Raw genomic sequence first — 57,671 nt, forward strand, 5'->3', positions numbered from 1 at the left:
CTGGCGCCAGATCTGGTCGAACAACCCTCAAGAGCGGCTGAACAAGGAGATCCGCCGTCGCACCGACGTGGTCGGGATCTTCCCCGGCCGCGACTCCCTGATCCGCCTCGTCGGCGCCGTCCTGGCCGAACAGAGTGATGAGTGGACCGAGAACCGCCGCTACATGGGCCTCGATCTACTGGCCCGCTCACGCATCCGCATCGTCACCACCGAAGCCGCACCGACCGGCAGCGAGGCACTCATGACAACCGAGGCGATAACCGCCTAGAATCCCGAACCAAGATCACGCGGAGTCGATCTCATACACCACTCCGCCGGACGTGACCCGCCTACGCCCAGGAACCGGCGCTGGTGACGGCGGGCTACGCCCTGTTCGCGGGTGGAACGATCCTGCTGTTCCCCGCCGTGCTGACCTTCGCCCGGATCGTGGCCGCCCGCTGTCCGCGGCTGGCATGGTGGGGCGGAACCATCTTCGGCGCCTCCTTGTTCGCCCGGCTCTACTACTCCGGCATCGACCTGACCGCGTTCCAACTGGTCGACACACTCGGCCTCCAACAGGCCACCGAGGTCGTGCTCGAGTCGTATGCTGAGCTGTCCTACGGGCTGTGGCGGATCCCGGTCACCGGCGCACTGGGGGCTCTCGTCGGCATCGTGCTGCTGACGATCGGCGCTTTCCGGTCGGGCACCATCGGCCTCGGACGCGGTGTCCTGCTGCTGTCGTTCGGCTGGGTCTTCATGGGCGTGCTCAAGCAGAGCGACCTCATCTTCGGCGTCCTCGGCGGCGGCGTCGCAATCTGCGTGGTCTTCATCCCGCTGGGCATCGCCGTGCTCCGCGACCGCATCCGCCCGCTCCACACCACCGCCACGCCGATGACAGACACCACGCCTATACGGACGACACCGATAGCCTGGTAAGTGGACATTGGATCCGCAAGATCCGGTCTACCCGAGCCGAGCCGGCAAACTCATCGCCGCAGGTCAGGCACTCATAATCGCCAACGCTTGATCAGGTTGACAAAGGCTCACTGTTCTACGGCGACCGGATCGCCCTGAACTGACACAGACGATCACCGCCCACACACGATCTTCCAGACAGTCCCGCATCCGAAAGCGGCCACAGCGAACAGATTCGCTCGTGCGAGTCACCTCGCCGACGCGGCCAACCCCACCCCGAAGCTCGCCAGTACTGCGCCACTTCCCGCATGAGCCACTTCTTCACGGCCGAGTGGGCGAGCATCGATCGCGCGGAAGCGACGACGGCCGCATAGACCGCAAGCGACGTGAAGCCGATCGCTGCGAACAGGATTCCGAGCACTTCGACCTGCAGAAGTGAACTCGAGGACACCCCAGGCCGTTCCCGTCGCGTGACGAGCGCCGTGGAGTGCAGCGTTCTTCATGCCCAACGTGATCCCCGGCCCCGGGGAGCCCGGCTCCCCGGGGCCGCCGATCAACCCTGCTTGACCGCACCGCTGCCGTTGAGGGGCAGCAGCGGGTAGGCGACCTTGATGCCCGCGGCGTCGAAGCTGCTCTTGAGGTGGGCGCGCAACGCGCGGCCGAGGGCCCACTGCTCGCCCGGCTTGGTCTTGACGATGATCCGGACGGTGACGGATCCGTTGCCGATGCCGACCACCCCGCTGAGGTCCGGCTTCTCCAGGATCTTCATCCTGTTAGCGGGGTCCTCGGCGAACTCGGCGATGCTCTCGCCGATCACCTTCTCGGCGTGGGACACGTCGACGCTGTAGTCCAGCGGGACCTCCACGACGGCGTTGGCCCAGTCCTGGTTCATGTTGCAGACGCGCTGGATGTTGCCGTTGCGCACGTGCCACAGCCCACCGTCGAGGTCGCGGATCTTGGTGATCCGCAGTGTCACGTCCTCCACGGTGCCCACCGCGTCGCCTGCGTCGATCACGTCGCCGACGCCGTACTGGTCCTCGACCATCATGAAGATGCCGGACATGAAGTCCTGCACGAGGTTCTGCGCGCCGAACGCGACCGCGAGGCCGAGCACGCCGGCACTGGCCAGCACCGGGCCGAGATTGATGCCCATCTCGCCGAGGATCATCATGAACCCGACGCCGAAGATAATCGCCGTGGCGATGCTGCGCAGCACCGAACCGATCGTCCGGGCCCGCTGCTCCTGGCGCGTGTGAGCGTCCGCCACCGAGTCCTCGGACCGGTGCAGCACGACCCCCTCGCGCCGGGCCTTGACCTGGCGGATCCGCTGGTGCGAGGTGACCATCCGCCGGACGCCGTGGGTGATCAGACGCCCGGCCACGGCGCGCGCCACCAGCACGAGCACCAGGATGATCACGATGTTGATCAGCCCGGAGATGAACGCGCTGCTGTTCTCGGTGAACCACGACATCCACGGCTCGGCCTGTTGCAGCACCACGCCGGGAGCCGGCGGGGCGGCGTCGGGGTTCGGTTGGCTGAGGAGGGGGAGCACCGTTCACCTTTCTGTACGGACGTACTCGTGCGTCGGCCTCACATCCGCCACCGTTGCTCACGGCGCCGGAACGCCGTGCCCCATCGTGTCAACCGATCTCGGGACCGGCCGCCCCGGGCGTGATCGGCGCCGATCACGCCCGGTGGCGGCCCCCTCCTCACCGCGCGCGGCCGCTCCGGATCACGCCCGCACGGTGTCCGACCGGTCCGGTTCCCCGGCCGGCGCGAACGGGGCGAGCGCGGCGGCGACGCCGGCCCGCAGCTCCCGGCGCAGCGTCGCCTGCTCCTCCCGGTCGGTACGCACCTCGACGATCCGCAGGCCCGCCGGGGCCGCGCGCACCGCGTCGGCGAGCGCCCCGGGGCCGCGGACCTCGACGTACGCCGCACCCGCCGACGCCGCGATCGCCGACACCGCGACGCCGTGCGGCGTGCCGAACAGCCGCTCGACGGTGGCCGACCAGTCCGGGGTCCGGCCGAGCTCCCCGTGCTCCAGCTCGGCGAAGATCCCGCCGCCGTCGTTGGCCGGCACCACGATCGTCAGGTCCGGCACCCGCTCCCCCGGACCGGTCAGCAGCCCGTTGCGGTCGTGCAACAGCGTCAGGTCGCCGAGCAGCGCGTACACCGGCCCGTCGTGCGCCAGCGCGGCACCGACCGCCGTGGACACCACGCCGTCGATGCCGCTGGCCCCGCGGTTGGCGATCACCCGGACCGCGGGCCGGCCGGGAGCGGCCAGGTCGAGGTCGCGGATCGGCATGCTCGGCCCGGCCACGAGCAGCGAGTCCGCGGGCAGGGCCCGCATCAGGTCCCGCGCCACGCGCGGTTCGTCGAGCCGGTCGGGCCGGTCCCGCCCGTCGGGGATGCGGTCCAGCGCCGCCGACGCCGCCTCGTCGGCCTCCCGCCAGCGGCGGGTCCAGTGTTCCGCCGTCACCGGCCGGGTCGGCGGCGCCAGGGCCGCCACCACGAGGTCCGCGGTCCGTACCGGGTCCGCCACCCGCGGCCCCGGCTCCACCACGATGTGCGAGCGGGCCGCGCGCAGGTAGGCGAGCGTGCCGCGGGACAGCCCCGGCCGCCCCGACGTGACGACCAGGTCGGCCGGGTGCGCCCGGGCGAACCCGGGGTCGCCCAGCAGCGCCCGCGGCGCCCGCAGGGCACTGCGCACGTGCCGGACCCCGGACGTCGGCTCGGCCAGCAGCGGCCAGCCCGTCGCCTCGGCGAGCGCGGCCATCCCCGCCGGGTCGGGGCAGCCGTCGCCGCACACGATCACGCCCCGCTCGACGTCGGGCGCGGGCACCGCGGCGGCCACCGAGGCCGTGATCGACCGGGTCCACGGAGCGCCACCGGCCCGGCCCTGCAGGCCGGCCGGGAGGTCCGCGGCGTCGAGGCGGTCCGCGGCGGGCAGCAGCGGGTCGCGGAAGGGGACGTTGAGGTGCACCGGCCCGGGGCCGGGACCGAGCAGCCTGCGCCACGCCTGGCAGGTGGGTGCCCGTGTCCGGCACGGTCCTGTCCCCGTCCGTCCCCGCGTCCGGCCCGGTGCCCGCGGACGGACCGGAACCACCCCCGGTGGACCTCTTCGCCCCGGTGCGGGCCCGGCTGGTGTGGATCGTCGTGCTCGCCGCCGCAGGCGCGGCCGCCACGGTGGTCCCGCTGGTGGCCGTGGTCGAGCTCGCCCGCACGCTGTGGCCCGCGCTCGGGGGGCAACCGGTCGACACGGCCAGGGTCTGGTGGATCGTGGCGATCGCCGCGATCGCGCTGCCGCTGTCCTTCGCCGCCGCCTGGGGATCGATCATGGTGGGGCACCTGACCGATGCGCGGCTGCAGAGCGAGGTCCGCACCCGGATGGTGGACCTGCTCGGCAGGCTCCCGCTGGGCTGGTTCGGGTCCCGCTCGTCGGGTGTGGTGAAGAAGACCGTCGAGAACGACGTGTCGGCCCTGCACCACCTGACCGGGCACGCGGTGCACGACCTCGTCGTCGCGATCGTCGTGCCGGTCCTGTCGCTGGTCTACCTGTTCGCCACCGAGTGGCGGATGGCCCTGGCCTGCCTGGTCCCGCTGGTCCTGACGGTGGTGCTCTACGGCGTGATGATGGCCGGCAGCCGGGAGCAGCTGGTGCGCTACGACGAGTCCGTCGAGCGGCTCAACGGTGCCACCGTCGAGTTCGTGCACGGCATCGCGGTGGTGAAGAGCTTCGGCCAGGGCCGCGGCCGGCACGCCGGCTACCAGCGCGAGACCGGGAGGTTCCTGCAGTTCTACCGCGGCTGGATGAACGAGACGTCGGTGATGCAGACCGTGATCGAGGTGGCCACCGCCCCGGTGGTGGTCCTCGTGTGGCTCGCCGCGGTCGGCACCTGGCTGACCGGCGACGGCACGGTCGCCCCGGTCGACATCCTTCCCGCGCTGGTGCTCGGGCTCGGGCTGACCGCCCCGCTGCTGCAGCTCGGCTACACCGGCCAGGCGATGCGCACCGCGCTGCAGGCCCGTGACTCGGTGACCCGGTTCCTGGCGCAGCCCGCCCAGTCCCTGCCCGCGCGGCCGGTCGCGCCGCGGGACTCGACCGCGGAGTTCACCGGCGTGTCGTTCGCCTACGAGGCCGACCGCGAGGTCCTGCACGACGTCACGCTCACCTGCCGACCGGGCACGGTCACCGCGCTGGTGGGCCCCTCGGGATCCGGGAAGTCCACCCTGGCCCGGCTGCTCCCCCGCTTCCACGACGTCACCGAGGGCGGGGTGAGCGTCGGCGGGGCCGACGTGCGGGAGATCGCCCCGTCCCGGCTCTACGCCGAGATCGGATTCGTCCTGCAGGACGCGCACATCCTGCGGACCACGGTCCGGGACAACATCCGCCTGGCCCGCCCCGGCGCGGACGACGACGCGGTGGAGCGCGCCGCCCGCGCCGCCCGGATCCACGACCGCATCCTCCGGCTGCCCCGCGGCTACGACTCGGTCGTCGGCGAGGACGCGCACCTGTCCGGCGGTGAGGAGCAGCGGCTGACGATCGCCCGCGCGCTGATCACCGACGCGCCGATCCTGGTGCTCGACGAGGCGACCGCCGCGCTGGACCCCGACTCCGAGGCCGCCGTCCAGGACGCGATCTCGGCACTGGCGGTGGACCGCGGCCTGCTGGTGATCGCGCACCGGCTGCACACGATCACCGGCGCGGACGCGGTCCTCGTCCTCGACGGGGGCCGGATCGTCGAGCGCGGCACGCACGAGGAACTGCTGGCACTGCGCGGGAGGTACCGGGACCTGTGGGAACGGCACGAACGGGCCCGCTCCGCCGGGTCCCCCGACACCGCAGGCACCGACCGGGACGCCCGATGAGCGCCGCGGGGACGACCGCGCTCCGGACCCTGGTGGGCAGGCTGCTGGCGCTGGTCCCGCCCGCCGTCGGCAGGCGGCTGCGGATCCTGGTCACGCTGTTCGTCGCGTGCGCGGTGCTCCAGGGGCTCGGGTTCGTGCTCCTGGTGCCCTTCCTGACCGCGCTGTTCTCCGGCGACCGGCCCGGCACGACGTACTGGCTGACCGGGCTCGCGGTCGTCGGCATCGGGTACGCCGTGGTCGGGACGGTCGCGGGCCGCCGCGCCCAGATCACCGCGGCCGAGGTGCTGAGCGCGCTGCTCGAGCGTTTCGGCGACCGGCTCGCCGAGCTGCCGATCGGCTGGTTCGTCGCCGCCGACCGCACCGGCCGTGCGTCCGAGGCCGCGACCCGGGGCCTCAACTTCGTGGCCTCGACGACCTACGTGATCGTCCGCCCGGTCATCACCGCGTTCGTCATCCCGGCCACGGTGCTCGTCGGCGCGGCGGTCGTCGAGCCGCGGATCGCCGTGGTCCTCCTCGTCGCCGCCCCGGTCGTGTGGCTCACCTACCGCGCGATCGCGGCGAGCACGGCCCGCGCGTCCCACGAGCACGACGACGTGGTCGCCGAGGCGTCGAGCCGGATCGTCGAGTACGCCCGCCACCAGCCCGCGCTGCGCACCGCGTCGGACTCGACGATCGCGCGGGGCCTGCTCGACGAGGCGATCGGCCGCCGGGACGCCGTCGCGCGGCGGACGCACCTCAGCGCCGGGGGCGCAACCGCGCTGTTCGCCGTGGTCGTGCACCTGTGCGTGGTCGCGGTGCTGGTCTTCGGGGTGTGGCTGGCCCTCGACGGCGGGCTCGCCGTCCCGGCGCTGATCGGGCTGCTGGTGCTCACCGTCCGGTTCACCGAGCCGATCGTGAACTCCGGCGCGCTGGGCGGCGGGATCGCCGCGGCCCGCAACACGCTCGACCACCTCGACGAGCTGTTCGCCGAGCCCGTCCTCCCGGAGCCCGCCGAACCGGCGCAGCCGCGGGGTCACGAGGTCCGGTTCGACCGGGTCCGGTTCGGCTACGGCACGTCCGCCGACGCAGGCGCGGACGGCGCCGCCGGCGAGACCGTGCTCGACGACCTGTCGTTCACCGCGCCGCAGGGCGCGATGACCGCGATCGTCGGGCCGTCCGGGTCGGGCAAGTCGACGATCGTGCGGCTGCTGGCCCGGTTCTACGACCCCGGCGCCGGGACCGTGTCGATCGGCGGGGTCGCGCTGCCGGACCTGGGCAGCACCCGGGTCGCCGAGCTCGTGGCGCCGGTGTTCCAGGACGTGTACCTGTTCGACGGCAGCGTGATCGACAACATCCGGCTGGGCCGCCCGGACGCGACCGACGAGCAGCTGGCCGCCGCCTCCCGGCACGCCCGGGTCGACGAGATCGTCGACCGGCTGCCGGACGGCTGGGACACCGCGGTCGGCGAGGGCGGGGTGCTGCTCTCCGGGGGCGAACGGCAGCGCGTCGCGATCGCCCGGGCGCTGCTCAAGGACGCCCCGATCGTCGTCCTCGACGAGGCGACCTCGGCGCTGGACGCCGAGAACGACGAGGCGGTCGGCCGGTCGCTGGACGAGCTGCGCCGCGACCGCACGGTCGTGGTGGTCGCCCACCGGTTGCAGACCATCCGCACGGCCGACCGGGTCGTGATGCTCGACGGCCACGGCGGCATCGCCGAGCAGGGCACGCACGACGAGCTGCTCGCCCGCGACGGCGACTACGCCCGCTACTGGCGCACCCGGCACCGCGCAGCCGGGTGGCGGCTTCGCAGCCCGTGAGCGGCTATCGCGGCTCTGACCGCGATAACCACTCACGGGTCAGCGTCGGAGCTTCCCGGCCAGGGCCCGCACCCGGGAGACGGGGCGCTCGCGCGCGGGCAGCCGGGCGGCGACGGCGTCGTCGAGCAGCGACCCGACGGTCTCGGCGGCGCAGCCGCGGTTGGTGCCGATCCCCCCGGACGGCCCGCGCTTGACCCAGCCCACGACGTAGTGACCGGGCCGGTCGGCGACCCGGCCGGCGTCGTTCGGGACGACGCCGCGGTCGTCGTCGAACGGCAGTCCCGGCACCGGACGCCCGCGGTGCCCGGCCGCGCGCACGACCAGCCCGGCCGGGATCTCGGTGCCGTCGTCGGTGTGCACGCCCTGCACCCGGTCGGCGCCGGCGATCCGGTCCGGTGCGGAGTGGAAGCGGAACACCACCCGCGGCGCGGCCGCGGGCACCGACCAGTCGATCTTCTCGCGGCGCGCACCCTGCAGCAGCCGGTGCGCCTCGGAGGCCGCCGGGCCGTCCATCGACTCGGTGACGCGCACGTCGTGCTCGTCGACCACCACGTCCACACCGGACCGGCCGAGCAGCTCGCGCAGCTCGGGCGCGGTGGCCGCGACCGTCTCCGGGCCGCGCCGGCCCAGCACCACGACCTCGCGGATCGCCCCGGCCCGCAGCGCGGCGAGCGCGGACGGGTCGACCGGGGTGTCCTCGAGGTCGTCCGGCCGCGCGGTCAGCACCCGGGCCACGTCGATCGAGACGTTCCCGGTCCCGATCACCACGACCCGCTCCCGGCTGGTGTCGACGGCGTCGCGGGGCACCTCGGGGTGGCCGTTGTACCAGCCGACGACGGTGTCCGCGGCGATGCTGCCGGGAAGGCCCTCCCCCTCGATACCGAGGGCCTTCGGCACCGGCGCGCCGACCGCCCAGACCACCGCGTCGTGCTCCCGGGCGAGCTCCTCGGCCGTGACGTCCCGGCCCACCTCGGTACCCAGTCGCATCCGCACCCGCGGATGGGTGTGGAACCGGGCGAACGACTCCCCGATCCGCTTCGTCGACGGGTGGTCGGGGGCGACGCCGTAGCGGACCAGCCCGCCGGGCGTGTCCAGCCGGTCCACCAGCGTCACCCGGGACGCGGTGTGCAGCAGCAGGTCCTGCGCCGCGTACATGCCGGCAGGCCCGGTCCCGACGACGGCGACGTCGAGTGGCGCCATGTCCGCGGGCAGCGAGCGGGTGAACGACAGCGGGGACCAGTCGTGGAACAACGGCGAGTCGGTCTCGAGCTTCCCGGCGACCGGCTTGTCCTCGTAGTACGCCGCGTTGACGTCGGCGTAGCCGGCGAGCGAGTCGCTGAGCCGCTCGACCGGGAACACCGCGTCGACCGGGCACGCGTCCGCGCAGGCCCCGCAGTCGATGCACGCCCGCGGGTCGATGTAGAGCATGTCGGTGGTCCCGAAGTCCGGTTCGTCCGGCGTCGGGTGGATGCAGTTGACCGGGCACGCGGCGACGCAGGACGCGTCGGTGCAGCAGGTCTGGGTGATCGCGAAGGCCACGGCTGGTCTCCCCGGGTCAGATCAGGTTGGCGCGGCGGTAGAACCAGAGCGCCGGCTTCGTGAGCAGCCCGCACGAGGACAGGAACTCCATCAGCCCGGCGCACGACGAACGCAGCAGCGCCTTGTGGTGCTCGTTGCCCCGCGCCTCGCGCAGCGCGCGCTGCGTGTCCAGGCCCGCGTTCGCGTAGACCTGTTCGTTCCACATGCTGCTCACGATGTGGTAGGCGGCGGCCGCGACGAGCAGCGCCTGGACGCGGCGGCGTGCCGGGCCGGCGGCGCGGAGCCGCTCGCGGGTCTCCTCGCGGGCGAAGCGCATGTGCCGCGACTCCTCGACCACGTGGATGTTGTTGATCGTCCGCACGAACGGGGCGACGCGCTCGTCGCGCATCCAGTCCCGCTGCATGACGTCGAGGACCTCCTCGGCGACCAGGATCGACGCGTAGGCCGCCTCGCCGGAGTAGGTCAGCGCGCAGAACCGGCCCAGCGCGACGACGTGGCGCTTCGGGACGTAGGCCGGCGCGCCCAGCTTCGCCGAGCCGCGGGCGAACATGATCGAGTGCCGGCACTCGTCGGCGATCTCGGTCAGCGCCCACTGGAACGCCGGGTCCGTCGGGTCCTTCGCGTAGAAGTCCCGCAGCACCAGCTGCTGCAGGATCATCTCGAACCAGATGCCCGTGGACGCGACCGACGCCGACTCCTGCCGGGTCAGCTCGGCCCGCTGCTCCTCGGTCAGCTCGTTCCAGTAGGCGGTGCCGTAGAGGCTGCTCCACTCCGGGCTCATCCCGTGGTGGGTCCGGTCCAGCGGCGTGTCCCAGTCGACCTGGGTCGCCGGATCGAACGAGAGCTCCGCGGACGAACGCAGCAGCCGCTGCGCGGTGTCCTGCCGCTCGTCGGTCACCTCGGCCGGGGACTCCGGAACGGTGGCGGTCATGTCGGCTCCCTCGCAAACGACGACGTCAAGTGGTGTAACCACCGGTAACGTTACCAGTGGTTACACACGACGCAAGCCCGGGCGGGGCCGGTGATCACCGACCGGGCGGCGGCGGTATATCGTTGCGATACGCAACTAATGGAGGAGGACGCCGTGGCAACCGGGCCGTCGATCATCGGCACCGTCCGACGACGCAGCGGGACCCCCGTCCCCGCCGCGACCGTGACCGTCACCGACCTGGACGGGCGCCAGCACGGGCGGTCCGAGACCGGACCGGACGGCGACTACGCCGTCGGGCTCGGGACCGGGGGGACCTACCTCGTCGTCGTCCGCGCCGAGGGCTCCGGGCCGGACGCCGGACTGGTCCCCGTCCGCGACACCCCCGCCCGGCACGACGTCGTCACGACCGGCGGCGGGACCGTCGAGGGCGTGCTGACCGACGGCACCGGCGCCGGGGTGCCGGGCGCGTCGATCACCCTGATCGACCCGCTGGGCGACGTGGTCGCGAGCGGCCCCACCGGTCCGGGCGGGCGGTTCCGGCTGGAGACCCCGGGCACCGGACCGCACACGCTGACCGTCACCGCACCCCGGCACCAGCCGGTGGCGCGCACCGTCACCACCGGGCCACCCGGGACCCCGATCGAGGTCCGGCTGCCCGCGCCGGCGGGGCTGACCGGCGTCGCCCGCACGTCCGACGGCAGCCCGGTCGCGGGGGCCCAGATCGTGCTCAGCGACGCGGGCGGGCACACGATCGCGACCACGACGACCGGCCCGGACGGGCGCTACGAGCTGTGGGACCTGCCACCCGGGCAGCACTCGCTCACCGCGAGCGGGCACGCCCCCGTCGTCGCCGCGGTGCAGGTCGACCAGGGTGCGACCACACCGGTGCAGGTCCACTTCCCCGACCCCGCGGGCACGACACGGGAGAACGCGCATGAGTGAGCTGTACGGGCGACTGAGCAGCCCCGACGGATGGCCGGTCGCCGGCGGGACCGTCACCGTCATGGACGGCACCGGCATGCAGAAGGGACGGGCGGCGAGCCGCGCGGACGGCGGGTTCTCGATCGGCGGGCTGGCCGCCGGACCGCACACGGTCGTCGTCGCGGCGCCCGGGCACGAGCCGTCCGCCCGGTCGGTGGTGCTGAACGGGACCGGCGTCGACCTGGGCCGGTTCGAGCTGCCCCGGGCCGGCGGCGTCGTGCTCCCCGCACCGGGGACGTGGCGGATCGACAGCCGGCACTCCAGCATCCGCGCGACCGCCCTGCACCTGGGCATGAGCCGGATCCACGGGCGGCTGCGGCAGTTCTCCGGCCGGCTCGAGGTGACCGACCCGTTCGAGGCGAGCCGGGTGGACGTGGCGATCGACGCCGGGTCGGTCGACTCCGACGACCCGGACCGCGACGCGCACCTGCGCGCCCCGGACTTCCTCGACGTCGGCACCCACCCCTCGATCGGCTACACCGGATCGGGGCTCACCCGGCACGACGTCACGCACTGGACCGTGCACGGCACGCTGTCGCTCAAGGGCGTCTCCGCGCCGGTGGACCTGGCCGTCACCTACGGCGGTTCCGGGCCGGACCCGTGGGGCGGCACCCGCGCGGCCTTCACCGCCACCACCGAGGTCTCCCGCGACGAGTTCGCGATCGACTGGAACCAGTCGGTGCTGGCCGGGGTGCTCGCGGTGGGCCGCACGCTGCGGATCGACATCGACATCCAGGCGGTCCTGGACGAGGGCTGACCGTGCGGGTGGCCCCGGGCGGTCACCCACCCGTCGCCGAGGCCGGCACGACGGCGGGTGGGTGACCTGTTCGGCTCGTCCCCCGGCGAGCCGGGACCCCGGGCGCGCCCTGCGACGTACCCGGGGCGGGTCGGATCAGGTCAGGCCGTCGAGCACGCCGAAGACGGGTGCGGTCAGGTCGACCGGGGTGACCAGGGCGTCCGGCAGCGGCAGCGCCGGGACGCCGTCGAGCAGGAACACCGGGACGGAACCGGCTTCCTCGGCTCCAGTCGTCTCGGTGCCCGCTGACTCCGAGCCGGTGGCGTCCGATGTGGCCGGGCCGTCGGGGGTGTCGGCGTGCGCGAGGCCGCCGGTGAGGGCGGCGAGCGCCCCGGCACCGGCGACGGCGAGCGCGGCGCGACCGGCCGTGCGTGCGGTCATGGTGTGTACCTCTTTCCTCGGGGAGCGTCCGGCGGGCTCAGCAGAGCGAGTCCGCCGGCTTGGGGTTGGTCAGGCCGAAGAGCGGACGCAGCCGCAGCCCGACCCAGGTACCGCCGAGTGCGACGACGGCCCAGATCCATCCGTGCAGGCTGAACGAGGCGATGCCGGAGAAGTAGGCGCCGATGTTGCAGCCGCCCGCCAGCCGCGCGCCGTAACCCATGGCGACACCGCCCAGCACCGCGCCGAGGGCGAGCTTCCAGGGGACCCGCCGGTGCAGCACGAAGGCGCCGCCCACCGCGGAGGCGATCAGGGCACCGATCATGATCCCGACGTCGAGGTTGGAGATCCGGTCGGCGAGCACCGGGTTGGCGAGGGCCTTCGCGTTCGCCGGGACCTGCCAGTACGCCAGGCCGGCCATGTCGAACCCGAGCAGCTCGAGGAACTTCGACCCCCACAGCGCGAACGCCGACGTCACGCCCCACGGGGCGGCCGAGACGAACAGCACCGCGGCGTTGAGCACGGCCAGCACGAGCGCGCCGACCCACATCGGCCAGGAGCCCCGCAGCACCCGGGCGATCCCGCGGGCCGACGGCGGCCGCTCGACCGGCGGCGGGGTCCGCCGCCGCGCCACCACCCAGGTGACGACGGTGATCGCGGCGAGCACGACCAGGGTGATCGCCAGGGCGCCCGGGTAGCCCAGCAGCTGGGCGAGGTTGATGCTCGGCCCCTGCGGCACCGTCTCGGTCCAGAACGTGTGGGTGAACACGGCGAGCATCGAGCCGAGGATGAAGCCGAACAGCGTCAGGACGATCGCGGACTGCCCGCTGCCGACGGCGAACAGCGTGCCCGACGCGCACGACCCGCCGACCTGCATGCCGAGTCCGAACAGGAACGCCCCGACGACCAGTCCGATCCCGACCGGGGAGGTCAGCCCGCGCGGCTCGCCCGCCAGCGCGACCCCGGACGCGAGGATCACCGCGAACAGCACCGCGGCGGTCCCCAGCATGATCATGTGGGCCCGGATCGCCGCACCCTGGCCGACCGCGACGAGCTGGCGCCAGCCGGAGGTGAACCCGAACCGCGAGTGGAACAGGGTGAAGCCGAGCGCGAGGCCCAGCGCGGCCGTACCGACCATCGTGGCCGGCGCCACCGCGCCCACCCCGAACAGGAACAGCGCGGCCAGCACGAGGCCGATCGCGACGACGGTCCACTGCGGAGGCTTCGCCGCGCGGTCCCGCGGACCGTACGCGGCCCGCTCGGTGGCCGGGATCTCGCGCAGCGCCCGCACCAGCGGGCCGGGTCTGCGCTCCTGGACGACGGACATGGTCTCTCCTCAGCGATTCGTGGGGCGGCCGAGCAGCGCTGCTCGGGGCGCGGTCAGGGGGTCGGCGACGCGGCCGGGGCACCGATCGGGCCGATCGCGGCGACCGCCCCGCCGGGGAACCAGGCGGCGGTGTTCGGCCCGCCGTGGTGGCCGGGGCCGTCGCCGGGCTCGACGCTCATCGGTACCGACACCGGTGCTGCACCGTGCCAACCGTAGGGTTGCTCCACCTGTTCCCCGGCGGCATCGGCCCAGGCCAGCAGCCCGGAGGTGGACGGGGCCGAGCCCGGCACGGTGAGGGCCAGCGCCCGGACGTAACGCTGGGGCAGCGGCTCCTGCGGCCCGAACGGCAGCGGGAGCACCGCGCTCTGCGCGGACCCGAGCACGCCGCCGGTGAGCAGCCAGGGCGCCAGGTAGGTCCCGCCGAGCGCGGTGGGCTCGGTGTTCGCCGCGTACGCGGTCTCGCGGGCCACCCGGGCGGCGTCCTGCCAGCCGGAGACCACGACGAGCCCGCCGTCGGCCCCGGCCCGCGGCCGCACCGGCACGCCGGCCGCAGCGGCCTCGGCGCGCACCGCCTCGGCGGCCGCCCGGGAGCGGGGTGAGGCGTCCGCGGCGATCGCGATCCCCGGGATCCCCCGGGCACCCAGCGCGCGGACGGTCTCCCGCAACGCCTGCTCGTCCCCCGGACGCAGCGACTCCGACGGGCAGTCGGTGACGTCCCCGGACCCCGGTCCGGCGGCCACGACGGCGCCCAGCACGGCGGAGGCGCACTCCGGGCCGTCCGCGCCCGTGGCACCCGCGGGTGTGGTCCGCTCGGTGCCGACGTCGACCGGCACCGTCCGGGACGCGCCACCCGCGTGCACGCTCAGCGAGTCCGTCCCGGCCGGCAGGTCGACCAGGGCCCACCCGCCGGGCGCCCCGGCCCGGCCGGTGACGGGTACGTCGCGGTCACCGACCCGGACCGTGAGGGGCGCGGTCGGCCCGGCGTCGGGCCCGCCGTGTCCGGGCATCGGGGCAGCGGCCGTCGACACGGCGGCCCCCGTCTCGGCGGGCACCACGACGCCCGGGTCGGTCAGCTGCACCAGGTTCGGGCCCGGCCGCATCGGGCTGACGACGAGTGTGAGCGCGCCGGAGCCGAGGTCGACCGTGCGGGCCAGCAACTGTCCCGGCTCCGCGGCCGCCGCCGGGGGCGGCAACGCGGCCAACACCGAGGCCGCCGCGACACCGGCGACCGCGGCCACGCCGGCCGTGGCCCGGAAGCGGTCGCGGGTGCCCCGGGCCCGGGCCCGTCCGGTCGCGTGCCCGCCACGGCCGGTCACGGCCCGCTCGGCCACGACCAGGACCGTCGCCAGCGCCGGACCGGCCACCGCGACCAGCGCGGAGCGCCCGTATCCGGTGCCGACCAGGTCGATCACGCTGAACGGCCCGGTGAGCAGCAGCTGGGCGAGCCCGGCACCGGTCGCCGCGGTGCCGGCCACGACGGCGAGCACCCGGACCCGCCCCGTGCCCGGACGGTCGTCCGGCCCGGCCGTGGGCGTGTCCGGATCGGCGAGGGCGCGCAGGGGTGCCTCGTCCGCGACCGCGCGGTGCGCGAACAGGTGCAGCACGGCGCCCGCCAGCAGGGCGACGGCGACGGCGTACCCGGCGTCGAGCGCGACCGGTACCGGCGCGCCGCGGGCGGAGGACAGCACCGACGCGAGGAGCGCGGCGACGACCGCACCGGGCAGCACCGCCGTCGCCGGCCGGCCGCCGTGCAACAGCACCGGGACCGCGGCGACGGCGACGACCAGCCCGGCCGCCCACAGTGGCGTACCGCTGCCGGACCAGACCGTCGCGGCGATCGCGGCACCGGACGCCACCAGGGCCGCGACCGTCGCCACGATCCGCTCCGTGGGCACCGGGCCCCGGGCGAGCGGGCGCACGAGGCCGGCACCGGCGACGACGGCGAGCCCGACCAGCAGGGCCGACCGCAGCAGGGTGACCGCGAGCGGGGCGCCGTCGAACGGCCCCGCGGGAGCGGCCGCCGGGACGAGCGCGTGCCCCAGGGCGGCGGCCCCGGCCGGGCCGGCGGGCAGCAGCCCGCCGGCCGGCACGAGCGCTGGGTTCACCAGCAGGAACAGCGACATCGTCAGTCCTTGATGTCCTCGTCCGCGGTCACGAACAGCATCGAGTGCGGCTTGGCGTTGCCGAACGCACCGTGCGGCCATTGCTCGCGGTTGAAGTTGACGCAGGGCTCGCCGGTGTCCTCGTCGGTGAAGGACTCGTCGAGGGCCAGCGCCCCGTCCTGGGCGATGTCGACCATGCAGACCCGGTGGTCGCCGTCGAGCCCGGTCCGGGCCACGAAGTAGTTCGCGGTGGCCAGGCGCTTCGGCTGGTCGGTCTCCCGGTAGAACCCGTCCTCACCCAGCTCCAGGTTGTCCAGCGCGCCCCAGTGCGGGCCGGCGCCGGTCTGGTCGGGGTTGATGCCGGTGCTCCCGCGGACCGTCGGGCAGTCCGCCTCGGCACCACCGGCGGTGATCTCCTCCTCGGTGTCGATCGAGCACTCGGTGCCCGGCCCGGCCGCCAGCAGCTTCTCGATGTCGAGGGCGATCACGCCGCCCGCGGTGCCCTCGTCGTCCGGACCCAGCGTCCCGGCCTTGCGGCCGATCGTGGCGTGGTAGAGCGTCCGGTCGTCCGGGCTGGTCTGCAGCCAGCCGCCGTTGGCGCTCGGGCCGCCGTTCTCGCCGCCGGTACCCAGCTCCGGGGCGACCGTGGACAGGTCGAAGACCTCGCGCCACTCCGGGTTGTCGACGGTGATGTCGGGCGTGTAGTAGATCGCGCCGCCCTGCATGGTCTGCGCGAACGCACCCTTGTTGCCCGGCTGGTTGGTGACCGTGGTCTCCATCGCGGCGCGGTTCTCGTTGCGCAGCGGGTCCTCGCCGTTCGAGCGCGGACCGGTCGGCAGGTAGGCCACCGACTTGACCTTCGGGTGGTTGAGGTCGGAGATGTCCCAGGTCCGCACGGTCGGTCGTCGCAGGTACGGCGACGGGTTCTTCACCGGATCGAGGATGATCGTCCGCGGTTCGGCGTAGTCGCTGGTGACCATGGTGTTCAGGTCCTCACGGACCTGGATGCCGTGCGGGTTGGCACACGTCGGGTTGCCCAGGGACGGCATGTTGAGGCACTGGGTCGGATCCTCCGGCGTCTCGGTCGCGGCCGGGGCCTCGACCATGTTCTCGCCGTCCTCACCGAGCCGGACCACCGAACCCGGGGACCCGGCGAATCCGTTGCCGGTGCGGACCTCGCCGTGGGTGTAGCGGCACGGCCCCGGCGCGACCGGGCCACCCATGTAGGTGCCGTAGGCGGTGCCGTCGTTCAGGACCCAGTAGGCGTCGGGCACCGAACCGCACAGCGTCTGCGACGGCAGCGAGATGCCCGAGAGCTTGAGCTCCGGCAGCGCGCTGACGTCGAACACGTAGGTGGCCGCCGTGAACAGACCACCCGCGTAGATCTTGTCGCCCTTGCGCCACGTGTACTGCATGTGGTGCGGCTCGTTCTCCACCAGCGGCCCGACGGTGGCGGTGTTGACGACCTTGCCGTAGTCCGGGGTGCCCTTCGTGACGTCGACGACGGCCATGAAGTCCGGCCCGGGCAGGGTGTCACGCACCTTGTCGATCGGGTCGGTCAGCGACCCGGGCAGGTTCCGCACGTCGGAGACCGCGGTGTCGGCGACGTTCTCGTCACCGGCCCAGACGATCGCGTACTCCTTGCGGGGCCCGTCGGCGCTCTGCTGCCGGGCCTCCGGCGTGAGGTTGTTCTCGACCCAGTAGTCCTTGCCGTCGGCACCGGCGACCTCGGAGCGGACCGTGTCGATCGCGTTCTGGGCGGTCGCGGGCACCGCGACCACCCCGGCGACGACGGCCGCACCCAGCAGGGCGAACGCGGATCGCCGTCCCCAGCGGGACTTCGGTAGCAGTCTCATTCGCCGACCGTTCCGTTCTGCAGGACGGTCGGGGTGATCTGCTTCGGCGCCTTGGTGACCACGTCCACCAGGCCGGTGACCGGCACGCCGGCGGGCGCGAAGTCACGCAGCTGCTGGATCGGTTCGCCCGAGTCGAACGCGGTGTAGGACGGCTCGACGTACGGGGCGGTCGGGGCCGGGTCCGGCTGGTCGTCGTTCGGGGCGCTGAGCAGCGGCCCGAGGTCCGGGACCAGGTCGGGCGTGGCCGCCTGGGCCGCGCCGGACAGACCGATCAGGGCGGTGCCGGCGAGTGCGGCACCACCGGCGATCAGCCGGATCCGGGACGCCGGTCGTGCGCGGTGCTGGGGCACGAGGGTCTCCTGTCTTCGTCGGGGAGCGAGTCTTCGTCGGGGAGCAGCGGAGGTCCGATGTGGACGTTCGGCGGGCGGCGGGCCGGGTGGAACCGTCGGAGAGGACGGCCCGGGGCGCGGGCGGGCCGGACGTGGGATCCGGCGGCGTCGGACCTCCACCTCCCGGGCCGCCGGACGGCGGGGCGGGAGGGGCCGCGCGCGACGGCGCGGTACCGGACGTGGATCAGGGCGTGCGGGACGGTCCCGCGTCGCGCGGGTGCGGACCGGCGGGTGCCGTGTCCGCACGGAGCGGGGCGGGCGCGCCCCGGGGACCGGGCGCGGTCAGGCGCCGGAACAGAGCGCGCTCGCCTGGCGGCGCAGGTCGACGTGGCGCCGACTCGCGAACCGGGAGACGAGGTGCATGGGGATCAGTCTGCCGACACGTTCGGAGCAACGCGCCACGGGCCGGGTCCACATCGTGGGATCAGAGCGCCGAGGGGCCGCTCGCTGCCGTCCGGAGTGACCGGCGCCACTCCCGGCCGATACCGGACACCCCGTTGCAAGCCGGAAGGATCGCCGCAGGGATCACCCGATCGAGACCACAGCGTCGGGAACCACCCCGGATCACGCCGCTGACCTGCGACGATGCCGCTTCCCATCGGGAATCGGGAACCCGTCCGGACAACTGCCCCGCCGCCCGCCCCGCTCCCCCGGCGCAGCTCCGGGGCGGGCGGGGCGCAGGACCGCCCCGCGCCAGGGCGCTGACGTGCTGATCACTGAACTCCGCACGGGCCAGGCGCGCTCCCGCCCTCGGCAGGGCAGTTGCGCGCTGATCACCGAGCCCGACACCGGCCACGCGCACGCTTCTGCCCTCGGCAGGGCACCTACGCGCTGATCACCGAGCCCGGCGCCGGCGCCGGTGAGACGCACACTGTCGCCCTCCCCAGGGCATTGGCGCGCTGATCAGCGGGCCCGGTCCAGGCGACGTGCACGCAGTCGTCCTGTGCAGGGCAACTGCGCGCTGATCGTTGAGCTCGGCGCTGGCCAGGCGCACGCTTCCGCCCTCGACAGGGCACTTGCGCGCTGATCAGCGGGCCCGGCAGCGGTGAAGCGCACGCTTCCGCCCTGGCGGGGACGGAACCGTGCACATCACCCGGCCGGCGCCTCTGAGCGGCACGTTTCCGCCCCTTCTCGTGACGTCCCGCGTGGCGTCGTGGGAAACCGCCCCCGAGCGGGGCTGGGCAGTTGGGGACCGGGACCGGCGGCCGCGCGAGCCCGCAGCCCGGGCCGCCGACAGTGCAGCCCGAGCCGGCACCGCGCGGCCCGGGCCGGCGCCGCTGCGGCCCGAGCCTGCGTGCTGCGGCCCGGGCCGGGGTCAGGCGTCCGCGTCGGCGGCGGGCGCCGCGGCCCGGCGACCGGTGAGGAACGCGACGGCGACCACCAGCAACGACACCACAGCGGCGACGAGGAAGGCGGCGTGGATGCCGGCCTCGTCGACCCCGCCCGCGCCGGAGAAGACCGTCATCACCGTGATGAAGAGCGCCGTCCCGGCGGCACCCGCCACCTGCTGCAGGGTGGTGAGGATCGCGCTGCCGTGCGAGTACAGGTCCCCGGGCAGCGACCCGAGGGCCTCGGTCATCAGCGGCGTGAACATCAGCGCCAGCGACGCGGACATGCCGACGTAGAGCGCCGCGACCAGCCAGATCGGCGAGGTCGCGCCCAGCGTGGTGAACCCCCACATCACCGCGGCCAGCAGCAGCGAGCCCGGCACGACCAGGGGCCGCACACCCAGCCGGTCGTAGGCACGTCCGACGACCGGGCCGAGCAGCCCCATCACCAGACCACCCGGCAGCACGACCAGGCCGGCGACGAACGCGCTGTCGCCCAGCACGTCCTGGATGTAGAGCGGCAGCAGGATGATCGCCCCGAACAGGGACATGAACCCGGTGACCACCAGCACCAGCGCCAGGGTGTAGCTGCGGACCGCGAGCGGACGCAGGTCCAGCAGTGGTGCCCCGGTGCGCTGCAACCGGATCTGCCGGTGCACGAACACCGCCAGCGCGATGACACCGACCACCAGTGGCACCCACGGCGGGACACCGGCGTGCGTCCCCGCCGCCGCGGACTCGCCGATCGCGGACAGCCCGTAGACGATCCCGGAGAACGCGACCACGGAGATCAGCACGGACGCCACGTCCAGCGGGGTCCGCGTGGTCTCGGCGGTGACCTTCAGCCAGACCGCCCCCGCGGTGAGCGCGATCAGCGCGATCGGCAGCACCAGCCAGAACATCCAGCGCCAGCCCAGCGAGGAGAGGATCACACCGGAGATCGTCGGGCCGACCGCGGGCGCGACGGCGATGACGATCGAGATCGTGCCCATCGTCTGGCCGCGCCGCGTCGCCGGGACCAGCCGCAGGATCGTCGTCATCAGCAACGGGACCATGACGGCGGTGCCGCAGGCCTGCACGATGCGCCCGGCCAGCAGTACCGGGAACGCCGGGGCGAGCGCCGAGAGCAGGGTGCCCGCGCTGAACACGCTCATCGACCCCAGGTAGACCGACCGCGGCGGGAACCGCTGCAGCAGGTACCCGGTGATCGGGATGACCACGGCCATCGTCAGGAGGAACCCGCTGGTCAGCCACTGTGCGGTGGCGGCGGTGACACCGAGGTCGGCGATCAGCGCCGGCAGCGCCACACTCATGATCGTCTCGTTGAGGATCATGACGAAGGCGGACCCGACCAGCAGCGAGATGATCAATGGGGCGCCCGCCGGGAGCCGGTCCGCCTCCTGGGCGGGTCCGGTCGTCGGCTCGGTCGTCACGGCGGGGTTCCTCCTGTCGTCTCGGCCCCGCCCACGGTCGGGCAGCCGTCGGAAACAGGCGTGCGGGACCGCGGCGGGAGTCGGTGATGCGGTACGCACGAGTGAACACCAGACGGGCCCCCTCGACCACCGGATTCCGCGACGCGTGAGCGGTGTCCGCCCTCGGTGAACGCAGAATGACCCCATGTCCGTCTACGACGTCGCGGTGGTCGGGGCCGGCCCCGCCGGGTCGGCGGCGGCGCTGAACGTGCTGCGCCTGCGCCCCGACGCCACCGTGCTGCTGCTCGACGCCCAGCCGTTCCCGCGCGACAAGACCTGCGGCGACGGCGTCGCGGCCGAGGTGTTCGACCTGCTCGACGACCTCGGGGTGCGCGGAGTCCGCGACCTCGGCGAGCCGGCGCAGCGGCTGCGCCTGCGCACCCCGTCCGGGCGCGCCGTGCACCGCACCGCGCCGCGGCCGAACCGGGTGATCACCCGGCGGGTGTTCGACGCCGCGCTGGTGGACGCCGCCGTCGCCGCCGGGGCCGAGCTGCGCCGGCACCGCGTGCGTTCCCTGGAGGTCGACGGCGACCGGGTGGTCCTCGACGGCGGCGGGCCGGGCAGCAGCGGATCGCACGGGCCCCTCGCCGCCCGCACGGTGATCGGCGCCGACGGCGCGCACTCGGCCGTGCGCCGGGCACTGGGCGCCCCGCCCGCGCCGCCGGAGGGCACCGCGGTCGCGATCCGCGGGTACGCCCCGGTCGCCGCGGAGCCGGGCACGCTCACCATCGAGTACGCCGGGGACACCTATCCCGCCTATGCGTGGTCGTTCCCGGTCGCCGGGGGCGGGGCGAACGTCGGCTACGGGGTGTTCGACAAGCGCGGCGCCGGGACCCGGGCCGAGTTCCTCGACCGGATCGCGGCGCTGCTACCCGGCCAGCAGCCCTACCCGGAGACGCTGCGCGCCCACCACCTCCCGCTGTCGACGACGCCGCGGTTCCAGCCCGACGGCCGCGTCCTGCTCGCCGGCGACGCCGCCGCCAAGGTCAACCCGCTGACCGGCGAGGGGATCTTCGACGCCGTCGCCTCCGGGATCCTGGCCGGCCGCAACGCGCTGCGCGGCGCCGACGCCGGCGCGGCGCACCGGGCGGCGATGGAGCACACCTTCGGCCGCCACCACCGGCACGTGGCGGCCCTGGCCCGGCTGGCGGCCCGCCCCGCGTTCCTGGACGCCGCGATCGGCGCTGCCTCGGCCCACCGGTCCGTGTTCGACTGCGCGGTGCGCCTCGGGCTCGCGCGCGGGGTGGTCACCCCGTCCGCGCTGGCCCTGGTGGCCGCGCACCTGCCGGGTAGCGCGCTGCGCGCCGGGGGCGTGATCCGCGCCGTCCGGCGGGCCGCCGGGCCCGCGGTGGGGTAGACAGGAGCGCATGGAACAGGTCGTGCTGCTGGACGACGACGGCAACCCGGTCGGCGTCGCCGACAAGGCGACCGTGCACGGTGCGACGACCCCGCGGCACCTGGCGTTCTCCTGCTACGGCGTCGACGACGACGGACGCCTGCTGGTGACCCGGCGGGCGCGCGGGAAGGCCACGTTCCCGCTGGTCTGGACGAACACCTGCTGCGGGCACCCCGCCCCGGGCGAGGACATGGCCGACGCGGTGCGCCGCCGGCTGTCCCGCGAGCTCGGCCTCCGGGCCACCGAGCTGCGGATGGTGCTGCCGCACTTCAGCTACCGGGCCTCCCAGGACGGTGTCGAGGAGAACGAGCTCTGCCCCGTCTTCGTCGCGCGCCTGACCGGCGAACCCGACCCGCGCCCGGACGAGGTCGAGGACGTGCAGTGGTGGAGCTGGGAACGCTTCCGCACCGCCGCGGACGATCCGGAGTCCGGCCTGTCGCCGTGGGCCCGGATGCAGGTCCCGCTGCTCGACGCGCTCGACGACCCGCTGCTGGCCGGCGTCCGGGGCTGAACCGGGCCGCCCGCCGGGCGGCTGGTGCAATACCGGGGTGCCTGCCCCGGAGACCGACACCGACACCGCCGCGGCCCTGGACCGAGCCCTGCACGAGGTCCTGGACCCGGTCCCGGCGGGGCGCCTGGCTCCCGTGGTGGACCGGCTGATCCGCGACTACCGCAGTGGCACCGTGCCGTCGTCGCCGATCCTGCGCACCGCCGACGACGCCGCGGCCTACGCCGCCTACCGGATGCCGGCCACGCACGCGGCCGTCGCCGACGTCCTCGCCCGGGCCGCCGGCCGGGTACCGGAGCCGGCCGAGATGGTCGACCTCGGCGGCGGCACCGGTGCGGCCGTCTGGGCGGCCGCCGGGGTGTGGCCGTCGCTGCACCGGGCGACCGTGCTGGAGGCCGCGGCGCCGGCCCGGGCACTCGGGCGCCGCCTCGCCGAGCACGCGCCGTGGCCCGCGGTGCGCACCGCGGGCTGGGAGTCCGCCGTGCTCGGCCCGGGCACCGCACTGCCGGAGTCCGACCTGCTCACGGCCTGTTACCTGCTGGGCGAGCTGGCCGAGCCGCTCCGCGACGCGCTGGTCGACGCCGCCGCCCGCACCGCCCGCGTCGTGGTCGTCGTCGAACCGGGGACGCCGGCCGGCTACGCCCGGGTGCTGGCCGCCCGGTCCCGGCTGCTGGCCGCCGGCCTGCGGGTCGCGGCACCCTGCCCGCACGACGGCGCCTGCCCGGTGACCGGCGACGACTGGTGCCACTTCGCGGCCCGGGTGAACCGCAGCTCCCGGCACCGCACGCTCAAGGCCGGCAGCCTCGGGCACGAGGACGAGAAGTTCTCCTACGTCGTGGCCGTCCGCGGGGAAGCGGAGCAGGCGCCGGGCCGGGTCGTCCGGCATCCGCAGACCCGGAAAGGACTCGTCACCCTCCGTGTGTGTTCGGCGGACGGAACACTGCGCGACACCCCCGTGCCGCGCAGTCGCAAAGAGCTGTACCGGGCCGCTCGCGACACCGCGTGGGGCGATCCGTGGCCACCCGCAGCGCCCGAACGATGATCGTCCGGCGGCCATGGTGAAGATCACACCGGTGAGTCGCCCCGGCGGCGTCGCGCCGCTGTAACACCGACGGGCACCATGGGCGATGTCCGGGCGCGACGGCCATCTGGTGGGCCGCGACCAGCCGCCTTTTCTCACAGATCGAGCACGACCATGACCGACTTCACCGCCCCCGGCCCCACCGAGCGGCTCCCCACCCTCGTCCGTACCGCGCGCGGCTACCGCGTGCACGACCCGGCACTGATCACCGGCACCCGCTACGTGATCGACGACGAGGGCGACCTCGTCTACACCCGGCTCCCGGCCGGCTCGATGTCCGCCAGCGTGTTCCTCGGCGCTGCCGCGGTCGCGCTCACCCTCAGTCACGACGACTGGGGGCGGATGCTCCTGCTCTTCCTCTGCGCGGTGCTCGTCGGGTGCGGCATCGCGATCGCGGTGCTGTCGCTGATCCACGTCGCCACGGACCCGGTGCGGAGCTACCGCAACCGGTTCGGGCACGCCGAGTTCTCCGTGGACGTCACCGACCGGGCGTCGGTGGACTGGCAGCTGTGTGCCCGCGCCGAACGGCTGGCCGCGAGCCGGTCCTGGCAGAGCGGGCGGGTCGATCCGGCCCGCACCCTCGGCGGCCTGCTGTGGGCGGCCGTCGGCGAGGGTCAGGACGAGGCCGGGCAGGCCCTGCTCGCCCTCGCCGAACCGGCGACCGGCCCGGACCTCACGGCCGTCTGAGCCCCGGACCCGATCCAGAGCCCGGTTCCGGTTCCGGCCCGGCCCGCGCGGCCGGGCCGGGCCGGGCCGGGCCGGTCAGACCGCGTACCGGGCGACCGGGAGCAGCGCGTCGGCGTCGCGGCGGTCGTCGTCGCCGGCGACGCAGGCGTGCAGGGACCGTTCCAGGGCGGCCTCGTCGAGGCCCGTACCGATCAGGACCAGGGTGGTGCGGCGGGGCTCGCCGGTGTCCCACCGGGTCCGGTGGAACCGGACGTAGCGGCCGACGGTGTGCAGGTCCCACCGCTCGCGGGCGGGTGCGGCCGCGAACCGCACCGAGCCCTTGATCCGGTAGAGCCCGGACGGCCGGGCGTCGAGCAGGTCCTGCAGGCGGGCGGCGTCGAGCGGCTCGTCGCAGCAGAAGGTCACGCTCTGGTAGCCGGCGTGCAGGTGTGTGTCGTGGTCGCCGCGGTCGCCGTCCTCGCGGACCTGCTCGCCGAGCATGAGCTGGCGCCCGGGGACGACCTCGATGTCGAACAGCAGCGCGGGGTCGACCGCGCCGTCGCGGACCGGGACGATCGGTGCCCGCGGGTTCGCCTCGCGGCACAGCCGGCGCACCCGCCACAATCCGCCCGTGCCGACCCTGTCGATCTTGTTGAGGATCACGAGGTCGGCCAGCCCGACGTGCCGGTCCAGCTGCGGGTGCCGGCGGCGGGTGGCCTCGAACTCCGCGGCGTCGACCACCTCGACCAGGCCGCCGAAGCTCAGGTGCGGTCCCAGCCCGTCGAGCACCAGCTGGACCAGCGTGCCGGGCTCGGCGATCCCGCTCGCCTCGATCACGATCACGTCGATCTCGTCGCGGCGCCGGGTCAGGTCCGTGAGGACCTGCGCGACCCCGCCCTCGCCGACCTCGCAGCACAGGCAGCCGTTGCCGAGGCCGACGATCCCGCCCGCCTGCCCGGCCAGGCGCATCGCGTCGATGCCGACGGACCCGAAGTCGTTGACGACCACACCGATACGCGCATCCCCGCCCGCGACGAGGAGGTGGTTCAGCAGGGTCGTCTTGCCGGCTCCGAGGAACCCGGCCAGCACCACGACCGGGATCTTCCGGGCCACCCGACATGACTACCACGTGCCACCGACGCCCGCGGCCGGGCGGGTCGCCGCCGACCGTGGTTCGCCGAGGGCGGACCCCGGGGCCGGCCGTGACTAAGGTGCCCTCATGCCCGACACAGCTGCCGGACGTCCGCACGGGGTCGTCGCCGTCGCCGGCGAGGCCCTGGTCGACATCGTCCCCGCCCCGGCGCAGGGGTACTGGGAGTTCGCCCCCGGTGGCAGCCCCGCCAACGTCGCCGTCGGCCTCGCCCGGCTGGAGGTCCCGGCCCGGATGCTGGCCCGCCTGGCCGACGACCTGCTCGGCCGCAGGCTGCGCGAGCACCTGGCCGCCAACGGCGTCGACCTCTCGCACGCCGTGGCGGCCACCGAGCCGTCGTCGCTGGCGATCGTCGAGCTGGCCGGCGACGGGCAGGCGTCCTACGACTTCCGGATCGCCGGCACGGCCGACTGGCAGTGGACCGACGACGAGCTCACCGGCGCGCTCGACGAGGGCGCCGCCGGACCCGTCGTCGCCGTCCACTCCGGCTCGCTGGCGCTGACCACGCCGCCCGGGCACGAGACGCTGCGCGAGCTGATGGCGACAGCCGTGGACATCGCGACCGTCAGCTACGACCCCAACTTCCGCCCGCTGCTGATGGGCAGCCCGGACGAGGTGCTGCCCGGCGTGCACGAGCTGCTCGGGCTGGCCGACGTGGTGAAGGTCAGCGAGGAGGACCTGGCCTGGCTGCACCCCGGCCGCAAGCCCGGCGACATCGTCGGCGAGTGGCTCGAGCTGGGCCCGGCCGTGGTCGTCGTGACGCTCGGGGCCGACGGCGTGCTGGCCGGCACCGCGTCCGGCCTGCACAGCGTGCTCCCCGGCCGTCCGATCGACGTCGTGGACACCGTCGGCGCGGGGGACAGCTTCTCCGCGGCGCTGCTGGCGGGCCTGCACCGGCGCGGCCTGCTCGGCGCAGCCGCCCGCGAGGACCTCTACCGGATCGACCGCGAGTCCCTCGACGGCGTCCTCGGCGAGGCCGTCACCGCCGCCGCGATCACCTGCTCGCGGCACGGCGCCGACCCGCCGACCCGGGCCGAGCTGGCCGCCGCAGCGGGGTCCTGAGCCGGGAGCACGGTGCGGGCCGCCCCCGGTCGTTCGTGCACGCCGGGTCGCACCGGTACCGGCCGGGCCCCACTGACCGGGTCCCACTGACCGGGCGCCGGGGCCCGGCCGGGGATCAGGGCCGGGGCGCCGGCTGCTCCGGTGCCTGCTGCTCGGCCGGGGTCAGTTCGCGCGGGGCGCGCTCCGGATAGTCCTTCGGCTGCCCGGTCGCCGGGGCCCCCGGCGGCAGGCTCAGCTGCGCCGGCTCGCTCTCGGGCAGCGCCCACTGGCTCGCCCAGTCCATGTGCATCGCGGTCGGCCCACCGGCGTCACCGAAGTAGTCGAGCTGCATCGTCATGTTCATCGGCCGCGGCGGGAACTGGTCGGTCTCGGTGTTGGTGTACCACTCCTCACCGTCCACATAGGCGGTGATCTTCTCCGGCGTCCACTCCAGCGCGTAGGCCGACCACTGGGTGGAGTCGTGCTGCACGGAGCCGTAGTCCTGGTCGTTGTCCGGGCCGTAGTGCAGGAAGAAGGATGTCTCCTGCCGGTCGTCGGAGAGGATCTCCATCCAGTCGACCTCGCCGCCGACCGGGAAGTCCTCGGCGACCGGCCAGAGCAGCAGCAGGGCGTTCAGCCCGCCGGACGCCTTCTCCGACTGCACGCACGCCTCCCAGCGTCCGTACTTCTGGCCGGGATGCCAGCTCACCGCACCGGTCGTGCCGTCCTGCTCGCCGCGGATCGTCATCGCACCGTCGGCGACGCTCACCTGCTCGGGCGTGCGGGTGCCCTTCTTGTTGTGGCCGGGCTCGGGCCCGTAGGGGTGCCAGTCCGGTGGGACGGTCGTCCCGTCGAACGCGGAATGCCGGTCGGGCTCACCCCAGCCGTGCGTCGCGGCCGCGGTCCGCGTGCACGGCGACGCCGGCTGTGCCCCGGTGACGGGCGCATCGTGGGCGGCGTCCGCCGGTTCCTGCTGCGGCTCGTCCCCGGCCCCGGCGTCCGCCGGTTCCTGCTGTGGCTCGTCCCCGGCGGGCGGCGGATCCTGCTGCGGCTCGGCCCCCGGCCCGGTGGCCGGCGGATCCTGCTGCCCGGCCACGGCGGGCGCGGTCGTGACGGCTCCGGACACGCCTGCCGAGGCGAGTGCGGTGGGCGCGGTCGCGGTCGTCGCCGCCGAGACCGCCAGGGTCGTCGTGAGCGCCGCCAGCACCGCCACCGTGCTCCGCCGGGCTCTGTTCCTCGTACGCACCGTGAGTCACTCCCGTCCCTCATGCACCGACTGCCCCATCAGACGAGCGCTCGGTGAGCAGTGCCAGTGGAAACACCCGACCGGGGCACCCACGATCAGGGACGGCACACCGATCGATCGACGGAGGGTGATCGAACCCAGCGGGGCTCTCACCGACCGTCACGGGAGGCTCGGGACTACGCGAGCGCGTCGGACGGGCTGCCAGAGTGGTCCCGTGTCGCGCCCCGATCTTGCTGCCACGCTCGACCTCTCACCGCACCCGGAGGGCGGCTGGTACCGCCGACTCTGGACGTCCCCGGTCACCGTGGAGGCCCCGTACGGGACGCGACCGTCCGCGACCGCGATCCTCTACCTGTTCGACGCGCCGGGGCGCTGGCACCGGGTCCGCTCGGCCGAGCTGTGGTTCCTGCACCGCGGCGAGGCGGAGCTGGTCCTCGGCGGCGATAGTGACGCACCGGGCGCCGAGGACGTCCGGCGTCTCGGGCTGCCCGGTTCCGCCGGTCCCGCGGCGCTGCCGCAGCTGGAGGTGCCCGCCGGGGTCTGGCAGCGGGCCTCGCCGCTGGGGACCGAGCCCGTCCTGGTCAGCTGCGTCGTCTCCCCCGGCTTCGACTTCGCCGACTTCGAGCTGCGCTGATCCGCGCGCCCGGCTCCCGGCTGTCGGGCACCGGCTCGATCAGTTCGCGCTCACCCTGCGCAGGGCGAGACGGTGCGCCTCGGACACCCCGACCCCGGTGATCAGCACGCCGTCGCCCCGCATGGGGCCGAACGGTGCACCTCGAGGGGCCGGGCACCGGTGATCAGCACGCTGACGCCCCCACCAGGCAGAAGAGCGCACCTCGAACGCCTGGCCTCGGTGATCAGCACGCTGTCGCCCCTCGGATGAGCGGAGCGGTGCGCCTCGGACACCCGGGCGCTGGTGATCAGCACGCTCCCGCTCCTATCAGGGCAGAAGAGCGCACCTCGGCCCCCTGGCCTCGGTGATCAGCACGCCGTCGCCCCGCATGGGGCCGAACAGTGCACCTCGAGCGACCGAGGACCGGTGATCAGCACGCCGTCGCCCCGCATGGGGCGGGAAGGTGCACCTCGAGCGGCCGGGCCTCGGTGATCAGCACGCTGTCGCCCCGCATGGGGCCGAACAGTGCACCTCGAGCGGCCGGGGTCCGGTGATCAGCACGCTTCCGCCCCCGCGGCGCGGTGTCGGTGCGCGCCCGGGGGGGTGTCGCGGCGGTCAGTGGGCCCCGAGGAGGCCGGCGGCGTCGCGGGTGTTGCGGATGCGTTCCGGCGGCACCCCGCAGAGCACGGCCCGGGCGCAGCCGTTGTCGAGCCAGTCGAGCTGACCGGGGGCGTGCGCGTCGGTGTCGATGGTGAACTCGCAGCCCGCCTCGACGGCGAGGCGCAGCAGCCGCTTCGGCGGGTCGAGCCGTTCCGGCCGCGAGTTGATCTCCACGGCGACGCCGTGCTCGGCACACGCGTCGAACACGGCCTGCGCGTCGAAGTCGGACCCGGGCCGCCGGCGCCGCCCGGTGACCATCCGGCCGGTGCAGTGCCCGAGCACGTCGACGTGCGGGTTCGCGACGGCGGTGAGCATCCGCTCGGTCATCTCCGCGTGCGGCATCCTCAGTTTCGAGTGGACGCTGGCGACGACGAGGTCGAGCTCGGCGAGCAGCTCGGCGTCCTGGTCGAGGGCGCCGTCGTCGAGGATGTCGACCTCGATCCCGGTCAGCACGCGGAAGCCGGAGCCGGTGCCCGCGATCCGCTCGTTGAGCTCCGCGACCTGGTCGAGCTGGCGGCGCAGCCGGTCCGCGGACAGGCCGTTGGCCACGGTGAGCCGCGGCGAGTGGTCGGTCACGACGAGGTAGTCGTGCCCGAGCCCGATCGCCGTCTCCGCCATCTCGGCCAGCGGGGAACCGCCGTCGGAGGCGTCGGTGTGGCTGTGGCAGTCGCCGCGCAACGACTCCCGCAGCCGCACGGCGGCGTCGGCGAGCGGCACCCCGTCGGCGTCGGCGCGGGCGACGGCGTCCTCGAGCCGCCGCAGGTAGACCGGCTCCTCCCCGGCCAGCGACTCACCGATGCAGCGCGCGGTCACCTCGCCGACACCCCGCAAGTCGGTGAGCGAGCCTGCCGCGTGCAGCCGCGCGAGCTCCTCGGCGTCCCGGCCCCGCAGCGCGGCGGCCGCGGTGCGGAAGGCCCGTACCCGGTAGGTCGACTCGTGCGCCCGTTCCAGCAGGAACGCGATCCGGCGCAGGTCGGCCACCGCGTCGCGGACGTCGTCGGAGCTCACGTCCGGCAGGTTAGCGCCGCATCCACGTCCGGGCCTTGCGCGTCCACGCGTCCTCCCACACCGCGGGCAGCCGCCGCTCCAGGTCGAGCATCGTGGCGGTGGCACGCCCGTGCAGGACACCGAAGGTGAACCCGTTACCGCCCTCGGCACCGGCGCGGGCGCCGAGGGCGCGCAGCGTCTCCCGGGCGACGACGGCGTCCTGGTGGTCACCGAGGACGCGCTGCACCGACTTGAGCCGCTTCGCGAAGCGGCGGGCGTCGGAGCCGACGGCCGGGGCGGCCACCTCCGTGGCGTAGCGCAGCTGCTTGCCGGTCTTGCGGGCGTCGTGCAGCGAGGTCGGTGCCTGTTCCCCGGCCTCGAGCGCGGCCAGGGCCCGCTGCATGCGCCGCTCCAGCTTGCGGGCGGTCTTCCCGACCATGCCCGGCAGCACCGCCTCGGCCGGCTCGTCGGCCCGCGCCGACAGCGGCGGGTCGGCCAGCAACCGGCGCAGCGCCTTCTGCAGCGCCGCGTAGCGCTCACCGTCGACGACCTCGCGCACCACGGCACCGGTCCCGGCGCGGGTGCGGGCGAAGTGCCGGGTGAGCGCGGCCTGCACCGGGCCGAGCACCAGCTCCGGCTCCAACGCGGCCAGCTGCGCGTCGAGCCGCTCCTCCTGCACCTCGGCGTCGCGCTCGCCGGCCAGCTCCCGGCCCAGCCACCGCAGCTCGGCGACCAGGTGCCCCGGCCGGGGCCCCTCCAGCAGCCCGCCGTAGGTGCGCAGCGCGCTGCGCAGCCGCCGCGCGGTGACCCGCATCTGGTGCACGGCGTCGGGCCGGTCGGCACGCAGGTCGCCGTCGCGTTCGGCGAGGGTGTCGACCTGGCGGCCGAGGTAGTCGAGCAGCACCCGCCCGGCGCTGCCGCGGCGACCGCGGTGGCGGGGCGGCTCGTCGGGTGCCACCTCGGCGAGCAGCGCGCCCAGCCGGGCGCCGGCCCGTCCCGGCCCGCGCACGAGGCCGGTCTCGCGCAGGGCTGCGTCGAGCTGCTCGAGCACGGCGGGCCCCGCCGTCCCGGGCCGGACGACGGCCTCGCTCCAGCTCTCCGTGGTCGTCGACGCCCCGAGCGTGGAGACCCCGACCTCGTCGTGCTGCAGCACCGCGAGCTCACGGCCGGCGTCGTCGTGCAGGCTCATGACCGAGCGGACGACCCGCACCCGCCCGACCGGGCGCAGCACGGCGTCGCCCCGGACCCGCCGGAGCAGGGCCTCGAACTCGGGCGGGACCGCGTACGGGTCGCCCCCGGCGGGGCCCTCGCCGTCGCCGCCGGACACGCTCGCCCGCAGCTCCGCCCCCGGGTCGCCGTCCGGGAGCCGCAGCACCCACACCGTGCAGGCCGGCACCGCCGACGCCCGGTCCGGGGCCGCCCGCTCGACCAGCAGCTCGATACCGGCGCCGAACAACCGCAGGTCCTCGGTGTCGACGCGCTCCTGCTCGCCGACCTCGGACCCGGTGACCGTCCGGACGTCGTCCACACCGGACAGCGCAGCCAGCCGGGGGGCGCCGGTGTGGGCGGGACCCCGGTAGGTCAGCCGGTCACCGGGATGATCGCGGACCCCCGGGGTGGCGGCGGGCGGGGTGCTGGTCGAGGCCGGGTCGGCGTTCATCCCACGGGGTTCCCGGCGCCCGGTGTGTCCACTCGGCTCCATCCGGGCGATCCCCGCGGTCCGCTACACCGCCTTGCCCGGGTTGAGGATGCCGTCCGGGTCGAGCGCGGCCTTCATCGCGCGCTGCAGGGCCAGGACCTCGGGCCCGAGCTCGCGCTCCATGCCCGCGCGCTTGAGCAGGCCGACACCGTGCTCGCCGGTGACCGTCCCGCCGAGGTCGACCGCGCTGGTGATGATCGCGTCGAACGCGGCCCGGGTCCGGTCCCGCGCCGCGTCGTCACCGTGCGGGGTGAGCATCAGCGGGTGCAGGTTGCCGTCGCCGGCGTGCGCGACCGTGGCGATCCGGACGTCGTGGACGCGGCCGATCTCCTCGATCCGGGCGAGCATCTCGGCCATCCGCGGGCGGGGCACGCAGACGTCCTCGGTGAGCATGCCCATCCCGAGCTGCTCCAGCGCCGGGTAGGCCATCCGGCGGGCCGCGAACAGCGCCTCGGCCTCGGTCTCGTCGGTCGAGGCCATCGCCTCGGTCGCCCCGTGCGCGGTGAACGCCGCCAGGATCGCCTCCGCCTCCGCCCGCGCGGCCGGTTCCGGCAGGTCGGTCTGGGCGAGCAGCAGCGCGGCCGCGTCCTCCGGCAGCCCGGCGTTGCGCCAGGCGTTGACCGCGCCCAGCACCTCCCGGTCGACCAGCTCGAACACCGCAGGCTGCAGTCCCTGCTCGGTGACGGCGGCGACCGCGGCCCCGCAGTCGGCGAGGGTGTCGAAGAACCCGACGACGGTGTGCGGCGCGACCGGGCGGGCCGGGCGCAGCTTGACGGTGATCTCGGTGATGACCCCGAGGGTCCCCTCCGAGCCGACCAGCAGCCCGGCCAGGTCGTAGCCGACGACGCCCTTCGCGGTGCGCCGCCCGACCCGCACCACCTCGCCGGCCGCGGTGACGACCTCGAGGGCGAGCACGTAGTCGCGGGTGACGCCGTACTTCACGCAGCACAGCCCGCCCGCATTGGTGGCGACGTTGCCGCCGATCGTCGACCACGGCGCCGACGCCGGGTCCGGCGGATACCAGAGCCCCTGCTCGGCGCAGGCCACGCGGAGGTCGTCGTTGACCACCCCCGGCTCGACGACGGCGAGCCGCTCGCCCGCCGAGATCTCCCGGATCGCGGTCATCCGCTCGAGCGAGAGCAGCACGCAGCCGTCGACGGCGTTGGCCCCGCCGGACAGGCCGGTGCCCGCCCCGCGCGGGACCACCGGGACCCGGGCCCGTGCGCACGCGGCGACAGTCACGGCGACGTCGGCGGTGCTGCGGGCCCGCACCACGCACAGCGGGGTGCCGTAGTCGGCCCACTCGGCCTCGTCGCGCACGTACGGGCGCACGGTGTCCGGGTCGGTGAGCAGTGCTGCGGGACCGAGCGCGGCGGACAGTTCGGCGAGCAGGGCCAGGCCCACCGGGCCGGGACCGGTGCCGTCGAGCTCGGCCGGGTCGGTCGAGTCACCGAACGGCCTGCCCTCCGGTTCGACGACGACGGGTGTGCCGTCGGTGAGCCCTGCGCCGGGTTCGGTCGCGCGATCGGTCATTCCCGCGACGGTAGGTCGCCGCCGCGTGCCGGGCCAGGGCCACCCGGAGATCGACGTGTCCCGCCCGTCCGCATCCCCGTGAGTGGTTTTCGCGGCTCCAGCCGCGAAAACCACTCACGGGCGGAGCGCTTGCCCGAGCCGGCGTCCGGACGACCACGCCGTCTGCACCCGGGGGCGGCCCCAGCCGTCCCCGGCGAGGCCGATCCCGTCGTCGTCGAGGTGGAAGGCCGGGTCGCGGTGCGCCGCGGGCGCGGCGAACGGCCAGCGGTGCACGTGCGTCCACTCCGGATCGGCGCCGATCCCGAGCAGCTCCCGCACCGCAGCGGTCATCGCAGGCACGGCGCTGTCCGGGTCACCGGCCGCTCGCGCGAACGCGGCGGTGGAGTGCGCGACCAGGACGGGGGCGTCGTCGCCGCGGCGGTCGCCGTCGTCGGCGACCAGAGCGAGCACCGGGTGACCGTTGACGAACGCCGCGGGCAGCCGCGGCCACTCCCGGCGGGCGAAACCGAGGGTCAGCGTCAGCACCGGGTCCCACACCCGGCCGGCGACCGCGGCCCCCGCCGGGGTGTCCGGAGCGAGCAGCCGGGCGGCCTGCGGGTCCGGCATCGCGAGCACGACGGCGTCACAGGCCTCCCCGTCGACCAGCGGCCGCCCGCCCGGCCCGGGCCGCACGCTCCGCACCGGTCGTCCGGTGTGGACCGGTACCCCGGTCCGCAGCTCGAGCTCGGCCGCCGCGTCGGCGACCAGGGAGCGCAGCCCGCCGGGCGCGGCCCAGCGCATCGGGCCGGGGGTGTCGGCGGCGCGGGTGCCGTCGTCGAACACGGCGAGGGTGTCGGTCCACTCGCGGATCAGGCCCGCGTCGCGCCAGCGCCCCACCTGCGCGGCGAACCCGTCGTCGGACACCGTGAGGTAGGCCGCGCCGACGTCGGCGGGGCGGCCCCGGTGCCGGTGCACCGCGAGCCGACCGCCGACCTCGCCGTCCTGCTCGCGGACCTGCACCTCGACGCCCCGCGCGGCCAGCTCGCCGGCACAGCTCAGGCCGGCGATCCCGGCCCCGACCACGATCACACCCACCGCACCGACCCTAGGACCCCTTTCCGTGAAGCACGTTCACAGTTAGGGTCACCTCAATCAACGAGGGGGATCCGTCCATGGAGCACGTCACCGACGAGGCGCGGCTGCGCGAGATCATCGGCGAGACCAGCGCCGCCATCCGGGACAAGGCCCGGGACCGCGTCGACCCGGTGACCGCGGAGTTCCTGGCCGCGTCACCGTTCTTCCTGCTGGCCACGACCGGGCCGGACGGCGTCGACGTCTCCCCGCGCGGCGATCCCGCCGGGTGTGCGCTGGTGCTCGACGAGCACACGATCGCGTTCGCCGACCGCAAGGGGAACCGCAAGCTGGACTCGCTGCGCAACATCCTGCACGACCCCCGGGTCGGGATGCTCTTCATGGTCCCGGGCTCGAACGACACCGTGCGGGTCAACGGCCGGGCCCGGATCGTGCACCACCCGGACTTCGCCGAGCGGCTCACGGTGCGGGGGTCGGCCCCGGAGCTGGCGGTCGTCGTCGACATCGACGAGCTGTACCTGCACTGCGCGAAGGCGTTCCTGCGGTCGTCGCTGTGGGACCCCGCGACGTGGCCCGCGAAGGGCGAGGTGCCCAGCGCCGGGAAGCTCGTGAAGGGGCAGTACGGCATCCCGGGCCCGGCCCGGCTGATCGACGCGGCGTTCCGGCGCGAGGCGAAGGCCAACCAGTACTGACGCGCCGGCCCGCACGGCCCCCGGCAGGGGCGGGTCAGGCCCGCTCGAGCAGCCCCCGGATCCGGTCGTGCCGGGCCCGCCACCAGTCCGCCCGCTCCGCGGGCGCGGCGACGGCGTCCCGGTGCGCCGGCTCCGGCGCCCGGCGCGGCACGGGCAGCGTCCCGCCGACCGGGACGAGCCGGTCGGCGGCGGCGACCACGTCGTCGGCCAGCAGCGACACCGTCCCCAGCCCGCAGGCGTGCCGCAGCTCGGGCAGCGCCCCGGCCAGGGCGAGCCCGGCGGCCAGCCCGACGCTCGACTCCACCGCCGAGGACACCACGACCGGCAGCCCGCACTCCTCGGCGATCCGCAGCGCCCGGCGCACGCCGCCCAGCGGCGACACCTTGAGCACCACGACATCGGCCGCCCCAGCCCGCACCACCCGCATCGGGTCCTCGGCGCGCCGGATCGACTCGTCGGCGGCGATCGGCACGTCGACCGCGCGCCGCACCCGCGCCAGGTCCTCCACCGCCGCGCACGGCTGCTCGACGTACTCGAGCCCGCCGGCGGCCGCGGTGAGCCTGCCGATCGCGGTGACCGCCTCGTCGGCGGACCAGCCCCCGTTCGCGTCCACCCGCACCAGGCCGGCCGGCCCCAGCGCGTCCCGGACGGCGGCGACCCGCTCCTCGTCCTCGGCCGCGGGCCTGCCACGCTCGGCGACCTTGACCTTGGCCGTGCTGCAGCCCGACGCCCGCACGATCCGCTGCGCGTGCTCGGGCCCGACGGCCGGGACGGTGCAGTTCACCGGCACCCGCTCGCGCACCGGTGCGGGCCAGCCGTCCTCGGCCGCCTCCCGCGCGGCGGCCAGCCACGCGACGGCCTCGTGGTCGTCGTACTCGGTGAACGGGCAGAACTCCCCCCACCCGGCCGGGCCGGACAGCAGCATCCCCTCCCGCACGGTGATGCCGCGGAAGCGGGTGGTCATGGGGAGCGCATAGGTCCAGACGGAGCCGTCCACCCACCCACGCTAATGCCTAGGCGAGGAGCTCGTGCGCGGCCGGGTCGACCCGTCGGGTCCGGCGCCGGAAGCTGAAGGTGTAGCCGGGCCAGAGCGTGCGGTTGCGGCCGTGCTCGTCGAGGTACCAGGAGGCGCAGCCGCCCGACCCCCAGACCGCGGCGCCGAGCCGTTCCTGCAGGTCGGCGTTGTGCGCGTGCTGCACATCTGACCGGGTGTCGATCGCGACGGCACCGTCGGCGTCGACCAGGCGCATCGCGTCCAGGACGTAGTTCAGCTGCGACTCGATCATCAGCACCATCGAGCTGTGCCCGAGCCCGGTGTTCGGACCGACGACCGTGAACAGGTTCGGGAACCCGGCGATCGTCGTGCCGTGGAACGCCTGCTGCCCGTCCCGCCAGAGGTCGGCCAGCTTGGTCCCGTCCCGGCCGCTGATCGACATCCGGCCCAGACCGTCGCCGACCCGGAACCCGGTCCCGAACACGATCACGTCCGCCGGGTGCTCGACCCCGTCGGCGGTGACGACACCGTGCTCGGTGATCCGCTCGATCCCGGCCGTCTCGACGGTGACGTCGTCGCGGCGCAGCGCCGGGTAGTAGTCGTTGCTCATCAGCACGCGCTTGCAGCCCAGCGTGAAGTCCGGGGTGACCTTCCGGCGCAGCGTCGCGTCGCCGGCGAAGGTGCGGCGCAGGTACAGCCGCACCGCCCGCTCGGCGAGCCGCATGATCCGCGGGTGCAGGAAGCCGACGACCATCGCCTCGTGCCGCCAGTACAGCGCGGTCCGGTAGGCGCGACGCAGGCCGGGGACGCGGCGGAACGCGCGCCGGGTCCGCTCACGGATCGGCTTGTCCGGCTTGGGCAGCACCCACGGCGCGGTCCGCTGGAACAGCGTGAGGTGCCCGGTCTCCCCGGCGACGGCGGGCACGAACTGGACGGCCGACGCACCGGTGCCGATCACCGCGACCCGCTTGCCGCGCAGGTCCACGGTGTGGTCCCACTGCGCGGAGTGGAACGCGCTGCCGGCGAACCGCTCGATGCCCTCGATCTCCGGGACGGCCGGTTCGTGCAGCGCCCCGGTGCCGAGGACGAGGTAGCGGGCGCGCAGCGTGCTGCCGTCGCCGAGCGTCACGTCCCAGGCCGCGCCGTCCCACTCGGCACCGGTCACCTGGGCGCCGAACCGGATCCGGTCGCGCAGCCGGTAGTGGTCGGCGACGTCCTCCAGGTAGGAGCGGATCTCGCCCTGCCGGGCGAACGTGCGGGTCCACTCGGTGTTCGGGAAGAACGAGAACGAGTACAGGTGCGACTCGACGTCGCAGGCGCAGCCCGGGTAGACGTTGTCCCGCCAGGTCCCGCCGAGCGTGTCGGCCTTCTCCAGCATCAGCCAGTCGGGACGGCCGGCCACGTCGAGCCGGACCGCGGCCCCGAGACCGGCAAACCGCTCCCGACGATGAGGGTGTCGACCTGCTCGGACATGGGCTCCTCCGGGACCGCACGGGTGTTACCGGCGGTAACCTACCACGGGTAACCTACTGCCGGTAAGGTTCCGGTCGTGACCGCGCAGACCGCTCCCGGCCCCCGGCGCCGCGTCCCCCGCGCCGAACGGGAGCAGCAGATCGTGGACGCCGCGGTCGCGGTGTTCGGGGAGCGCGGGTACGCCGGCGCCTCGATGGACGCGGTCGCCGAGCGCGTGGGCGTGACCAAGCCGGTGCTCTACACCCACTTCGGCTCCAAGGAGGGCCTGCTGCTCGCCGCCATCGCGCGGGCCCGGGCCGAGCTGCTGGAGGTCATCACCGAGGCCGCGGCCCCCGCGCAGGACCCGGAGTCGATGCTGCGCAACGGCACGCTCGCGTTCTTCACCTACCTGGACCGGCGCGCCCCGGCCTGGCAGCTGTTCTGCTCCGAGGCCGGGGTGGCCGACGACGCGCTCGAGGAGATCCGCGCCCAGCAGACCGACTTCATCGCCGGCCTGCTCGCCGCCCAGGTCCCGGGCACCGCGCCGGAGCGGCTGACCGGCTGGGCGCAGGTGATCGTCGGGGCCTGCGAGCGGCTCGCGGTGTGGCGCGGGCAGGACGAGACCGTCACCGCGGAGCAGGCGACCGAGTACCTGATGGAGGTCGCCTGGACCGGGCTCGCGGGACTCCGCGGAACGCGCTGAGCACCCGTCCGGGAGACTGGACGGCCATGAGCACGACCGCGCCCCGCCTGCTGCAGGTGGCCCGCACCGAGCGGATCACACCCGGCATGATCCGGGTGACCCTGACCGGCGAGGAGCTGGCCGGATTCCCCGGTCACGGCCCCGACCGCCGGATCAAGATGTTCTTCCCGGTCGAGGGGCAGGACCGCCCGGCGATCCCCCGGGCCTCCACCGGCGGGCCGGTGTGGCCGGCCGGTGAGGCCCGTCCGGCGATCCGCACCTACACCGTCCGCCGGTTCGCCCCGGACGCCGGCGAGCACGGCGAGCTGGACGTGGACTTCGTGGTGCACGCCGGGCACGGCCCGGCCGCGGCGTGGGCGGTCGGGGCCGGGCCCGGCGACTGGGTCGGGGTGTCCGAGCCGGGCGGGCGGTGGGCCCCGGACCCGGCCGCCGAGCACCACCTGGTCATCGGCGACGAGTCGGCGCTGCCGGCGATCGCGACCGTGCTCGAGACGCTCGCCGCCGACCACCCGGACGTGCCGGTGCGGGCGATCGTCGAGGTCGCCGACGCGGGCGAGGAACAGGCACTGCCGGGCCACGCCCGGGTCGAGTGGGTGCACCGCGGGACCACACCCGCCGGGGAACCGCTGGTCGCGGCCGTGACGGCGGCCGAGCTGCCCACCGGGCGCGGCCAGGCGTGGCTGTCCGGGGAGTCGGCCGCGGTCAAGGACCTGCGGGCGCACCTGCTGACCGAGCGCGGCCTCGACCGGCGCGCCGTCTACGCGACGGGGTACTGGCGGGCCCGCTGAGCGGGCCGTCGATCCTGACCGGGCCGGCGGTCCTGCCCGGCCGGGGCCTCGGCGACCAGGTCCGCGGAGATCTCCCGGACCACGTCGTCCAGCGCCTCCTGCATCGTCTGCCGGAAGGCCGCCAGCAGCGACCGGGTCGCGACCGGCTGCAACGCTTCGACGGTGGTGCGCAGGTCGGCGACCCCGTCGCGGGGCATCCCGGCGGCGACGTGCGCCTGCCAGAGCTGCTCGCGGAACAGGCCGACGAAGACGTCGGCGATCTCCCGGGTCCGCTCCCGCAGCTCCACACCGACCTCGGCGACGGACTCCGGGGAGAGCCCGAGCGCGACGGCGTGCGCCCCGGCCCGCGCCAGTGCGGGGTTCAGGATCCGCAGGCGCCCCTCGGCCGGGCGCTCCACCACCCCGGTCGCGCCGAACACGTCGAGCACCCGCGCGGGCACGTCGCCACCGACCCAGCCGGGCCACGCGTTCTCGTCGATCTCGACGGGCTCCTCGGGCTCCCAGGGCGCGAGCATCCCGCGGTAGAGCCGCAGAGCCTCCTCGGCGCTGCCCGACGGCGTCTGGTGGATGAGCACGCCGATCGCGGCGAGCGAGAAGCCGCGCCGCTGCAGCCCGGCGATGAGCTCGAGCCGGGCCAGATGCTCCGGGCCGTACCAGGCGGTGCGCCCGCGCATCTCACCGGCCGGGAGCAGCCCGCGCGACAGGTGCGCGCGCACGTTGCGCACGGTCATCCCGGCCCGCTCCGCGAGCCGGTCGATGGTGCACTCGTCCCCACTCGGCGTCGGTCCGGGCATCGGTGCGGGACCCTACCGCGAACCGGTCGGCGGGGACATACGCCGACAGACCGACAGCCTCCGCCCGGACGGCCCGGATCGGGACGACGACATCGCCGACTCCTCGGCACGCCCGCGATCGCTGCTGGTCGGCCGCGCCGAACCGGCGAACCTTGACATCGATGCCGCTCCGGCTAGTACGGTCCACATCGGCTGCACGCCCGTGGGCTGCGCCGATGTGGACCGGCCGACGGGTCCCCCTCCCTGCCGGCCGGTCCACCGGCTCGGCGCGGGGCTCCGACAGGACTCGCTCAGCGGCAGGACGCGTTCAGCGTCCGGCGTGCGCCGGCTGCGGCGTGCAGGACGGGCAGTCGCGCCACGGCAGCACCCGCGAGTCGGCCGGGCGGGCGGCCCCGCAGCGGCAGACACCGGCGAGACCGCCGGTGCCGGGCACGGTCTTCGCCGGACGCCCGGCACGGACGAGGGTGCGGCCGGAAGCGGACGTGCGGGCAGGCAGGTACAGGCGCATCAGGATCCCCGACGGAGTGTGTGGTGGTGGCGTGACGACCTGTGGGTCACCACGTGAAGGACATCGTCATCACGCACCGGAACATGACGGGCGCGGACCGTGACGTCGCGCACAGGCTCGCGCACACCGCTGCGGACCGGGCCCGGCGCCCCCGCGCCGCGCCCTGCGAGACTGCGACCCATGGCCGCATCCCCGCTGCTCCAGAACCTGTCCGCCACCGCGCGCACGGCCTACGAGCTCGGCAGCGGCACGGCCCGCGCAGCCGTGGCCCTGACCCGGTCCGGGGTGGTACGGCCGCTGGGCCCGGGCCGGCTGTACGGGATGGGCCGCGCCCTGCTGCGCTACGGCCACAGCGTCGCCGCCGCCTACTCGGTCGGCGCCGCGCGCCACCCGTACCGGCTGGCCGTCGTCGACGACCACGGGCTCACCACCTACGCCGAGCTCGACGAGCGCACCGACCGGCTCGGTCTCGCGCTGCTCGACTCGGGGGCCGGTCCCGGGGCACCGGTCGGGATCCTCTGCCGCAACTCCGCGGCCCCGGTCGAGGTGCTGGTCGCCGCCGGGAAGGTCGGCGCCGACGTCGTCCTGGTCAACACCGGGCTCTCCGCCGAGCAGCTGCGCGGTGTCCAGTCCCAGCAGCAGTTGCACACGATCGTCGCCGACCCGGAGTTCCGCGACGTCGTGCCGGACGGCCCGCGGCTCGTCCTGACCTCCACACCGGACGGTCCGCGGGCGGCGGGCGGGCGGGTGCTCGACGACCTCGAGCTCATGGTCGCCCGCGGCGGGCCGGGCGAGCTGCCGTTCCGCCCGCCGCGGTCCAAGCAGATCGTGCTGACCTCCGGCACCACCGGCACGCCGAAGGGCGCCAAGCGGCCGCACCCGTCCACGCTGGCCCCGGCCGCGTCGATCCTCTCCGCGATGCCGCTGCGCGCCGGCGAGACGGTGCACATCGCCGCCCCGCTGTTCCACACCTGGGGCAACGCCGGCCTGCTGCTCGCGGCGCTGCACGGGTCGACCGTCGTGCTGCGCCGCCGGTTCACCCCGGAGGGCTTCCTCGCCGCGGTCACCGAGCGCCGCGCCGACACGGTCTTCGCGGTGCCGGTGATGCTGCAGCGGCTGCTCGAGTCGGACGCGACCGGACCGGCCGGCGACTGGGGGGCGGAACACACGCCGCGGGTCGTCGCCGTCTCCGGCTCGGCGCTGCCCGGCGGGCAGGCAGTCGCGTTCATGGACCGCTTCGGGGACAACCTCTACAACCTCTACGGCTCCACCGAGGTGTCGTGGGTGTCGATCGCCGGCCCGGACGACCTGCGCGACGCCCCGGGCACGGCGGGCCGCGCCCCCGCCGGCACCACGCTGGTGATCCTCGACGAGCAGGACCGGCCGGCCGGGCCGGGCGTCGAGGGACGGGTGTTCGTCGGCAACGACCTGCCGTTCGAGGGCTACACCGGCGGGGAGGCCGGCCTCGAGGAGCGCGACGGGCTGCTCGGCACCGGCGACGTCGGGCACCTCGACGAACAGGGGCGGCTGTTCCTCACCGGCCGGGCCGACGACATGATCGTCTCCGGTGGCGAGAACGTGCATCCCGGGCCGGTCGAGGACCTGATCTCCGGGCTGGACGGGGTCCGGGAGGCCTGCGTGCTCGGCGTGGACGACCACGACTTCGGCCAGCGCCTCGCCGCCTGGGTGGTGACCGAGCCGGGCGCGGACCTCACCGCCGACACGATCCGTGATCGGGTGAAATCCGATCTGGCGACGTTCGCGGTCCCCCGGGACGTGCACTTCCTCGACGAGCTCCCACGGAACCAGACCGGTAAGGTCCTGCGGAAACAGCTTCCGGGTCGTTCCTGACACGACCAGGTGCCCGGGCTTGAAGTTAGGGCAACCTTGCCTACACTGGGCTGATGACGGTCACCACCCCGCACGCCGGCCCGAGGGCCGCGGCGGCTCCCCTGCGCGCCGGGTGTTCCGCGCTCAGCGAGGAGGCCGGGGAACCGCTCGAGGGGACCGCACCCGCGGCCCGCCGGCTGATCGCCGTCGAACACGTGGGGGCCTGGCCCCGCACCGTGGCCGACCACGCCGACCCGGACGTCGCCGAGTTGTTCGGGCGGCTGCGCCGCGAGGACGTCCTGCTGCTGCTCATCCGCAGGCCCGGGCGCGCCGGACGGGACTGCGACGGGGCGCGCACCGTGTACGTCGCCGACCTCGCGCCGGGTGGGTCCCGGGTCACCGCGCGGACCGTCCGCAGCACCGACGACCTCGCCTCGATCGCCTTCGACCCCGGAGCAGGCGAGCCGGTCACCGACCCGGTGCTGCTGGTGTGCGCGCACGGCCGGCGCGACGTCTGCTGCGCGGTCCGCGGCCGCGCGCTCGCCTCCGAGCTGACCGGCGAGGGCGCCGACGTGTGGGAGTGCACCCACCTGGGCGGGCACCGGTTCGCCCCCACCGCGCTGGTGCTGCCGACCGGTTACGCCTACGGGCGGCTCGACACCGGCAGCGCGCTGGCCGCGCTGAAGGCCGCCGCCGGCGGTGACGTGGACCCGTGGTCGTGCCGCGGGCACGTCGGGCTCGACCCCGTCGCGCAGGTCGCGGAGATGGCCGTGCGCGAGCACGCCGGGATCGGCGACGCCTCGGCGCTGCTGGTCGAGCCGGTCGACGGCCCGGGGCCGGTCACGGTCCGCAGCCGCGACGGCCGGTTGTGGACGGTCGAGGTCCGGGCCGACACCGGCCGTCCGGCGCAGCCGCCGTCCTGCGGGGCCGCGCTGGAGCCGGTGACACCGCTGGTCGCGGGCACCCCGCTCCTGTACTCATAGGACTCGCGGCTGGAAGAACCGCTCCAGCACCGTGGCCAGCCCGTCGTCGGCGACCGTCCCGGTGCTGATGTCGGCGTCCGCGTGGACCTCCGGCGGCGCCTGGCCCATCGCCACGCCGTGGCCGGCCCAGCGCAGCATCTCGCGGTCGTTGTCGCCGTCGCCGACGGCGAGCACCTCGGAGCGGTCGACACCGAGCCGTTGCGCCACCCGGGCCAGGCCGGACGCCTTGGAGACCCCGGACGGCACCAGTGTCACCCACGGCAGCTCGTGGTCGAGGGTCATGGTGGCGTCGTCGAACTCCAGGCCGGCGGCGCGGGCCGCGGTCTCGGCCGGGGTCCGGCCCGGCCAGTACATGATCAGTTTGGGCGTCGGTTCGCGGGACACGCCGTCCAGCCCGACCTCGGTCACGGTGCCGGCGAGGATGCCGTCCGGGAAGGGCGCGCTGACCCGCTGGCCCACCCCGACGTGCTCGGCGCCGAACACCGCACCGGGGAACGCCTCCCGCAACCGCCGCACCCCGGCGGTGACGTCGAACCGGGCCACCGACAGCACCCGTCGGGAGGCGGTGTCCATCTCGACGGCGCCGTTCGAGGTCAGCGTGACGCCGCCGTCGAGCCCCAGCTGGTCCAGCGCGGTGCCCGCGCCCAGGACCGTGCGGCCGGTGCACAGCATCACCGCGGCGTGCTTCGCGGCGGCCGCGATCGCGTCGAGCACCGGCGGGCTCGGCGGGCGCCTGCCGTGCACGATCGTGCCGTCGATGTCCAGGGCGACCAGTCGGGGTCGGGTCACGTCGCCGACCCTAGGCGAGCAGGTAGCGCTCCACCCCGTCGACCGTGCCGATGTGACGCATCCCGAGCCCGATGAGCACCCGCACCGAGGCGGGGTTGCCCGGGTCGACGCCCGCGACGACGCGGGACACCCCGTCCGCCCGTGCCAACCCGACCAGGGCGGCGGCGGCCTCGCCGGCGTAGCCGCGCCCCCGCCGGGACGGGACGACGCCGTAGCCGATCTCCAGCCCGGGCCCGCCGGGCTCCGGGAACATCCCGGCCCCGCCGACGACGAGGCCGCTCGACCGTTCCACGAGCAGGCGGTGGCCGTGGCGGCCCCAGCCCGGCCCGCCCGGCTCCCGGGCGAGCAGCCCGGCGATCACCCGGTCGCCGTCGGCCGGGAAGTCGTCGGCCCAGCCGGTGCCGCGGGCCCCGGCGAGGACAGCGGCCGCCACCTCGGGCGTCCAGCTGCGCAGGAGCAGCCGCTCCGTGCGCAGGTCGGCGGTGGGACCGGCGGGCTCGGTGGTGTGCTCGGGCACGGGTGGATCGTGCCGGTGCCGCCGACGCGGCCGCCACCTGATTCGGGTACTCGTGCCGCGGTGATCCGGTGAGCACGTCGCCTCTCCCGGTCGGCCCGTTCGCCCCGCCCGCCGACCTCGCCACCCATCCCGCGGTCGTCGCGGCGACCGACGTCGCCGACCGCGTCCTCGCCCCGCGGACCGGCGCGGCCGACGACCCCGCCCGCGGTGTGACCCGGGAGGCGTGCGAGGCGGTCGCCGCCGCCGGGTTGCTGTCGGTGACCGTCCCGGCGGACGAGGGCGGGCACGGGGCCGGGGCCCGGGTCGACGCCGAGACCGTCGAGTTGCTGGCCGGGGCCTGCGGGGCGACGTGGTTCGTCGGGACCCAGGCACCGCACCCCGCTGCAGCCGGCCCGCGGCAGGCCGGTGGACCTGCCGGAGGGGAGCGTCCGCACCGGCCCCGCCGCCGCACGGCACCGCGCCGGGCTGAGCACCAGGACGCACCGCGCCGGGATCGCGATCGCCCACCTGCGCCGACCTGGCGCGCCCGCGGTGACCGCCGAGCCGGACGGCTCCGGGTGGCGGCTCCGCGGCCGGTCCGACTGGTGCACCGGCTGGGGCCTGCCTCCGGCCCGAGTGTCGGGGCGACGAGCGGCCCCCGGCCCCAGCGCCGCGGCGAGCTCGACGGCCTCCGGCCGGTCCCGTTCGTGGCCGAGCCGGTCCAGCTCGGTCAGCACCCGGCGCAGCAGCCCGATCGAGGCCGGGGTCGGGTTCGCCGTCCGGGCCGCGTCGAGCTCGCGCCAGGCGGCGCCGTCGACGTCGGCGAGGACCGTGTCGCCGCCGACAGCGAGATCGTCGAACTCGACGGCGACCGTGCGGGTCCCGCCCATCACCGACAGCGGCAGGGGCACCCCGGCCCACAGCCCGGGCGCCTCCCGCCGGGACGAGGATGAACAGGTAGCGGTCACCCGGGGCGACTGCACCGATCATCACCAGGTCGGGGTAGTCGACGACGCTCGCGTGACCGTCTTTCTCCCTGGGTCGATTCGCTGCCCTGTCGATTCACTGCCCCGAAACTGTCAGGGGTCGAGCGTATGTTCGAACCATGCAGCTGGGGCAGGCGATACCGGACGGGCTGGCGACCATGCCACCCGGCCCCGACCTGGCCGCCGTCCTCGCCTCGATCGACCTGACCCAGGTGTGCAACGACGACATCGACGAGGTCATGCTCGCCCACTCCCGGCAGCTGTCCCACCACCAAGCGCACATGTTCGCGGCGATCTCCGAGGTGGTGCACCGGCGCCCGTTCGCCGGTCCCTTGGAGATCCGCCGCGGTGCGCTGCCCGACCAGTACGGGTCGGACGAGATCCGCTTCGCACTGGCCTGGAACCGCCGCGCCGCCGAGTACGAGATGGGCCTCGCCGTCACCCTGGTGTCCGATCTTCCGCAGGTGCAGGCCGCCCTGTGCCAGGGGCGGATCGACCGCACCAAGGCCCGGGTGTTCGCCCAGCACCTCGCCGACCTCCCGGAAGCCCAACGCGCCGCGATCTGCGAGGCGGTCCTGCCGCACGCACCGAAGCTCACCACCGGCCAGATCGGGGAACGGATCAAACGACTGATCCTCGAACTCGACCCCGCCTACTACGAGCGCCGCTACCGCAAAGCCATCCGCGACCGGCTGGTCGTGGCGTATCTGACCGAGACCGGCACCGCCGTCATCTCCGCCGAAGGCCTGCCCGCCGAGGAAGCCGCCGCCGCGTGGGAACGCCTCGACGCCCTGGCCAAGGCCGCCCGGCGTGACGGGCACCCGGGCACGATCGACCAGATCCGCGCCGACCTCGTCCTCGGCCTGCTCGACGGGACACTGCACGGCCTCGACCGCGCCGGGATCCTGCGCGCGCTGATGGCACGCTTCGCCGGCCACGCCGACAACCCCACCGGTAGCGAGGTCGACAAGCCCGCAGCCGGCACCCCGGCCGCGGGCCGCCCAGCGGCCGGCGACCCGGCCTCCGGTAGCGCCGACTCCGATCCCAACTCGGACTCGGACTCGGACTCGGACTCGGACTCGGACTCGGACTCGGACTCGGACGATCCTGACACCGACGACCAGGGACCGCCTGGACCGTCCGGCCCCGCCCCCGGTCCTGGGGATCCCCGACCCAGCGGCCCGAACGGCGGCGGCACACCCGCACCCCCCGACGCCAACCCCGACCCATCTCCGACCGTGCCCTCACAACGCCGCAGCAACGACCACACCGCACCCCGCAAGAGCGCCGGTGTCGGGACCGAGGTCCGCGTCCCGCTCACGACTCTGCTCGGCCTCGACCAGCGCGCCGGCGAACTCCCCGGCTGGGGTCCGATCCCGGCCAGTGCCGCACGACGCCTCGTCGCCCGCCAGCACCGCGCCCCATGGCGCTGGGTCGTCGTCGACGACCACGGCCACCTACTCGCCGAAGGCATCACCCGACACCGCCCGACACCCCGCGACCCCACCGGCCCACCCGGCGGAATCGTCGAACTCCACATCCCCGCCACCCAACTCACCACCCTCGCCGCGAACGCCGCCGAGCACGACGCCTGGGCGAAGGTGATCACCGACATCGCCGACCAATACCGGCAGCACACCGAACACGACGACCCCGACGCCGCACTCGACAACCAACCGAACGCCCGGTTCCCGCACGCCGCGCTACGGCGCCACACCGAGGTCCGGGATCGCACCTGCCTCAGCCCCGGGTGTCGTACCGCAGCGCGGCGCTGCGACCAGGACCACACTCGCGATCACCATCACGGCGGGCCGACCGTCCGCGGCGGCCTCGGGCCGCTGTGCCGGCACGACCACACGTTGAAGACCAAGGGCAACTGGCGCCTCGACCAGCCAGAACCCGGCCACTTCATCTGGACCAGCCCGCTCAAACGCCAGTACCGGGTCGACCCCGAACCGATCCTGCCGCCACCGATCACACCGGTGCGCCGCGACGACGACCCGGCCTTCGACGCGCCCGCCCCCGGGCCCGTCTACGCCGACGACGAACAACCCGACCTCCGCCGACACGAACGCGGCCCGCCGGCCCAGAACGACACCTCGACGGACGGCATCGAGCCGGCCGGTCCCACGCCCCGGCGGCACACCACACCGGGCGGCACCCCACCACGCACTCCCCCGGCCAACAGCAGCGTGCGCGACGATGCCCCACCGCCGTTCTGATTCCTCGCCGGGTTCCGGACACGGCACGATCACCGACGGCGCGGGTGGCTGACCTCCGTCGGCCCGTTCGGCAGAGTGGGGGCATGACCGCGACCGGGCCCGTCACCACCGGCGATGCATCGCTGCCGCTCCCGCTGCGTCCCCCCGCACATCAGGTGGACCCGCGAGCGATCTGGTGGTGGCGGCTGCGCGCGCTGCCGTTCCCGATCGTCCTGCTGGTCGCCCAGGGCGTCGGCTGGTACTTCCTGCCGCCCCGGCCGTGGCACGGCCTGCTGATCGCGACGATCACGCTCACCGTGCTCTGGCTGCTGGTCGAGGTACTGGTCGTCCCGTCGCTGCGCTTCCGGCTGCACCGCTGGGAGGTCACCGACGAGGCGGTCTACCACCGTTCCGGCTGGCTGGTCCGGGAGTGGCGGATCGCCCCCATCCCGCGGGTGCAGACCGTCGACACCGAGCACGGACCGCTGCAGCAGGCGCTCCGGCTGGCGACCGTCACCGTGACGACGGCATCTGCCCGTGGTCCGGTCCGCATCGCCGGCCTCGACGCCGACCAGGCCCGCGAGCTGGCCCGGCGGCTCACCGAGACCACCGGCCGTCACCCCGGGGACGCCACGTGACCGCGGGCGGGCCCGACGACCGCGGCCCCCACGGTGGCGGGGACACGGCGACCGGCGGTGTGCCCCCGCCCTGGAGCCGTGCCGCGGCGGTGGGGCACGGGGAACCGGCCGCCGACGACCCGCACCACGGGTCCGGGCAGGGTGGAGCACCGAGCTCCGGCGCGTCCGGTGCAGACACCTCCCCATCGATGCCGCCCCCGTCCGGCACCGGTGGTCCCGCCCCCGACGGGTCGGCCTCGAACACGCCCACGGGGACGACCGGGCCCGACGAGCCACCGTGGCGCCGCCTGCCCGCGCTGATGCTGGTGGTCGCGCCCGCGACCGCTCTGCTCAAACTCGCACCCGCGCTGATCGTCCTGCTGCTCTTCGGCGCGGGACGGGGCAACGACGTCCAGCTGTGGATCGCCGCCGGGATCGCGGTCCTCGCCGTCGGCGCCGGGGTGGTCCGCTGGCGGACGACCCGCTACCGGATCACCGACGAACGCGTCGAGCTGCACAGCGGGCTGCTCAACCGGCAGCGCCGCTCGGTCCCGCGGGACCGGATCCGGACGGTCGACCTCACCGCGCCCCTGCTGCACCGGCTGGTCGGCGTCAGCGTCGTGAAGGTCGGCTCGGGGCAGAGCGCGGGCAAGGAGTCCGGTCTCGACCTCGACGCCGTCACCACCGCCGAGGCCGAACGGCTGCGGCGCGAGCTGCTGTCCCGGCCGGGGGCGCCGGCCCGCACCGGCGCGGACGCACCGGCGGGGGCACACCCGTCCGCCGGCGCGGACGCGACCGGCGGCCCGGGCGCGGCCGGCACGATCCCGGGGACCGGCACGATCCCGGAGTCCGGTGCCGGCCCGGCGGTCCCGGCCGGGGCCGCGCCGGAGCCGGAGGCCGCCGAGGAGATCGACCGCATCGACTGGTCGTCGCTGCGTTTCGCGCCGCTCACCGTCAGCTCGCTCGCCGCGATCGGCGCCGCGGCGGGCGCCGGCTGGAACCTGCTCCGCGAGGCCGACGTCGATCCCCGGAACCTCCCCGGCGCCGACGTCGTCACCGGCGGGCTCAGCGCCGTGCCGATCTGGGCGTCGGTGCTCGTCGGGGTGCTCCTGCTGCTGGTCGTGATGGTCGCGGGCTCGATCGTGCTGTTCGTCGAGCGGTGGTGGGGGTTCCTGCTGACCCGCGAACCGGACGGGACCCTGCGCGTCCGGCGCGGGCTGCTCACCCGCCGGTCGCTGTCGGTGTCCGAGCAGCGGCTGCGCGGCGTCACCGTCACCGAGCCGCTGCTGGTCCGCGTCATCGGCCGGGGTGCGCAGGCCGGGGCGCTCACCGTCGGGCTGGCCGGCGCGGACGGCGAGCAGAGCCACGCGGGAGCGCTCGGCCCACCCGTGGCCCGGGCACAGGCGCACCGGATCGCCGCGACCGCGGCCCGCACCGGTACCGAGGTCACCGCGGGTCCGCTGCGCCCGCACCCGCCGCGGGCCCGCACCCGCCGGTTGGTCCGCGCGATCGGGCCCGCGCTGGTGCTCCCGGTGGCGGCCGGCGTCCTCGTCCACGTCGGTGGCCCGGTGTGGCCGCTGTTCCTCGCGGTGCTGCTGGTGCTCCTCGCCGTCCCGCTGGCGCTGGACCGCTACCGCGCACTCGGGCACCGGCTCGACGAGCGCTACCTGGTCGCCCGCGGTGGCTCGCTGGTCCGGACGACCTCGGCACTGCGCCGCGACGGCGTCATCGGCTGGCGGATCCGGCAGAGCCTGTTCCAGCGGCGGGCCGGCGTCGTCGCCCTCGAGGCGACGACGGCCGCGGGCAGCGGCGCGGTGGAGGTGCTCGACCTGTCCCCCGCCGACGCCGCCGCGTTGATGGCGGAGGTCACCCCGGAGGCGGTCACCGGCCTGCGGGCGTGACCGTCACCGCCGCCGGCGGGTCCCGAACAGGCTCCGGGTGATCTCCCGGGTCACCGTGTTCGTGATCTGCCGCCCGGTCGGCGACTGCAGGAAATCCCCGATCTTGGAGAACCAGTTCTTCTCGCTGGAGTCCTGCGGCTGCGGCGGAGGCGGTGTCCCACCGGCCTGCGGAGTGGCCCCGGCCGGCGGCGGGGCGTCACCGGGCGGCGGGGCGGGTGCCCCGACCGGCACCGCGTCACCTCCGGGGCCGGAGGCGATCCGCCCGGTCAGCCGCTCGTAGGCCGAGTCGCGGTCGACCATCTCGCCGTACTTCTCCTGCAGCGGCGACGCCGCGGCCTCGGCGCGGATCTCGTCCTCGCCGATCGCGGCCATCATCGAGCGCGGCGCCCGCAGCCGGGTCCACGCCACCGGAGTGGGCGCGCCCCGCTCGGACAGCACGGTGACGATCGCCTCGCCCGTGCCCAGCGAGGTCAGCGCCGACTCGAGGTCGTAGACGTCGGAACGCGGGTAGGTCTTGACCGTCCGGCTCAGTGCCTGCTGGTCCTCCGGGGTGAACGCCCGCAGGGCGTGCTGCACCCGGGCACCGAGCTGGGACAGCACCTCGTTCGGGATGTCGGTGGGCAGCTGCGTGCAGAAGAACACCCCGACGCCCTTGGACCGGATGAGCTTCACGGTCTGCTCGATGCGGTCCAGGAACGCCTTCGACGCGTCGGCGAACAGCAGGTGCGCCTCGTCGAAGAAGAAGACCAGCTTCGGCTCGTCCAGGTCGCCCGCCTCGGGCAGCTCCTCGTACAGCTCGGCCAGCAGCCACATCAGGAACGTCGAGAACAGCATCGGGTTCGCGGCACGCTCGGCGAGCTCCAGCAGCGTCACGACACCTTTGCCGCCGATCTGACGCATGAGGTCCGCGGGCTCGAGCTCCGGCTCCCCGAAGAACGTGTCCCCGCCCTGGGCCTCCAGGTTCACCAGCGCCCGCAGGATCACCCCGGCCGTCGACGACGACACCCCGCCGATCCCCTTCAGGTCGGCCTTGCCCGCGTCGGAGGTCAGGTGCTGGATGACCGCGCGCAGGTCCTTGGTGTCGAGCAGCGGCAGCCCGCGCTGGTCGGCCCAGTGGAAGATCAGGCCGAGGGTCGACTCCTGGGTGGGGTTGAGCCTGAGGACCTTCGCCAGCAGGATCGGGCCGAACTGGGTGATCGTCGCGCGGACCGGGACGGCGACACCTCCGTCGCCGAGCGACAGGAACAGCACCGGGTACGCCGTCGGGGTCCAGTCGTCGCCGGTGTCACGGACTCGCTCGTCGATCTTCTCGTTGCGCTCACCGGCCCGGGCCATCCCGGACAGGTCGCCCTTGACGTCGGCGAGCAGCACCGGGACCCCGGCGTCGGAGAGCTGCCCGGCGAGCGCCTGCAGCGTCTTCGTCTTGCCGGTACCGGTGGCGCCGGCGACCAGGCCGTGCCGGTTCAGCGTCGCGAGCGGGATGCGCACCCGGGCCTCGGGGTCGCAGACGCCGTCGACGAGCACCGTGCCGAGTTCCAGCGCGGCACCGTCGGTGGCGTATCCGTCGGCGATGGTTCGGGCGGGGGTGTTCTCGGCCACGGCGTCGCAGCGTAGGGCACCCGGCGGGCCGGGAGCTGCTCCGCACCGCCGGCGGCGCGGCGCCGGGGTGCCCGGCCCGCCGCGACGACGTCACATAGTCTGCACGGATGACGGACCGGCTGGTGTGGATCGACTGCGAGATGACCGGGCTGGACCTGGGTTCCGACGCGCTCATCGAGATCGCGGCGCTGGTCACCGACGGGGACCTCAACATCCTGGGCGACGGCGTCGACGTGGTGATCTCCTGCGACGCCGGCAAGCTCGAGGGGATGCCCGAGGTCGTGCGCGAGATGCACGCGCGCTCCGGGCTCACCGAGGAGGTCCGGTCCGCGACGGTCACCGTCGCCGAGGCCGAGCAGATGGTGCTCGACTACATCCGCACGCACGTCCCCGACCCGCGCACCGCGCCACTGGCCGGCAACTCCATCGCCACCGACCGCGGCTTCCTCGCCCGGGACATGCCGGAGCTCGACGCCTACCTGCACTACCGGATGATCGATGTGAGCTCGCTCAAGGAACTGGCCCGGCGCTGGTTCCCCCGGGTGTTCTACGCCAAGCCGGAGAAGGGCCTGGCGCACCGCGCGCTCGCCGACATCCGGGAGTCGATCCGCGAGCTGGCCTACTACCGCAAGGCGCTGTTCGTTGCCCCGCCCGGACCGAGCACCGAGCAGGCGCAGACCGCGGCGGCCGCCGTCGCCGACGTCGCCGTCGCACCCGCGGATCCGCAGGCAGCGAGCCAGGTGGAGACCCCGGTGAACGGCCGGGTGGAGGGCACCGCGAGCCACTAGGACAACCCCCCGCGCAACCCCCGTACGGCCGGGAGCTATGCTGTGTCAGCACTTCCGGCCACGGCCTGACGGGTCTCACGATCCGGCAGGGAATGGCTGCGGAGATCGCATGGTGGGTGTAGCTCAGTTGGTAGAGCACCTGGTTGTGGTCCAGGTGGCCGCGGGTTCGAGTCCCGTCACTCACCCGGTCGCCACCCTGGCGATCGATCCCGGAAAGCATCGTGCTAGTTTTCCGGGGTCGTTCTCGCCCGGGGTCGGCGAATGCGAGAAATGAATATGCGCCGTTAGCTCAATTGGCAGAGCAGCTGGCTCTTAACCAGCGGGTTCGGGGTTCGAGTCCCTGACGGCGCACCAAAGACAACAAGACGGCACGCGGAACCGCCTCCGCGGGCCGTTGTCGTGTCCACCGGCTGCCACGACGGGTGACGCCGCGTGACACCGGTCGCCCGGACATGACCGCGGGGCCCGGACCCGCCACGATGTTCCCATGGCGCGTCCCGACCACACCGTCTTCCTCAAACGGTCCTTCTCCCGGATGGACCAGCTCGCCACGCCGTTCCTCACCGGGCGGCGGCTGTGCCGGCAACTGGCCCAGGTCGTCCCGTACGGCACCGACGGCGTCGTCGTCGAGCTCGGCGCCGGGTCCGGGGTGCTGGCCGAGCCGATCCGCGCCCGGCTCGGGAACGGCGCCCGCTACCTCGCCATCGAGATCGACGAGGAGCTCGTCGCCCACCTGCGCCGGCACAAGCCGTGGCTGGAGGTCGTGCAGGGCGACGTCGCCGACCTCGAACGGATCCTCGACGACGCCGGCATCGACCGGGTGGACGCGTTCGTCTCCACGCTGCCGTGGGCGGTGTTCCCCCAGGACCTGCGCACCAGGGTGCTGGACGTGATCGCCCGCCGGCTGGTGCCCGGCGGCGTCCTCAGCATGATCATCACCTGGATGGCGCTGCCGAACCGGGTCCGGGACCTGCGCGCACTGCTGGACGCCCATTTCGACGAGGTGGTCGAGACCGCCACCGAGTGGCGCAACCCGCCGCCGGCCCGGACCTTCCTGTGCCGACGGCCACTCGCCCGGCCCGACTATCTCGACGAGCGAGATACTCAATCGGCGAGCTAACATGGACGGCGTGACCACACCGGGAAGAACCGTAGTCGCCGGCGGCGGGCCGGGCGGGATGCTGCTGGCGTACCTGTTGGCCCGCGCGGGGCTGCCGGTCACGCTGCTGGAGCGCCACCAGGACTTCGACCGCGACTTCCGCGGCGACTCGCTGCACCCCTGGACCCTCGAGCTGCTCGACCGGCTCGGCGTGGCCGAACGGCTGCTGGAGCAGCCGCACGTCAAGGCCCGCCAGTTCCGGTTCCGCACACCGAAGGGCCTGGTCACGACGTCGGACTACGGGCTGCTCGACACCCCGTACGACTACGTCGCGCTGATGCCGCAGGCCTGGTTCCTCGACTTCCTGGCCGCGGAGGCGCAGACCCTGCCGTCGTTCGAGCTGCGCACCGGCGCGGCGGTGAACGGGCTGCTCGGCAGCGACCCGGTGCGCGGGGTGACGCTGCGGTCCGGCGAGGAGATCGAGGCCGACCTCGTCGTGGCCGCCGACGGGCGGTTCTCCCGGATCCGGACGCTGGCCGGGGCGAAGGCGGAGTCGCAGGGCGCCACCACGGACCTGCTGTGGTTCGCCCTCCCCCGCCGCGACGACGACCCGCCGGACGCCGACGTCGACCTGTTCTTCGGCCGCCGGCACTACGTGGGTGTCCTCGGCAGCCCCGGGCGCTGGCAGGTCGGGTTGTCGCTGCCGAAGGGCGGCTACCCCGCCCTGCGCGACGCCGGTGTCGACTACGTGCGCCGCGAGGTCGCCGAACGGGTGCCGTGGCTGGCCGACCGGGTCCACCTGCTCACCGACATGAACGAGACGACACTGCTGTCGGTGGACATCTCGCGGGTGCCGGTCTGGCACCGCCCCGGCCTGCTGATGATCGGCGACGCCGCGCACGTCATCTCCCCGGTCGGCGGCAACGGCATCCTCATGGCCTGCCAGGACGCGCTGGCCGCGGCCAACCACCTGGTCCCGGCGCTGACCGCGGGCGTCCCCGGTTCCGAGGCGCTCGCCGCGATCCAGGCCGACCGGGAGGAGGCGATCGTCACCGTGCAGGCCCAGCAGGTCCGGGTGGAGCAGACCGCGGCCCGCGCCCGCGAGCGCGGGAAGGCCGTGGCGCCCCCGGGGTTCCTGCGCCTGCTCACCCGGATCCCGGCGATCCGCCGACGCTCGGCCCGGCGCAACGGGTACGGCCCGGTCCCGGTCGTCCCGAGCCCCGGGCTGGAACGCGCCCTCGACCTGCGGCCCGCCCCGGTCCCCGCCTGATCCGGCGGCCCGCGCGGCCTCACGTAGCGTCGGCGCCGTGCCCCTGCCCGTCCCGCCGGTGCTCGCCGGTGCCGTCCCGCTCGCGTACGTGGAACGCGACGGCACGGTCGAGTCCGTGCACCTCGGCACCCTGGCCCGGGTGGAGCGAGACGGTGCCGTGTCCGGGCACGGCGACCCGGACACCCCGTTCCTACCCCGGTCCGCGCTCAAGCCGGTGCAGGCGGTGGCGCTGCTGCGGGCCGGCCTCGACCTCGACGGCGAGCTGCTCGCCCTGGCCTGCGCCTCGCACTCCGGCGAGGCCGGGCATCTCGACGGGGTCCGCCGCGTGCTCGCCGGGGCCGGGCTCACCGCCGACGACCTGGACAACACGCCGGACCTGCCGCTGGGCGTCGAACCGGGCGCAGCGGCCCGCGCCGCCGGGACCGCGCCGGCACCGCTGCTGCAGAACTGCTCCGGCAAGCACGCCGCGATGCTGGCCGCGTGCGTCGCGGCCGGGTGGCCGACCGCCGGTTACCGGGAACCGGACCACCCGCTGCAGCGGCTGATCCACGACACCGTCACCGAGCTGACCGGCCGCGTCCCGGACGTCACGACCGTCGACGGGTGCGGTGCACCGCTGTTCGGCTCGACCCCGGCCGGGCTCGCCCGCGCGTTCGCCCGGATCGCGGTCGCCGCGCCGGGGACGCCGGAGGGCCGCGTGGCGCGGGCGATGCGCGCCCACCCCTGGTGCGTCGGCGGGACCGGCCGCCCGGTGACCCGGCTGGCGCAGGCGGTGCCCGGGCTGGTCGTGAAGGACGGCGCCGAGGGCGTCCTGGCCGCCGGGCTCCCCGACGGGCGGGCGTTCGCGATCACGGTGCTGGACGGCTCGCCCCGCCCGCTGCCGGTGCTCGCCGCGGCCGTGCTGCGGGGCTGGGCCGCAGACACCCCGGAGCTGGCGGAGACGGCCCGCGTCGACGTGCTCGGGCACGGCCGCCCGGTCGGGTCCGTCCGTGCTGTGACCTGACCCAGATCCTGCCCCGCGTCCCCGACGCAGGTTCTGACCCGGTCAGGGCTCCGCCGCGGCACCGGCCGCCCGGGAGGCGCTCGCCGCCCGGGTCAGCCGGGCCGCGAGCGCGTCCAGGTGCTCGACCAGCTCCGGTGGCTCCAGCACGTGGAAGTCCACGCCGAAGAAGTTGATCCACACCGCCAGCGACTCGAGCGTCCACGCCCCCGCTGCGAGCTCGCAGCGCCCGTCGCCCAGGTCGGTCACGATCCCGGACGCCGGGGTCACGTGCTCGGCGAGCCGCTCCGCGGACGTCTCGAACACGATCCGGGCCCGGTACGGGTAGGCACCCGAGGAGATCCCGCGCTGGGCGAACGCACCCACCCCGCCCTCGGGCGGGTCCCGCGGCGTGAACCGCGGGCCGGCGGGCAGCTTCAGCCGCATCCGGTCCACCCGGAACGTCCGCCGGTCGTCGCGGCCGGTGTCCCACGCGACCAGGTACCAGCGGCGGCCGGTGTGCACCAGGCCCTCGGGCTCGACGATGCGACGGGTCTCGCCGCCGTCGCCCGCGACGTAGTCGAACCGGATCTGCTCGTGGTCGCGGCAGGCCGCAGCGAGCGCCGAGAGGTCGTCGGCGTCGACGACGGCGCCGCGGCCGGTCAGCGTCGTGGTGGCGGCCCCGAGCGCGGCGACCCGGCGACGCAGCCGGTTCGGCAGGACCTGCTCCAGCTTGGCCAGGGCCCGCACCGAGGTCTCCTCGATCCCCGAGACGGCGCCGCCCGCCGCGGTCCGCAGCCCGACCGCGACGGCGACGGCCTCGTCGTCGTCGAGCAGCAGCGGTGGCAGCGCCGCACCCGCACCCAGCCGGTAGCCACCCGTGGTCCCGGGCGTGGAGTGCACGGGATAGCCGAGGGTGCGGAGCTTGTCGACGTCGCGCCGGACGGTCCGGACGTCGACCTCGAGGCGCTCGGCCAGTGCCGGACCCGTCCAGTCACGCGGGACCTGCAGCAGCCCGAGCAGGCGCAGCAGTCGTGCCGAGGTCTCCATCACGGGAGCCAGTGTGCCCGCCGTCGCGGACAGCCCCCGTCCGCGATACCCGGGACGGGGTCGGGTCGCCGGCAGGGCGCCGACGCCGGTGCGCGGTCCGGCCGCTACCGTCGCGGCCGTGGAGACGAGCGAGCGGGTCGGGCGGTATGTACGAATGGTCGCCGTCGAGGGGCAGGGCCCCGAACTGGCGAAGGCCCTGCTACGGGTCGCGGACGGTATGGCCGCGCAGCCCGGCTGCCTCGCCTACGTGGTGAACGCCGCGCCGGACGAGGCGGACGCGGTCTGGGTGACCGAGATCTGGGCGGACTCCGCCTCCTCCGAGGCGGCGCTCGGCCGCGACATCGGCGAGGCCGGGCTCGCCGACGTCCTCGAGCTGCTGGCGTCCCCGCCGGAGTACATCGAGGTCACCCCGCTCGGCGGTCCGGGGCTGGGCTGAGACCCGCCGGCTGACCGGGGCCGCGGCGCCCCGGTCCGTCGTCGGTCCGTCGTCTCCTGCTGCTCGCTGCGCTCCTCAGTCCTGCTGCTCGCTGCGCGCTCCTCAGTCCTGCTGCTCGCTGCGCTCCTTGCGGGCCTTCAGCGACCCCGGCTTGGCCGTCAGCGACGGGTCGCCCTTGGTCTTGATCAGGCTGGCGACGGTGACGATCGCCAGGATCACCACGATGACGACCAGGCTGAGCATGGTCGGGATCTCGGGGATCGCCGGGGAGATGTCCACGTGTCCCCAGTGCAGGACGAGCTTGATCCCGATGAACCCGAGGATGATCGCCAGGCCGGTGGACAGGTAGACCAGGCGATCGAGCAGGCCCTTGACCAGGAAGAACAGTGCCCGCAGGCCGAGCAGCG

At 74.8% G+C, this 57,671-nt stretch carries 51 protein-coding genes and 2 tRNA genes (1 of these 53 running past the window's edge); 28 read left to right on the top strand and 25 right to left on the bottom strand.

The features are described from left to right. Together BM093_RS19735 and BM093_RS19740 are read left to right on the top strand one after the other, a co-directional pair. The coding region (locus tag BM093_RS19735; RefSeq protein WP_177238584.1) for a transposase at positions 1-268 on the top strand (268 nt) is incomplete at its 5' end. Between the two features lie 83 nt (positions 269-351). Further along, positions 352-915 (top strand): hypothetical protein, encoded by a 564-nt coding sequence (locus BM093_RS19740; protein WP_093346531.1) that lies wholly within the window; start codon positions 352-354, stop codon positions 913-915. 532 nt (positions 916-1,447) lie between these two features. Here the strand turns inward: BM093_RS19740 and BM093_RS19745 are convergent. Together BM093_RS19745 and BM093_RS19750 are read right to left on the bottom strand one after the other, a co-directional pair. Then, complete coding sequence (locus BM093_RS19745; protein ID WP_218162844.1) at positions 1,448-2,446, bottom strand: mechanosensitive ion channel family protein; 999 nt, start codon at positions 2,444-2,446, stop codon at positions 1,448-1,450. A 180-nt stretch (positions 2,447-2,626) separates the two neighbouring features. Next, positions 2,627-3,877, bottom strand: coding sequence for a thiamine pyrophosphate-dependent enzyme (locus BM093_RS19750; RefSeq protein ID WP_093346535.1), 1,251 nt, complete (start codon positions 3,875-3,877; stop codon positions 2,627-2,629). A gap of 53 nt (positions 3,878-3,930) precedes the next feature. Between BM093_RS19750 and BM093_RS19755 the strand changes: the two genes are divergently transcribed. After that, positions 3,931-5,763 (top strand): ABC transporter ATP-binding protein, encoded by a 1,833-nt coding sequence (locus BM093_RS19755; protein WP_218162845.1) that lies wholly within the window; start codon positions 3,931-3,933, stop codon positions 5,761-5,763. Continuing rightward, positions 5,760-7,559 (top strand): ABC transporter ATP-binding protein, encoded by a 1,800-nt coding sequence (locus tag BM093_RS19760; protein WP_093346540.1) that lies wholly within the window; start codon positions 5,760-5,762, stop codon positions 7,557-7,559. Before BM093_RS19755 ends, BM093_RS19760 begins: the two co-directional genes overlap by 4 nt. A gap of 39 nt (positions 7,560-7,598) precedes the next feature. Here the strand turns inward: BM093_RS19760 and BM093_RS19765 are convergent, their stop codons facing one another. Together BM093_RS19765 and BM093_RS19770 are read right to left on the bottom strand one after the other, a co-directional pair. Next, complete coding sequence (locus BM093_RS19765; protein WP_093346544.1) at positions 7,599-9,098, bottom strand: FAD-dependent oxidoreductase; 1,500 nt, start codon at positions 9,096-9,098, stop codon at positions 7,599-7,601. 16 nt (positions 9,099-9,114) lie between these two features. Continuing rightward, a complete protein-coding gene (locus BM093_RS19770) occupies positions 9,115-10,029 on the bottom strand; it encodes an AurF N-oxygenase family protein (RefSeq protein WP_093346549.1) in 915 nt (304 codons plus the stop codon). 153 nt (positions 10,030-10,182) lie between these two features. On the opposite strand from BM093_RS19770, the gene BM093_RS19775 reads away from it, so the two are divergent. Both BM093_RS19775 and BM093_RS19780 read left to right on the top strand, forming a co-directional pair. Further along, positions 10,183-10,971 (top strand): carboxypeptidase-like regulatory domain-containing protein, encoded by a 789-nt coding sequence (locus BM093_RS19775; protein WP_177238585.1) that lies wholly within the window; start codon positions 10,183-10,185, stop codon positions 10,969-10,971. Continuing rightward, positions 10,964-11,767 (top strand): YceI family protein, encoded by an 804-nt coding sequence (locus BM093_RS19780; RefSeq protein ID WP_093346558.1) that lies wholly within the window; start codon positions 10,964-10,966, stop codon positions 11,765-11,767. The genes BM093_RS19775 and BM093_RS19780 overlap by 8 nt, the downstream gene beginning before the upstream one ends. A gap of 135 nt (positions 11,768-11,902) precedes the next feature. Here the strand turns inward: BM093_RS19780 and BM093_RS19785 are convergent, their stop codons facing one another. The 6 genes from BM093_RS19785 to BM093_RS19810 form a co-directional block, all read right to left on the bottom strand. After that, a complete protein-coding gene (locus BM093_RS19785) occupies positions 11,903-12,187 on the bottom strand; it encodes a hypothetical protein (protein ID WP_093346562.1) in 285 nt (94 codons plus the stop codon). Positions 12,188-12,224: 37 nt separating this feature from the next. Then, entirely contained in the window at positions 12,225-13,511 is a 1,287-nt protein-coding gene (locus tag BM093_RS19790) for a YeeE/YedE family protein (protein WP_177238586.1), read from the bottom strand. Between the two features lie 53 nt (positions 13,512-13,564). After that, positions 13,565-15,634, bottom strand: coding sequence for a hypothetical protein (locus tag BM093_RS19795; RefSeq protein ID WP_093346566.1), 2,070 nt, complete (start codon positions 15,632-15,634; stop codon positions 13,565-13,567). A 2-nt stretch (positions 15,635-15,636) separates the two neighbouring features. After that, complete coding sequence (locus tag BM093_RS19800) at positions 15,637-17,469, bottom strand: hypothetical protein (protein ID WP_093346571.1); 1,833 nt, start codon at positions 17,467-17,469, stop codon at positions 15,637-15,639. Then, positions 17,466-17,819 carry a hypothetical protein gene (locus BM093_RS19805; RefSeq protein WP_093346576.1) on the bottom strand — a complete coding sequence of 118 codons (354 nt, stop codon included), beginning with the start codon at positions 17,817-17,819 and terminating at the stop codon, positions 17,466-17,468. Before BM093_RS19805 ends, BM093_RS19800 begins: the two co-directional genes overlap by 4 nt. A 1,354-nt stretch (positions 17,820-19,173) precedes the next feature. Beyond that, positions 19,174-20,619 (bottom strand): MDR family MFS transporter, encoded by a 1,446-nt coding sequence (locus BM093_RS19810; RefSeq protein ID WP_093346579.1) that lies wholly within the window; start codon positions 20,617-20,619, stop codon positions 19,174-19,176. Positions 20,620-20,803: 184 nt separating this feature from the next. Here BM093_RS19810 and BM093_RS19815 point away from each other — a divergent pair, with 184 nt between their 5' ends. The 4 genes from BM093_RS19815 to BM093_RS19830 all read left to right on the top strand — a co-directional run bounded on the left by BM093_RS19815 (position 20,804) and on the right by BM093_RS19830 (position 24,330). Then, on the top strand, positions 20,804-22,015 hold the full coding sequence (locus tag BM093_RS19815; protein ID WP_093346582.1) for a geranylgeranyl reductase family protein: 1,212 nt from the start codon (positions 20,804-20,806) through the stop codon (positions 22,013-22,015). A gap of 10 nt (positions 22,016-22,025) precedes the next feature. Further along, complete coding sequence (gene idi, locus BM093_RS19820) at positions 22,026-22,565, top strand: isopentenyl-diphosphate Delta-isomerase (RefSeq protein ID WP_093346585.1); 540 nt, start codon at positions 22,026-22,028, stop codon at positions 22,563-22,565. A 37-nt stretch (positions 22,566-22,602) separates the two neighbouring features. Then, positions 22,603-23,604: a small ribosomal subunit Rsm22 family protein gene (locus BM093_RS19825; protein ID WP_093346588.1), complete on the top strand. Its 1,002-nt coding sequence runs from the start codon at positions 22,603-22,605 to the stop codon at positions 23,602-23,604. Positions 23,605-23,757: 153 nt separating this feature from the next. Next, positions 23,758-24,330 carry a hypothetical protein gene (locus BM093_RS19830; protein ID WP_093346591.1) on the top strand — a complete coding sequence of 191 codons (573 nt, stop codon included), beginning with the start codon at positions 23,758-23,760 and terminating at the stop codon, positions 24,328-24,330. A gap of 75 nt (positions 24,331-24,405) precedes the next feature. Here the strand turns inward: BM093_RS19830 and BM093_RS19835 are convergent, their stop codons facing one another. Further along, positions 24,406-25,422, bottom strand: coding sequence for a CobW family GTP-binding protein (locus BM093_RS19835; RefSeq protein WP_093346594.1), 1,017 nt, complete (start codon positions 25,420-25,422; stop codon positions 24,406-24,408). 106 nt (positions 25,423-25,528) lie between these two features. Between BM093_RS19835 and BM093_RS19840 the strand changes: the two genes are divergently transcribed. Next, positions 25,529-26,521, top strand: a complete 993-nt coding sequence (locus BM093_RS19840; RefSeq protein ID WP_093346597.1) for a carbohydrate kinase family protein — start codon at positions 25,529-25,531, stop codon at positions 26,519-26,521. A 115-nt stretch (positions 26,522-26,636) separates the two neighbouring features. On the opposite strand, the gene BM093_RS19845 is transcribed toward BM093_RS19840, so the two are convergent. Further along, a complete protein-coding gene (locus BM093_RS19845) occupies positions 26,637-27,713 on the bottom strand; it encodes a glycoside hydrolase family 16 protein (protein ID WP_093346600.1) in 1,077 nt (358 codons plus the stop codon). A 247-nt stretch (positions 27,714-27,960) separates the two neighbouring features. Here BM093_RS19845 and BM093_RS19850 point away from each other — a divergent pair, with 247 nt between their 5' ends. Further along, positions 27,961-28,380: a cupin domain-containing protein gene (locus tag BM093_RS19850; RefSeq protein ID WP_093346603.1), complete on the top strand. Its 420-nt coding sequence runs from the start codon at positions 27,961-27,963 to the stop codon at positions 28,378-28,380. Between the two features lie 594 nt (positions 28,381-28,974). Here BM093_RS19850 and BM093_RS19855 read toward each other — a convergent pair. The 4 genes from BM093_RS19855 to BM093_RS19870 all read right to left on the bottom strand — a co-directional run bounded on the left by BM093_RS19855 (position 28,975) and on the right by BM093_RS19870 (position 34,312). Further along, positions 28,975-30,027 carry a PHP domain-containing protein gene (locus BM093_RS19855; RefSeq protein WP_093346607.1) on the bottom strand — a complete coding sequence of 351 codons (1,053 nt, stop codon included), beginning with the start codon at positions 30,025-30,027 and terminating at the stop codon, positions 28,975-28,977. Between the two features lie 10 nt (positions 30,028-30,037). Further along, positions 30,038-31,666, bottom strand: a complete 1,629-nt coding sequence (locus BM093_RS19860; RefSeq protein ID WP_177238587.1) for a CHAD domain-containing protein — start codon at positions 31,664-31,666, stop codon at positions 30,038-30,040. A gap of 63 nt (positions 31,667-31,729) precedes the next feature. Next, positions 31,730-33,238, bottom strand: coding sequence for an FAD-binding oxidoreductase (locus BM093_RS19865; RefSeq protein WP_093346613.1), 1,509 nt, complete (start codon positions 33,236-33,238; stop codon positions 31,730-31,732). 114 nt (positions 33,239-33,352) lie between these two features. After that, on the bottom strand, positions 33,353-34,312 hold the full coding sequence (locus tag BM093_RS19870) for an NAD(P)/FAD-dependent oxidoreductase (RefSeq protein WP_218162846.1): 960 nt from the start codon (positions 34,310-34,312) through the stop codon (positions 33,353-33,355). Between the two features lie 77 nt (positions 34,313-34,389). Between BM093_RS19870 and BM093_RS19875 the strand changes: the two genes are divergently transcribed. Beyond that, positions 34,390-35,001 (top strand): MSMEG_1061 family FMN-dependent PPOX-type flavoprotein, encoded by a 612-nt coding sequence (locus tag BM093_RS19875; protein ID WP_093346616.1) that lies wholly within the window; start codon positions 34,390-34,392, stop codon positions 34,999-35,001. 34 nt (positions 35,002-35,035) lie between these two features. On the opposite strand, the gene BM093_RS19880 is transcribed toward BM093_RS19875, so the two are convergent. Continuing rightward, positions 35,036-35,998 carry an o-succinylbenzoate synthase gene (locus BM093_RS19880; RefSeq protein ID WP_093346619.1) on the bottom strand — a complete coding sequence of 321 codons (963 nt, stop codon included), beginning with the start codon at positions 35,996-35,998 and terminating at the stop codon, positions 35,036-35,038. A 16-nt stretch (positions 35,999-36,014) separates the two neighbouring features. After that, a complete protein-coding gene (locus BM093_RS19885) occupies positions 36,015-37,397 on the bottom strand; it encodes a flavin-containing monooxygenase (protein WP_342743027.1) in 1,383 nt (460 codons plus the stop codon). Positions 37,398-37,544: 147 nt separating this feature from the next. On the opposite strand from BM093_RS19885, the gene BM093_RS19890 reads away from it, so the two are divergent. Together BM093_RS19890 and BM093_RS19895 are read left to right on the top strand one after the other, a co-directional pair. Beyond that, positions 37,545-38,150 (top strand): TetR/AcrR family transcriptional regulator, encoded by a 606-nt coding sequence (locus BM093_RS19890; RefSeq protein ID WP_093346624.1) that lies wholly within the window; start codon positions 37,545-37,547, stop codon positions 38,148-38,150. A gap of 26 nt (positions 38,151-38,176) precedes the next feature. After that, a complete protein-coding gene (locus tag BM093_RS19895) occupies positions 38,177-38,938 on the top strand; it encodes a siderophore-interacting protein (RefSeq protein WP_093346629.1) in 762 nt (253 codons plus the stop codon). Here BM093_RS19895 and BM093_RS19900 read toward each other — a convergent pair. Continuing rightward, a complete protein-coding gene (locus BM093_RS19900; protein ID WP_093346634.1) occupies positions 38,908-39,732 on the bottom strand; it encodes a MerR family transcriptional regulator in 825 nt (274 codons plus the stop codon). The two genes, BM093_RS19895 and BM093_RS19900, sit on opposite strands and share 31 nt — an antisense overlap. A 307-nt stretch (positions 39,733-40,039) precedes the next feature. Beyond that, positions 40,040-40,240, bottom strand: a complete 201-nt coding sequence (locus tag BM093_RS19905; RefSeq protein ID WP_093346640.1) for a hypothetical protein — start codon at positions 40,238-40,240, stop codon at positions 40,040-40,042. Positions 40,241-40,420: 180 nt separating this feature from the next. Between BM093_RS19905 and BM093_RS19910 the strand changes: the two genes are divergently transcribed. Next, positions 40,421-42,091, top strand: a complete 1,671-nt coding sequence (locus tag BM093_RS19910) for an AMP-binding protein (protein ID WP_093346645.1) — start codon at positions 40,421-40,423, stop codon at positions 42,089-42,091. A gap of 53 nt (positions 42,092-42,144) precedes the next feature. Then, positions 42,145-43,053, top strand: a complete 909-nt coding sequence (locus tag BM093_RS19915; protein WP_093346650.1) for a ferredoxin family protein — start codon at positions 42,145-42,147, stop codon at positions 43,051-43,053. Here BM093_RS19915 and BM093_RS19920 read toward each other — a convergent pair. Together BM093_RS19920 and BM093_RS37430 are read right to left on the bottom strand one after the other, a co-directional pair. Continuing rightward, positions 43,048-43,842 (bottom strand): HAD family hydrolase, encoded by a 795-nt coding sequence (locus tag BM093_RS19920; RefSeq protein WP_093346655.1) that lies wholly within the window; start codon positions 43,840-43,842, stop codon positions 43,048-43,050. The two genes, BM093_RS19915 and BM093_RS19920, sit on opposite strands and share 6 nt — an antisense overlap. Before the next feature lie 10 nt (positions 43,843-43,852). Continuing rightward, positions 43,853-44,359 carry a GNAT family N-acetyltransferase gene (locus tag BM093_RS37430; RefSeq protein ID WP_093346660.1) on the bottom strand — a complete coding sequence of 169 codons (507 nt, stop codon included), beginning with the start codon at positions 44,357-44,359 and terminating at the stop codon, positions 43,853-43,855. A 68-nt stretch (positions 44,360-44,427) separates the two neighbouring features. On the opposite strand from BM093_RS37430, the gene BM093_RS37435 reads away from it, so the two are divergent. From BM093_RS37435 to BM093_RS19945, 4 genes are all read left to right on the top strand, one after another. Beyond that, positions 44,428-45,291, top strand: coding sequence for an acyl-CoA dehydrogenase family protein (locus tag BM093_RS37435; protein WP_093346665.1), 864 nt, complete (start codon positions 44,428-44,430; stop codon positions 45,289-45,291). A 152-nt stretch (positions 45,292-45,443) separates the two neighbouring features. Beyond that, a complete protein-coding gene (locus tag BM093_RS19935) occupies positions 45,444-47,546 on the top strand; it encodes an HNH endonuclease signature motif containing protein (protein WP_093346669.1) in 2,103 nt (700 codons plus the stop codon). Positions 47,547-47,629: 83 nt separating this feature from the next. Then, on the top strand, positions 47,630-48,163 hold the full coding sequence (locus tag BM093_RS19940; protein ID WP_093346673.1) for a PH domain-containing protein: 534 nt from the start codon (positions 47,630-47,632) through the stop codon (positions 48,161-48,163). Between the two features lie 188 nt (positions 48,164-48,351). Further along, positions 48,352-50,043: a PH domain-containing protein gene (locus BM093_RS19945; protein WP_143105445.1), complete on the top strand. Its 1,692-nt coding sequence runs from the start codon at positions 48,352-48,354 to the stop codon at positions 50,041-50,043. A gap of 3 nt (positions 50,044-50,046) precedes the next feature. On the opposite strand, the gene BM093_RS19950 is transcribed toward BM093_RS19945, so the two are convergent. After that, a complete protein-coding gene (locus tag BM093_RS19950) occupies positions 50,047-51,642 on the bottom strand; it encodes a helicase HerA-like domain-containing protein (RefSeq protein WP_093346683.1) in 1,596 nt (531 codons plus the stop codon). A 107-nt stretch (positions 51,643-51,749) separates the two neighbouring features. On the opposite strand from BM093_RS19950, the gene orn reads away from it, so the two are divergent. The 6 genes from orn to BM093_RS19980 all read left to right on the top strand — a co-directional run bounded on the left by orn (position 51,750) and on the right by BM093_RS19980 (position 55,802). Continuing rightward, positions 51,750-52,430, top strand: a complete 681-nt coding sequence (orn, locus tag BM093_RS19955; protein WP_093346687.1) for an oligoribonuclease — start codon at positions 51,750-51,752, stop codon at positions 52,428-52,430. Between the two features lie 112 nt (positions 52,431-52,542). Further along, a tRNA-His gene (locus BM093_RS19960) sits at positions 52,543-52,615 on the top strand. A gap of 93 nt (positions 52,616-52,708) precedes the next feature. Next, positions 52,709-52,784 (top strand) — tRNA-Lys (locus BM093_RS19965). Between the two features lie 133 nt (positions 52,785-52,917). Next, a complete protein-coding gene (locus BM093_RS19970) occupies positions 52,918-53,550 on the top strand; it encodes a class I SAM-dependent methyltransferase (RefSeq protein WP_093346691.1) in 633 nt (210 codons plus the stop codon). 1 nt (position 53,551) lies between these two features. Continuing rightward, positions 53,552-54,799 (top strand): FAD-dependent oxidoreductase, encoded by a 1,248-nt coding sequence (locus BM093_RS19975; protein WP_093346696.1) that lies wholly within the window; start codon positions 53,552-53,554, stop codon positions 54,797-54,799. 37 nt (positions 54,800-54,836) lie between these two features. Continuing rightward, positions 54,837-55,802: an asparaginase gene (locus tag BM093_RS19980; RefSeq protein ID WP_245773653.1), complete on the top strand. Its 966-nt coding sequence runs from the start codon at positions 54,837-54,839 to the stop codon at positions 55,800-55,802. Positions 55,803-55,844: 42 nt separating this feature from the next. On the opposite strand, the gene BM093_RS19985 is transcribed toward BM093_RS19980, so the two are convergent. Next, positions 55,845-56,831 (bottom strand): helix-turn-helix transcriptional regulator, encoded by a 987-nt coding sequence (locus BM093_RS19985; RefSeq protein ID WP_177238588.1) that lies wholly within the window; start codon positions 56,829-56,831, stop codon positions 55,845-55,847. A gap of 115 nt (positions 56,832-56,946) precedes the next feature. Between BM093_RS19985 and BM093_RS19990 the strand changes: the two genes are divergently transcribed. After that, on the top strand, positions 56,947-57,264 hold the full coding sequence (locus tag BM093_RS19990; RefSeq protein ID WP_093346964.1) for a putative quinol monooxygenase: 318 nt from the start codon (positions 56,947-56,949) through the stop codon (positions 57,262-57,264). A 102-nt stretch (positions 57,265-57,366) separates the two neighbouring features. On the opposite strand, the gene BM093_RS19995 is transcribed toward BM093_RS19990, so the two are convergent. Beyond that, positions 57,367-57,671, bottom strand: the 3' end of a protein-coding gene (locus BM093_RS19995) for a TerC family protein (RefSeq protein WP_093346703.1). The gene runs 700 nt beyond the window's last position; 305 of the gene's 1,005 nt are visible here — the last part of the coding sequence; its start codon lies off the right edge, out of view; its stop codon occupies positions 57,367-57,369.

Source organism: Pseudonocardia ammonioxydans, assembly GCF_900115005.1.
Taxonomy (GTDB): domain Bacteria; phylum Actinomycetota; class Actinomycetes; order Mycobacteriales; family Pseudonocardiaceae; genus Pseudonocardia; species Pseudonocardia ammonioxydans.

Coding starts and splice junctions, on each gene's coding strand:
- BM093_RS19760 (WP_093346540.1), top strand. CDS start 5,760: ATGAGCGCCGCGGGGACGACCGCGCTCCGGACCCTGGTGGGCAGGCTG.
- BM093_RS19770 (WP_093346549.1), bottom strand. CDS start 10,029: ATGACCGCCACCGTTCCGGAGTCCCCGGCCGAGGTGACCGACGAGCGG.
- BM093_RS19780 (WP_093346558.1), top strand. CDS start 10,964: ATGAGTGAGCTGTACGGGCGACTGAGCAGCCCCGACGGATGGCCGGTC.
- BM093_RS19785 (WP_093346562.1), bottom strand. CDS start 12,187: ATGACCGCACGCACGGCCGGTCGCGCCGCGCTCGCCGTCGCCGGTGCC.
- BM093_RS19790 (WP_177238586.1), bottom strand. CDS start 13,511: ATGTCCGTCGTCCAGGAGCGCAGACCCGGCCCGCTGGTGCGGGCGCTG.
- BM093_RS19795 (WP_093346566.1), bottom strand. CDS start 15,634: ATGTCGCTGTTCCTGCTGGTGAACCCAGCGCTCGTGCCGGCCGGCGGG.
- BM093_RS19800 (WP_093346571.1), bottom strand. CDS start 17,469: ATGAGACTGCTACCGAAGTCCCGCTGGGGACGGCGATCCGCGTTCGCC.
- BM093_RS19815 (WP_093346582.1), top strand. CDS start 20,804: ATGTCCGTCTACGACGTCGCGGTGGTCGGGGCCGGCCCCGCCGGGTCG.
- idi (WP_093346585.1), top strand. CDS start 22,026: ATGGAACAGGTCGTGCTGCTGGACGACGACGGCAACCCGGTCGGCGTC.
- BM093_RS19830 (WP_093346591.1), top strand. CDS start 23,758: ATGACCGACTTCACCGCCCCCGGCCCCACCGAGCGGCTCCCCACCCTC.
- BM093_RS19840 (WP_093346597.1), top strand. CDS start 25,529: ATGCCCGACACAGCTGCCGGACGTCCGCACGGGGTCGTCGCCGTCGCC.
- BM093_RS19860 (WP_177238587.1), bottom strand. CDS start 31,666: ATGAACGCCGACCCGGCCTCGACCAGCACCCCGCCCGCCGCCACCCCG.
- BM093_RS19865 (WP_093346613.1), bottom strand. CDS start 33,238: ATGACCGATCGCGCGACCGAACCCGGCGCAGGGCTCACCGACGGCACA.
- BM093_RS19875 (WP_093346616.1), top strand. CDS start 34,390: ATGGAGCACGTCACCGACGAGGCGCGGCTGCGCGAGATCATCGGCGAG.
- BM093_RS19895 (WP_093346629.1), top strand. CDS start 38,177: ATGAGCACGACCGCGCCCCGCCTGCTGCAGGTGGCCCGCACCGAGCGG.
- BM093_RS19900 (WP_093346634.1), bottom strand. CDS start 39,732: ATGCCCGGACCGACGCCGAGTGGGGACGAGTGCACCATCGACCGGCTC.
- BM093_RS19905 (WP_093346640.1), bottom strand. CDS start 40,240: ATGCGCCTGTACCTGCCTGCCCGCACGTCCGCTTCCGGCCGCACCCTC.
- BM093_RS19910 (WP_093346645.1), top strand. CDS start 40,421: ATGGCCGCATCCCCGCTGCTCCAGAACCTGTCCGCCACCGCGCGCACG.
- BM093_RS19915 (WP_093346650.1), top strand. CDS start 42,145: ATGACGGTCACCACCCCGCACGCCGGCCCGAGGGCCGCGGCGGCTCCC.
- BM093_RS19935 (WP_093346669.1), top strand. CDS start 45,444: ATGCAGCTGGGGCAGGCGATACCGGACGGGCTGGCGACCATGCCACCC.
- BM093_RS19940 (WP_093346673.1), top strand. CDS start 47,630: ATGACCGCGACCGGGCCCGTCACCACCGGCGATGCATCGCTGCCGCTC.
- BM093_RS19945 (WP_143105445.1), top strand. CDS start 48,352: ATGCCGCCCCCGTCCGGCACCGGTGGTCCCGCCCCCGACGGGTCGGCC.
- orn (WP_093346687.1), top strand. CDS start 51,750: ATGACGGACCGGCTGGTGTGGATCGACTGCGAGATGACCGGGCTGGAC.
- BM093_RS19970 (WP_093346691.1), top strand. CDS start 52,918: ATGGCGCGTCCCGACCACACCGTCTTCCTCAAACGGTCCTTCTCCCGG.
- BM093_RS19975 (WP_093346696.1), top strand. CDS start 53,552: ATGGACGGCGTGACCACACCGGGAAGAACCGTAGTCGCCGGCGGCGGG.